This is a genomic window from Bacillus sp. N447-1 (assembly GCF_022701035.1).
In the GTDB taxonomy this organism is placed as follows: domain Bacteria; phylum Bacillota; class Bacilli; order Bacillales; family Bacillaceae_G; genus Bacillus_A; species Bacillus_A cereus.
Window position 1 is genome coordinate 3164810 of sequence record NZ_CP065509.1, and the last position, 57671, is coordinate 3222480.

Here is a 57671-nt window from a genome sequence, read left to right on the forward strand (position 1 = left end):
TGCTTGTATACCAGCACCGCCACTTGTGTCAGAACCAGCGATAGTAAGTGCTTTATTTAATGTCATTATGAAAGCCCCCTCGAGTGATATAATGAAAACTATGTTTTCACCATTATATCAATGTTACGAATAAGTACAAAGTGAAAAGTAGATGATTTATTTTAAGAGCTATTTAAAATCTTGTATGCAGGAGAATGAGTATGTTTCGAGATAATCGTACGAATGAATTAGTTATATTAAAGGAAATTGCAGAAACATTAAATACATCAAATGATACATATCATGTATTGCAAGCTGTCCTCGAGAAATTGCTAAGTGTAACAGGTTTAACGACAGGATGGATTTTTCTTGCGGATGAAAATGGGAAGTATACGAAGTTAATTGATTATCAATTACCAGAGGCACTTACATATGAAAATAAACGCCCGATGTGCGAAGGTGAATGTTGGTGTTTACGAGGTTTTGTAGATGGAAAATTAGAGAGAGCCGTTAATATTATTGAATGTAAAAGAATTAATAATGCAATTGAATATAATTGGGGGGATACGGAGGGCATTCTTCATCATGCTACGGTTCCTTTAAAAGCTGGGGGAGAAAAATTTGGGGTGTTAAATGTTGCAAGTCCGGGTAAAACACATTTTTCAGAAGAAGAATTAGTATTACTCCAATCGGTTGCCTTCCAAATTGGTACGGCTTTAAAGCGAACAAAATTATATGAAAATGAAAAGAGAAGAGCACATTATTATGTGAAATTAGAGCGTTTCATTCAAGATTTAAAAATGATTCATAAGTTTAATGTATTACCTGAAAAGGTGGTAAATCACGTAGGTGAAGTATTTCAATGGAATCAAGTAGCGCTTTTTATTAGGGAGGAAAAAGAATTATCTCTGCGAGCGTCTTACGTTCAGGAAGAGTTACAAGAGGATGTAAAAGAGGCGGCCAAGAAGGCGTTAGAACAAGATGAACCAGTTCTAATAAAACATCAAATAGGACATAATGTACATCTAAATCGAGCTGTTATTGCTACACCAATACATATTCAAAACCATATATTTGGTGTTTTATGTGTTAGTTTGAATAATGGAGAGTTTGATGCTAATACAATAGATGTAATTCAAGCATTATCGAACCATGTTTCGTTAATAATAGAGAATTTGAGGTTAAACGAGCAGCGCCGTGAACTTGTACGAATGGAAGAAAGAAATCGGTTAGCAAGAGATTTACATGATTCTGTTTCGCAAAAATTATTTTCATTAACCTTCATGACAAAAGGCGCCGAGGCAGTTTTAAAAGGTAAAAATGAAAAGGTAGATCAATCTTTGCATGAGATGCGTGAACTTGCGCAAGGAGCTTTGAAAGAAATGAGGACATTAATTTGGCAGCTTCGTCCGGCAGGATTAGAAAAAGGATTATTGCCAGCTCTAAAGCAGTACGGTGAAAATTTGGGACTGAAAATTAGGGAGCAAGTTACGGGTGTTCGTGATTTACCTCGTGTAGTAGAAGAAGCTTTGTGGCGCATAGGCCAAGAAGCACTGAACAATGTAAGTAAGCATGCAGGTGTAAAAGAAGCGACGATTTATTTTACAGTGAATGAGAAAAATGTATCATTAGAAATAGTTGATCAAGGAAAGGGCTTTGTGGAAAAGAATATAAAAGAAAAGAAATCACTAGGTATGACTACGATGCGTGAAAGAGTAGAATTAGTTGGTGGAACAATTAAAATTGTAAGTAGTAATAAACGAACGAGCGTAAAAGTAAATGTACCATTATGATGTGAAAATGAGGGAAGTTTGTGAAAATAAAAGTATTGTTAGTTGATGATCATACAGTCGTTTTAAAAGGATTAGCATTTTTCTTAAGTACACAGGAAGATTTAGAGTTAGTTGGAGAAGCGAATAATGGGAAAGAAGCGTTAGTGAAAGTAGGAGAAACAAATCCCGATGTTATATTAATGGATTTATATATGCCTGAAATGGATGGTGTTGAGGCGACGGCATATATAAAAAAAGAGTATCCAAATGTGAAAGTAATTGTATTAACTAGCTTTTCTGATCAGGCGCATGTGTTACCTGCATTAAGGGCTGGAGCAAGTGGGTATATTTTAAAAGATGTAGAACCAGATCAGCTTGTTGAGGCTATTCGAAGCGCATATAAAGGTAATATTCAATTACATCCGGATATAGCAAATGCTCTTCTCTCTCAAACATTACCTGTAGAAGAAAAGGAAGAAGAATCTTCTATTCAAGTGGATGTGCTAACAGCGAGAGAAAATGAAGTATTGCAGCTATTAGCGAAAGGGATGAGCAATAAGGAAATTGCATCTGTTTTAGTTATTACAGAAAAGACGGTTAAGGCGCATGTAAGTAGTATTTTGAGTAAGTTGAATTTATCTGATCGTACGCAAGCGGCATTATATGCAGTTAAAAATGGAATTGTATAAGACGAAAGTCGTAAGACCAAGTTCGCCTTTAGAAGGTGGACTTTTTTTATGGAAAAATACGTCTATGTGAGGACGAAATTGTCTTTATATAAAGATAAAATATGTTTGTAAGCAACAAAACAACAATTACAAGGGATACCTTTTTTGAAAGCATATAACAACATAAGAGTGAGTACTAGGAGGAATAAATAATGGCAACAGTTTTATTCGTTAAAGCAAATAACCGTCCAGCGGAACAAGCAGTTAGTGTAAAATTATATGAGGCATTTTTAGCAAACTATAAAGAAGCAAACCCAAATGATACAGTAGTAGAACTTGATTTATATAAAGAAGAATTACCATACGTAGGCGTAGACATGATCAATGGTACATTCAAGGTAGGTAAAGGATTTGATTTAACAGAAGAAGAAGCAAAAGCAGTAGCAGTTGCTGATAAGTATTTAAATCAATTCCTAGAAGCTGATAAAGTTGTTTTCGGCTTCCCATTATGGAACTTAACGATTCCAGCAGTATTGCACACATATATTGATTATTTAAACCGTGCTGGTAAAACGTTCAAATATACGCCAGAGGGTCCAGTTGGCCTAATCGGAGATAAGAAGATTGCATTATTAAATGCACGAGGCGGCGTATATTCAGAAGGGCCAGCAGCTGAGGTAGAAATGGCTGTTAAATATGTAGCAAGTATGATGGGCTTCTTCGGCGCAACAAACATGGAAACAGTAGTTATTGAAGGGCATAACCAATTCCCAGATAAAGCAGAAGAAATCATCGCTGCAGGTCTTGAAGAAGCAGCTAAAGTAGCAAGTAAATTTTAATTAAAATGATACTCGTCACTCGAAAAAACAGCATTAACGTTTATATGTTAATGCTGTTTTTTTATATTTTTAGTTCATCAGCAAGCTTTTCTAATGTATTTCGATCTTGTATATAATATGTTCGGCCTTCTTTTCTTAAATAATTTTGTTGGCAAAACTGATTTAATACATATAAAAGATGACGGTAGCTGACATTTAAATATTCCGAGGCCTCGGTATGCTTTTCTATATAACAATTATTTTGCTCTGTTAATAAAATAAAAGCAGCTAATCGATTTTCAAAAGGATAACTATAGTTTTTTGCGTAATTTTCAGTGCGAGTAATTGTCTTTTCTCCAATAAATTTACATAAGTGCTGTAAAAACGTTGCATCTTGTAATAAAAGTTGCTGACAATCTTTAAGAGGAAGTGCCAAACACACACAATCTTCTAGTACTTCAACGGACTTAGTAATATTTTCTACCCCTATTAATCCTAATTCCCCGATAAAAGATGGTGCTTGAATAAAATTAATTAATGAAACCTTCCCGTTTTTATGACTCATATATATTTTGGCTCTCCCAGAAATTAAGTAATAGAGATAAGGGAGAGCATTTCCTTCACTACATATCATCTCTTTCGTTTGAAAAGAATGCAGCTCTACATATGGCAAGACATGAAATGAAAATAGGGTATGGAATTGATGGATTCGCATGTATTGATAAATTTCTTCCTCATTTTTGCTGATTTTCATATTTTCACCCCTATGTATAGTATGAGATATCTCCTATTATCTTTACAAGAAGGAATGATACGATTTATGTAAATTTGTTTTTGTAGAAAAGAGAGTGTGATGAATTTATGAAAAAATATAAAACATTGTTATTTGATGTAGATGATACATTACTAGACTTCCAAAAGGCTGAAAAAGTGGCTTTACGGGTACTTTTTGAAGAGAAGGGAATCCCTTTAACAGACGAGATAGAGGCTCGTTATAAAAAAATAAATAAAGGTCTTTGGGATGCTTTTGAAAAAGGTGAACTATCACGCAATGAAGTTGTAAATACACGATTCTCTCTGTTGTTTAAAGAGTATGGAGAAGAAGTAAATGGAATATTATTCGAAAATAATTATCGTAACTACTTAGAAGAAGGAAATCAACTCATGCAAGGTGCGTTTGAATTTATAAATCAAATTCAAGGGGAGTATGAGTTGTATATAGTGACAAATGGTGTTTCTAAGACACAAGATAAACGTTTGCGTAATGCAGGGTTACATTCATTGTTTAAAGATGTTTTTGTTTCGGAAGATGCAGGTTTTCAAAAGCCGATGAAAGAGTATTTTGATTATGTTTTTGAACGGATTCCTAACTTTGCACCTGAAGAAGGGCTGATTATTGGGGATTCATTAAGCGCGGATATTAAAGGTGGATATGTAGCGGGAATTGATACTTGTTGGTTTAATCCAGAAAGGAAATTAAATGATAGTGGGATTATACCGACATATGAAGTGCATAATTTTGAGGAGTTAGAAGCGTTATTGAAGCAGCATGTGTAATAAAAAAATAGACAGTGGAGCTTTCGTCCCCACTGCCTATTTTTATTAATTTTTATTTTCGTTATGTTTTGGGAGTGGAAAGGCATTCCCGATAGCAGCTGCACCAAGCATGGGCAATAGTAAATTAAGCGGGAAAAACATAAGTAATAGTAATGTTATAGCTATTGGCTTTCGTAACGCATAGCTTGAAATTGCTGTTGTTACGATGGCAACAGATGCTACTGGATCTATAGGAAGAATAGATGCTACAGCGTATCCGATACTTGACCCAGAAAATATAATTGGGAAGATATGTCCACCTCGCCACCCTGTGTTCAAACAAACGGCAGTAATGCACAACTTTAAAATCCCTGAAAGAAGTAGTATCCAAAAAGATAAATGGCTCCATTCAACAACTAATTCTTTTAATTGATGTTCCCCTGAAAATAATGTGTACGGAAGAAAGGTTCCCGCAATTCCTAATAAAATACCACCGATAATTCCGAGTGTCAGCTTGTATTCTCTAAAAGGGTGAATTAACTTTTCTAATGTGAATTCTAACTTGAAATAAAAGAAACCAACTATAGCACCGATACTAGCAAGTGGAAGAAATGCAATCCATTCATTGAAAGAAAGTGTACCTTCCCCGAAATCAACAATAAAGGATCCACGATTATCAAGTTTACTCAGTAGTAAATAAACAGAAAAACCTGCGAAAGTAGTAGCTAAGTATACAATCGCTTTTTTTCCTTTAGAAAAAGCAGCAATTTGTTCCCCCTCATTTTCATTTGGTGCTAAATAACCGAATAATGGTGCGTTAAAAATGACACTTAAAGTAGCGCCAATTCCGATCTCGGTTAGCTCATTCATACTCTTTAAGGCAAATTTAAAGCGATCCCCTACCCATGTGCACAGTCCGCCTATAATTCCAACTAGTGCGGCTTCTGGACCAAGACTAGCACCGAAAATTAAAACAATAATCGCTGTTAAAGTAGCCCGATGGACAAAGCGATATTCGATTCGACCAGTTTTTTTATATTCAGCCATCACTTCAGGCATAAGGCGTGGGTATGTACCGAAATGTTTTTGTGATAGACCAACAAGGACCCCGCCAATTATTGTTACGCAAAGGGTGTAATAAGAGGGAAAAGAGAGAACTTCAGGCAAGTATCCCCAAATAAAGTGGATTCCAATATTTATTGTGACTAAAAATAACCAGACTGTAGCTCCTACTATAGATCCTAGAAGAATGCCATATAGAGCAAGTATGTAATGCATATCTTTTTTATTTGTCATGTTATACCTCCGTTATGTAAATCTTAGTAGGGAAAAAGTGAAATATACTAGTGAAAAATGGATTGAATATATATAGTATCTTTTTGAGAAGATGGCCTATTCAACATATAGGCTAACTTTTGGGGAATTTGAATTTATAGGTTAAATTACTTATTTAATTTTATAGACTGATTTGAGGTTTTTAAAGGTCTTTTTTGAAATAGACTAGAATATATTTCTTTTGTTGCTTTATATGAAACTATTAACATTTATTTTAGAACATTCAGAAAAACTGTTTGACATTAGGAAATTATTGCTATAAAATCAACGGTAATTGCATAGTCTTATCAAGAAAAGGTGGAGGGACAGGCCCGATGAAACCTTGGCAACAGCCGTATAACGGAATTGTGCCAAATCCTGCAGGTAGTAATCCTGAGAGATAAGAAAGAGCCTTTAGAGCGTGTTTTCAAACTGCTCCTTTCTTGTTTTCAGGAAAGGGGCAGTTTTTTATTTTGTATAAAAGAAAGGAGAATGAGAGATGGGAGAATCATGGGGAAAAGGAACAATTTGTGTGCAAGGTGGCTATACGCCAAAGAATGGTGAACCACGTGTTTTACCACTTTATCAAAGCACAACGTATAAATACGATACTTCGGATGATTTAGCAGCTCTATTTAACTTAGAGGCAGAAGGATATATTTATACACGTATTGGAAACCCTACTTTAGCAGCATTTGAGCAGAAGTTATCAGATTTAGAAGGCGGTGTAGGAGCTGTTGCAACAGCTTCTGGGCAAGCAGCTATTATGCTCGCAGTTTTAAATATTTGTAGTAGTGGAGACCATTTACTTTGCTCTTCAACTGTTTACGGGGGAACGTTTAATTTATTTGGGGTGAGTTTACGTAAGCTTGGCATTGATGTTACGCTCTTTAATCCAAATTTAACGGCAGATGAAATTACGGCACTTGCTAACGATAAGACGAAACTTATCTATGCAGAATCATTAGGAAATCCAGCGATGAATGTTTTAAATTTTAAAGAATTTTCAGCTGCCGCTAAAGAATTAGAGGTACCTTTTATCGTTGATAATACATTAGCAACTCCTTATTTATGCCAGGCATTTGAACATGGGGCAAATATTATTGTTCATTCTACGACGAAGTATATCGATGGGCATGCGAGCTCCTTAGGCGGTATTGTAATTGACGGTGGAAACTTTGATTGGACAAATGGAAAGTATCCTGAACTTGTTGAACCAGATCCAAGTTATCACGGTGTAAGTTACGTTCAAAACTTTGGTGCAGCAGCGTATATTGTGAAAGCACGTGTTCAGCTATTAAGAGATTATGGAAATTGTATGAGCCCATTCAATGCATATATTAGCAATATTGGCTTAGAAACATTGCATTTACGAATGGAACGTCATAGTGAAAATGCTCTTGCAGTTGCTAAGTGGCTTGCTAATCATGAACGTATTGAATGGGTGAATTATCCAGGCTTAGATAGTAATGAAAATTACTCATTAGCACAACAGTACTTGAAAAAAGGTGCTAGTGGTGTTTTAACTTTCGGTATTAAAGGCGGATTAGAAGCAGCAAAAGAATTTATCGCAAATGTAAAACTAGCAACTCTTGTAACGCACGTAGCTGATGCACGAACTTGCGTTATACATCCTGCTAGTACGACGCATAGACAATTAAATGCTGAAGATCAGCGTTTAGCGGGTGTTACATCTGATTTAATTCGTTTATCGGTTGGTATAGAAGATGTTTCTGATATTATTGCAGATTTGGAAGCAGCTCTAGTTGGAGGCAAAACACATGCCGATCATAATTGATAAAGATTTACCGGCTCGCAAAGTGTTGCAAAAAGAAAATATTTTTGTAATGACGAAGGAGCGGGCAGAAACACAAGATATACGTGCTTTAAAAATTGCTATATTAAATTTAATGCCAACGAAGCAAGACACAGAGGCGCAATTACTTCGCTTAATTGGAAACACACCGTTACAATTAGATGTTCATTTGCTTCATATGGAATCACATCTATCGCGTAATGTAACGCAAGAACATTTAACAAGCTTTTATAAAACGTTTCGTGATATTGAAAATGAAAAGTTTGATGGGCTCATTATTACAGGAGCGCCAGTGGAGACCCTTGCTTTTGAAGAGGTAGATTATTGGGAAGAGCTTAAACATATTATGGAGTATTCAAAAACGAATGTAACATCTACGCTCCATATTTGCTGGGGGGCACAGGCTGGCTTGTACTATCATTATGGTGTTCCAAAGTATCCCCTTAAGGAAAAAATGTTTGGTGTATTTGAACATGAAGTTTGCGAGCAACATGTGAAATTATTACAAGGATTTGATGAATTGTTTTTTGCTCCGCATTCTCGTCATACAGAAGTACGAGAGAATGATATTAGAGGAGTGAAAGAATTAACATTGTTAGCAAACTCTGAAGAAGCAGGTGTTCACCTTGTTATTGGGCCAGAAGGAAGGCAAGTGTTTGCTCTTGGACATAGCGAATATAGTTGTGAGACGTTAAAACAAGAATACGAACGAGATCGTGACAAGGGATTAAATATTGATGTGCCAAAAAACTATTTTAAACATAATAATCCAGATGAAAAGCCGCTTGTTAGGTGGAGGAGTCATGGTAATTTATTGTTTTCTAATTGGTTGAATTATTACGTGTATCAAGAAACCCCTTATATATTGTAAAGAAAGATTGTGTAACACGTGGCAACGTTTTCCTTGTAAAGATTAACCTTTATTTTTCCGAATGTTCAAAATACATTGTTTTTCAGATTTTTTACTCATATAATTTCATCTAAACACAATTTTTGAGGGGTGGACAGTACTATGAAAGAAATTCAAGTTGGGTTATTAGGTCTTGGGACAGTTGGCAGTGGTGTGGTTCGTATTATTACGGATCATCAAGAACGACTCATACACCAAGTAGGTTGTCCAGTGAAGGTAACGAAAGTATTAGTGCAAAACATTGAGAAAGAGAGAGAGGTAGAGGTACCTTCTACTCTATTAACACAAGATGCAAATGAAATTTTAGATAATCCAAATATTGATGTTGTCATTGAAGTGATGGGTGGCATTGATGATGCAAAATCATATATTTTACAAGCTTTAAAAAGCGGAAAGCATGTTGTAACTGCAAATAAAGACTTAATGGCATTACATGGAGCTGAATTATTAGCGACAGCAAAAGATAATAAGGCTGATTTATTCTATGAGGCGAGTGTGGCAGGGGGAATTCCAATTTTACGCAGTATCGTAGAAGGACTTTCTTCAGATCTTATTACGAAAGTAATGGGAATTGTAAATGGAACAACAAATTTTATTTTGACGAAAATGTCAGACGAAGGGAGAGCATATAACGACGTGTTAAAAGAAGCCCAACAACTTGGATTTGCAGAAGCAGATCCAACATCAGATGTAGAAGGTTTAGATGCAGCAAGAAAAATGACGATTTTAGCTACCCTCGGTTTCTCTACAAATGTAGAGCTTGGAGATGTGAAAGTAAAAGGGATTACCTCTATCACAGAGGAAGATATTGAATACAGTAAGAGCTTAGGTTATACAATTAAATTAATCGGTCTTGCAAAACGAGATGGTGAAAAATTGGAGGTTACAGTTGAACCAACTTTACTTCCAAATACACATCCTCTTGCGGCAGTACAAAATGAATATAACGCTGTGTATGTGTACGGTGAAGCAGTTGGAGAAACGATGTTTTATGGACCAGGCGCAGGAAGTTTACCGACAGCGACAGCTGTTGTTTCGGATTTAGTTGCTGTAATGCAAAATATTAGATTAGGGGTAACAGGAAATAGTGCTGTAGTCCCACAATATCAAAAAGTATTAAAAGAGCCAGACGAAATTGTCGTGAAAAAGTTTTTAAGACTGCATGTAAAAGACGAAATTGGTGTATTTGCAAAAATTACTTCATTGTTCTCTGAGCGCGGAGTTAGCTTTGAGAAAATTATTCAAATGCCGCTTGAAGAGAAAGGAAAGGCTGAAATTGTAATTGTAACGCATCGTGCGTCTCTTGCTGATTATGATTATATTCTACATACGTTGCAAGGGTATGAAGAAATAGATTGTTTGAAAGCGAACTATCGAATTGAAGGGGATGCTAAGTAGTATCTCTTACCATAAAACAGAAAGAGCCTATTAAGCAGCTTGCTTAATAGGCTCTTTTCTATTTAAAATCTGCGTACCAACTTGAATAAATGCTTGGATAATCCAGCCTGTTGTAAAGGATAAGATGATTGTTCCAAAATAGATAGGTCCATCTAATAAAAAGCTTAACGTTAAAAATAAAAAGGCTAATGAAATCTCTGTTCTTCTAAACGTCCATTTTTTCTTCTCGGCAACCGTTAAAACGAAAGCTTCTTGAGGCGCTGCACAAAGGTTTGTAGAGACGTAAAGACCAATTCCAGCTCCAACGAATAGATTTCCGCAAATAAGTGTTATATATTTTGGAAGAGAGCGGATAGCGTCCATAATAGTTGTAATGGAACCAATCCAATCAACAAAAAGAGAAATAAGAACCATCGTTACAATTGTACCGATTGTAATTTGTTTTCCATTCCAAAAGAGTACGATAAGTGTAAAGGCAAAGTTAATCATGAAAATCCAAAAACCAATACTTATCCCAAAATTTTGATATAGTGCAATAAAGAAGGAATCATAAGGGCTAAGTCCAAAGGAAGTAATTGTCGTCATCATATTAATACCGATGGCAAGAATGAGTAAACCGCCAATGAAAAATATATATTCTAATTTGAATCGAAGCATAGTTGTATATCCTTTCTAAATGTATTTGCTAGGAAAGGATATATTGTGGAAAGCTTACCAGGTCAAGGAAGAATTTTTGTGAGAAGGGGAAAATGAGATGACAAATATAAGAAAGATTGCTGAACTTGCTGGAGTATCTGTTTCAACTGTTTCACGTGTACTAAATAATCATCCGTACGTAAATGAACAGAAACGAAAAGAAATTTTAGCGATTATAGAAGAATTAAATTACACGCAAAACGTGAATGCAATTCATTTAGTGAAAGGAAAAACGAATGTAATTGGCGTTTTATTGCCACACGTAAATGATCAATATTATAGCGCTATTATCGAGGGGATATCAAAAGAGACAGCAAAGAATAATTATAATATGATGCTTTGCCAGACGAATTATAGTGAAGAAAGAGAACTAGAAATTTTGAATATGTTAAAAATGAAAAAGCTTGATGGGGTTATTATTTGTTCTCGGACAAATAGTAAGGAGAAGCTTGAAGAATATACGAAATTCGGCCCGATTGTTATGTGTGAAGAAATAGATTCGAAGTATATTTCAAGTGTCCATATCGATTACTACAAAGTATTTTCACGTGGGATGAAAAGCTTAATAGATGCCGGTCATACACGTATTGGATATTGTATTGGAAGAAGTAATAGCGTTAATAGCCAAAGACGAAAGAAGGCGTACGAAGATTCGCTTCAACAGAGTATCGTAACATCGTTAGAGACCTGGAAATTTGAGGGATGTTTTACAGTGGAAGATGGACGCAATGTAATTAGAGAATGGGCTCATATGTCAGTAAAACCGACGGCGTTCCTTGTATCTTGTAACCATATTGCAGCGGGGATGGTTACAGAAGCAAAAAAACAAGGAGTTCGTATTCCAGAGGATATTACGATTATCGGGTGTGATGATCAAGAGGTGGCAGATATATTGGGTATAACGACGATTTCGCATTCTAGTAAAAACGTTGGAGTGAAAGCGTTTGAATTATTATATGAAAAGATTAATGAAGAGAAATTAGATGTGAAGCATATAGAGTTATTACCAGAGTTAGTAGATAGAGAAACGACATAATTGAGAAGGTGTGAAAATCGCTTTTCAAAATTTCGTTTGGTATAATTATGGACAATCTATGAGGGCTAAAAGGGGTTTTGATATGAGATCAAAAGTAGTAAAAGTAATTCTACTCATTACAATTGCATCTTTCTGTTTATTTGCATATGGCTTTGTTTCAGGTGTAAATGATGTATTAAATCCGAAAGCTTCAAATTTAATTAAAAAGACCGATGTAGTGGCAAAAGAGAAAAAGAAAATGGGAACGTTACAAATCGTTAGTTTAGGTGATTCATTAACGCGTGGCGTTGGTGATAAAGAAGGAATTGGCTATGTTGGGCGAATGAAAGAGGATTTACAAAAAGATTATAAGCAAAAAATTGCATTAACAAATTTAGCAGTTAGTGGTGCAAAAATGCCCGATTTATTAAAACAAATTGAAAGTAATGGCGCTCAATATTCAATTAAGCAAGCAGATGTAATTGTGTTAACGATTGGTGGAAATGATTTGTTCCCAGGCTGGGAATCACTTGGGAAAATAGATTTAGAGACGTATCGTCCTGACACAGAGACGTTTCAAAATGAAGCAAAGAAAATTATAGAAGAAATTCGTAAATTAAATACAGATAGTCCGATTTTTTGGCTTGGTTTATACAATCCTTTTGAAGATGTAGAAGATTTAAAAGGGTCTTCAAACATTGTTGTGGACTGGAATGCATCTTTAGAGAAATTAGCGCTAAACGATAAAAATGTGTATATTACACCGACATTTGATTTATTCCAAAACCGCGGGAAAGATTTATTATACTCTGATCATTTTCATCCGAACGAAGTAGGTTATACGTATATGGCAGAACGTTTAGTTCAAAATGTTGTAAGTAAATTAAAACTAGAACAAGGAGGGGTAAAATGACGACGATACTTTCCGTACGAGACTTGAAGAAGGTAATTGGAAAGAAGACTCTTGTAGAGAATATTTCCTTTGATGTAAAGCAAGGAGAAGTGTTCGGGTTCTTAGGACCAAATGGTGCTGGAAAGACGACTACCATTCGAATGTTAGTCGGATTGATTAAGGCGACAGAAGGTACGATTTCTATCGGTGGTTATTCGATTAAGGGAAATTTCAGAGAAGCGATGCGTCAAATTGGGAGTATCGTTGAAAACCCAGAGTTGTATACGTATTTAACGGGATGGGAAAATTTAAAGCAATTTGCTCGTATGTTAGGTGATATATCAGATGAACGTATTATCGAAATTGCTGAAATGGTTCATTTAGATGAAAGAATTCATGACAAGGTAAAAACGTACTCACTTGGTATGAAACAACGCCTTGGAATTGCACAGGCGCTCCTTGGGAATCCGAAATTGCTCATATTAGATGAGCCAACGAATGGTTTAGATCCAGCAGGGATTAGAGAACTTAGGGAATTTATACATAAGCTTGTGAAAGAAGAAAATATGAGCGTGTTTATTTCAAGTCACTTGCTAAGTGAAGTGCAAATGATATGCGATCGCGTTGCTATTATTCATAAAGGAAAGATGATAACAGTTGCCAAGGTTGAAGAATTAATTAAAACAGCAAGTGATCGTGTAGAATGGATTGTTACACCGATTTCTAAGGCGAAAGATATGCTAGAAGCGGCCGAAGAAGTAAGGGAAGTGAGTGTAGAAGGCGATCGATTACTATGCCGCATGGATATTGCATCTATAAGTAGTTGGAATAAACACTTTGTCGCAAATGAAATAGATGTACATAGCGTTAAGGAGCTTGTATTTACGCTAGAAGATTTATTTATTGAACTCACAAGGGGTGAGCAGCATGCGTGAATTTGCGAATCTAGTTTTAAATGAATCAGAAAAGATTTACCGCAAGAAACGTATTTTTGTTGTCATGCTTATTTTAGCAATCTTGATCCCGCTTTTTGTGTACGCGCAGTATCGTGAAATAGAAACGACACAAAAAAGACTCGGTACAACTGATTGGAAGGTTTCATTGCAACAGCAAATTGTTGATTCTCAGAACCGGTTGAACAATTCTAGGTTGCCAGAAGAATGGCGTGATTGGTTAAAGGTAAGAGTTGAGCAACAACAATATTATTTAGATCATAATATTAATCCGATGGCACCGGGTGCACCGACTTTTGTCAGAGCATTTATTGAACAAGGAATTACATTATTTATTCCGCTTCTCGTAATGATTGTCGCCATTGATATCGTTTCAGGAGAACGAAGTGATGGGACGATGAAGATGTTACTTACGCGGCCGATTCGGCGCTGGAAAATACTCCTTAGTAAATACGTGACGATGTTATTTTTCATTTCGCTCATACTGTTTCTTGTAGGTTTGTTTGCTTACATATTATCAGGGCTTGTATTTGGGTACTCGGGATGGAATTTACCTGTTTTAACAGGATTCGTCATTGATAAGGAAACGTTAAATACGAACTTTGTACATCTTATTCCGCAGTGGCAATACATCTTAATGGCGTATGGACTAGCCTGGTTTGTTGCTATCGTTGTCGGAACTATATCATTTATGGTCTCTGTTTTAATTCGTAATACACCAGCTGGTATGGGCGTTATGCTAGCTGCATTAATTGCAGGCGGTATTTTAAGCTCGTTCGCAACATCTTGGGAAGGCGCCAAATATATTTTTAGTGTGAATTTATCATTAACGGATTATTTATCAGGAAAATTACCTGCATTACAAGGTTTATCGATGGGATTTTCTTTGATGAATTTAACTGTTTGGGCAGTTGTTTCTCTTGTTATTTCGTTCGTAGTATTTACAAGACAGGATATGGTGAATTAATTAGACAGGAAGTGACAGTATGGAAAATGTTTTAAAGAATGATTGGGAGCCACTATTGGCACCAGAATTCGAGAAAGAGTATTATCTTACTCTATCCAGTTTTTTGACAGAAGAATACAGCACGCATGTTGTTTATCCGAAGGTAGAAGATATTTTTAACGCTCTTCAGTATACAAGTTATGAAAATACAAAGGTTGTCATTTTAGGGCAAGATCCATATCATGGACCGAATCAAGCGCATGGTTTAAGCTTTTCTGTGCAACCTGGTGTTAAAACACCACCGTCATTGTTAAATATGTATAAAGAACTTCGAGATGAATATGGTTATGAAATCCCGAATAACGGTTATTTAGTAAAATGGGCGGAACAAGGAGTATTATTACTAAATACCGTATTAACAGTTCGTCAAGGCGAAGCAAATTCTCATAAGGGAAAAGGATGGGAGCACTTCACAGATCGTGTAATTGAACTATTGAACGAACGTGAAAAGCCAGTTATTTTCATATTGTGGGGGCGCCATGCGCAGGCGAAGAAGAAATTAATTACGAATCCGAATCATCATATTATCGAATCTGTACATCCAAGCCCATTATCGGCAAGACGTGGTTTCTTTGGTAGTAAGCCATATTCTAAAATAAATACAATTTTAGCTAATATGGGCGAAAGAGAAATTGATTGGGAAATTCCAAATTTATAAATAGAAAAGGTAGTTAACAGTTGTTAACTACCTTTTTATTATCATTGTTGCTCGTTCTTTAATTTTGCATCTAGTACAAAAGTACCAAATGGGATAACTGATGAAACGAATGCTCCAAGTGCCCATAAAATTGATTTACGGTGTACGATTGTTACTTGAATTACTGCAAAGATGAATAGAATAAATAGAACACCATGAGCCATGCCTGTAATTTTAACAGCTGTTGCAAATCCTGCGAAATATTTCAATGGCATTGCTACAAATAATAGTAATAGGAAAGAAATACCCTCAACTAGTCCAATTGCTCTTAATCGTCCGATTGGTGTAGATAACATAAAGTAGCCTCCTTTAACGTATGCTTGTATATAGTAAATTTGTATTCTTTTTCAAAATAAAATAGTCTATTTTGTTTCATTATATACAAAAAGAAAGTTTACACTACGAGAATAGTGCAAAGTTCAAAATATAGTCACAAAAGCATGAGAATTTAAATAAAAACCTATTTGAAGTATTTGACTTCAAATAGGTTTTGTGAATGAAAATATTAAACAAGTACATCCGTTTTTAAAACGAATTTCTCTACAACTTTTGCAACACCATCGTTCATATTTGTATCTGTTACGTAGTTCGCAATTTCTTTAATATCATCAGGTGCATTGCCCATTGCAACGCCAAGACCAGCAAATTCAATCATTGCTTGGTCGTTATAGCTATCGCCCATTGCGATAACTTCTTCACGCTTAATGCCAAGCTTTTGAATCAGTTTGTTTAAGCTCGTTCCTTTTGTAACACCGGCTTCTGTAAATTCTAAGAAGAATGGTTTCGAACGCATCACGCTTAATTGGCCTTCTAGTTGTTGTTGAAGTTTCTTTTCAACTTCAACAAGGCGTTCAGCTTCTTTATTCATTAATACTTTTACTACAGGCTCTTTAACTGCGGCTTTAAAGTCATCTACTACAACAATTGGCATACCAGTAATATCGCCCTCAATTTCAGTATAAGGATTATTTTCTTCCGTTACGATATCATCGCCCATATAAGTATGAATCCATACATCTTCAGTTTTACTAATTTCAAATAGGTTGTGAACGATTTCAGGAGATAGTGTACTACTAAAGATTTCTTCGTTTGTTTTACAGTTAATAATTTTTGCGCCATTAAAAGATAGAATGAAACTGCCGTATTCTTCTAAGCGAAGTTCTTTGGCTACATTGCGCATACCAAACGTTGGACGTCCAGAAGCAAGTACAACCTTTACCCCTTGCTCTTGTGCAGTCATTAACGCTTCTTTCGTACGAGGTGAAATAGTATGGTCATCACGTAATAAAGTATCATCTAAATCTAAAACAATCATTTTATAAGTCATATAGAAAATTCCTTTCTTTAATTGAAATCAAAATACATGTTCATGAAGATGTTGAGGAATAATAGTAAGACATCAAACCTCTTTGAAAAGAAGTAGATAAATTATTATGAGTTGTTGCTCATAATATTGGTTAATAATCATTGGGGAAGAATAAAACCCCAATGATTAAAGTTTGATTTTATCGTAACAACTCTAAAGGTAGAGTGCAATAATGGAAGTTTTCCAATTTACGATATTTGTTTTGCAGCGGAACGAGAAAATAGTATTTCTAGCAAGATTGCCATTACAGATCCAAGAACGAGACCATTACTTAAAAACGATGCTAGAAATGGTGGAAGTGTGGAATATGCTCCTGCTGGAACAAACATAACTCCGACTCCTGTAAAGATTGAAAGACCGGCTACTTTAAATAATCGTTCTTTATCCTGGACAGTTTCGTATTCTCGAAAGGCGAGACCAATCATGCTTGCGAATACAGGATAAATAGCGGCATAACCAACTGCAACAGGGATTGCTGCAAAGAATGAAGTAATCTTTGGAAATATACTAACGACAATAATAAAGCTTGACCCTAATATAAACGGGAGACGTTTATAAATATTAGTCGTTGCAATAAAACCTGCTGATCCAGAAATAGCGACAGGCCCAATAGCTGAAAATAGGCCGCCTAGCAATTGGTTGATTCCTGTTATAATGCCAGCTTGTTTAAAACGATCTGATGCAGCGTTTTCTTCATATTTAGAGACAACCTTTTGTACAACGCGAATACTTGCTAACATATTTGTTAGAAGTAAGAGTGTAACGAAAATGACCGTAATTACCATGTTCCATTCAACACGAGGCATTCCGAAAACAAATAAGGATGGAAAACGGATTATGTCTGTCACTGGTGTTATTGGATTAGATAATCCGAAACATGCGAATAATATCCAGCCGCATACGATACTGAAAAGAACGGAATATTGTCCAATAATAGGTAGCTTCATGATGAAAAAGGATAGTAAAATAACAATGAGTGAAAGAATAAATACGTTAGGTTGTACTTCTGTATGTTTTCCATCAAGGCCAAACATTCCCTTTAAGAAGGAGCCACTAAGCTGCGCGACAAGAAGAAATAAATACGTTCCAATGACTGTCGGTGTAAAATAGCGAACAAGTTTATCAATAAGTCCAAAAACGCTAAGAATAATACAAATAATACCGCTTAATAAGAAAGCATATTGAAGAACTTTAAGTGTCTCATTGCTTGATCCAAATAATACGACGCCTAAACTTGCGTAAAGGGAGAAAATTCCCCACCAAAGGCCAGCAGGACCTTCTTGAATAGGAAGTTTATGCCCAAATATAGCTTGCAAGAGACCAGCAAAGCCTAGAACAAATAACGTTCTTTGTACGAATGCGATAGCTTCAGCGCCATCAAGACCATAACTAGTTGCGACACTAATTGGTACAATAAGGCTTCCAGCTAAAATAAATAGTGCCCATTGTAAGGCGGAAAGAAATGTCTTCATTATATCAACCTCTTTCATAGATTCCGTATCTAGTATATACGTATTTTATTTCCACTGGCAAAGATTGTAGATAGAGAAAAGAGTTGAAACACGGTATGAATGCACGTAAGCAATTATGGATAGCAGTTATATGTATGACTTTTGTTGTAATTCTAGGAACGATAGGATTTATGACGATTGAAGAGATTAGTTTGTTTCAAGCATTTTGGATGACAATGATTACTGTATTGACTGTTGGATACGGAGATGCTGTTCCTGTAACGCAAGCGGGGAAAGTATTTGCGCTTCTTATTATTCCTGTTGGCGTAGGTATTGTTACGTATGCAATTGGGGTAGTGGCCGCTATGATTATTGAAGGGAATTTATTTCATGCAGTACGGAGGAAGAAGATGGATAAACAAATAGCGCAGTTGAAAAATCATATTATAGTATGTGGTTGCGGTAGAGTGGGGCTTCAAGTTGTACATGAATTGCAAGAAAAGAATATTCCATTTGTCGTTGTTGATAAAGATGAAAGTATATTGGAGCAGGAAAAGCTTTTATTTGTACATGGAGATGCAACGGAAGATCAAGTATTACATAATGCCGGAATTTTAAAAGCAGCTGGTTTAGTTGCTATTGTTGCAAATGATGCCGAAAATGTATTTATTACATTAACAGCAAGAGGGTTAAACGATACGATTAAAATTGTGGCGAGATCTGAAAAGCCAGAAACTGAAGAGAAATTAAGGCGTGCCGGTGCAAATAAGGTTATTAATCCATCTAGTATGGCGGGTATTCATATCGCAAAAGGTATTGCAAATCCATTAACCGTTCATTATATTGATACAGTGTTGTATGGAATAGAACAGTCATTTGTCATTGAAGAAATTCTAGTTGGAAAAGATTCAATATTAGTTGGTAAATCGTTACTAGAGAGTAATGTAAGGAATCAGTTTGATGTAACAATATTAGCGATTTCAAGAAATGGGGATATTATACATAATCCAGCAGGGCAGGAAAAATTGAAAGAACGTGATATGATAATAGTATTTGGTTCAGTAGAGAAATTGGGGCAATTCGAGAAAGAATTACAAAGTACGAGGTGAGAAGAAATGCAAATATCTAGCGACAAGATTTTAAATAAAATGGCGAATGAAATTGCGAAGGCAAAAGGTAGTGAAGGACAAAAGTCAAAAGAACATTTATTAGTTGTGCGTGCTTTATGTGACTTATTATTAGATGAACAAGTTGAAACATCTACATATAGAGAACCGCAAATTCCATCGCAAGTAATTGGATCACAACCAGTAACAACTATGCAACCAATTGCACCTGTTTCTGGGGAGCCAGTATATATAAAAGAAAGTGATGCAAACGGTAATTCTTTATTTGATTTTTAGAAGATAAATCGTTTGGCTTATATGCAAAAATTGCTTATGATAAAGGTAAAAAAGGGGAATTAAGATGAAAATTTTCTTTTTACTAGGTTGTATTGCAGCGGGGCTATCTGTTGCATTAGGGGCCTTTGGAGCACACGGTTTAGAAAATAAAATTTCTGCAAAAATGTTAGAAGTGTGGAAAACAGGCGTTACATATCAAATGTTTCATGCAGGTGGACTATTCGTAGTTGCTTTATTGATGGATAAGGTTCAATCATCACTTTTAACTACTGCTGGTTGGCTAATGGTAGCTGGAATTATTATGTTCTCAGGTAGTTTGTATGCATTAAGTACGACAGGTATTAAGTTCTTTGGTCCAATTACACCTCTTGGTGGTGTAGCGTTTATTGTGGCGTGGATCCTAGTAGGGACTGCAGTTGTAAAAGGATTATAAAAAAACAAAAGCTGGCATTTGCCAGCTTTTTTTATGGTCTTGGAGTATAAGTTGCTTGTTGACTAGGTAAATACGTAATTTCTTCTGGAAATTCTACGTAATCTAAGTAGATCATTAGTAGTAAATAGCGTTTTCCTGATTGCGGTTCACTAATAACGATATGGTCACGGCCAGCTGCTTCAATAATACCTGTATAAGATTGTGTGCCAAGGGAACTGCCACGTTCATAGGTCATTACAACCGTAGCTTGCTTACCTTTGTTTAAACGAAGGATATTTTCAATATAGGATTGCTCTAGAGGTAACATGCCTTGAGAAATTGCATATTGAGCTTGCGCAGCTTGAGCTGTTTGTTGTTGCATCGCTTGCTGCTGTTGTTGAGTCATTTGTTGCGGTTGTACATAAGTTCCAGATGGTTGATAAAAACCTGTTCCATAGTACGGATTTTGTTGCTGTGCCATTCAAAAATCCCTCCTCATTTTCATCTCTTAATATACGCTAGGGCAGTCTTCGCCAGATGGTTGGAAGAAGCAGTGCTTTTTGAAGCGACCAGAGTTTTGTTGGTTATACCAAGTTGGCGGACAAGGACCTTCAGGTCTAAAGAACCATAAGGCAAAGTTAGCGGGCCAAAAACGTTGTCCTTGAATAGTTCGCCTTGCTAAGGCGATATCTTGTTCCCTGGCTCTTTGATAAAAATACCCTTTTTGTGTTGCCTCAAAACCACCAGGATTTTGATAAACCATTTGACGTAAATTACGTATTTTTCTAAAATCTAAACAATTTCCGCGGACACGATTTACTCCAACGTTTCCGACCATTAACATTCCTTGTTGCCCTTCTCCTTCGGCTTCAGCACGCATCAGTCTAGCCAACAACTTTACATCTTCTTCGTTATAAGCAATAACGCCCATTATGTGTCACCTCTCTTTTTGTAATACCTTTTGGAAAGAGGTTTATCCCGCATTAACGGGCAGTAAGACTCCTGCCCTAAAATTTGGTTGAAGTAAAGAAATTAGATGGGAGATCAAACTGCCCGTAAACGCCCGATTGGTTCAACTAATAATCAGCGGGGGATTCCCCCACTGATTAAAGTTTCACTTTATTTCTAGATGAAGTGTGTAACAATTACTAGTTCATACGTATGAGAAAAAGGACTCAGATATGACAACCAAACGAAGTTTTACATTGAGAGTGGAAAATAAAAAAAGCTAGCGTGAGCCAGCTTTTTTATTAAAAAATTTTAGACCATAAGTTTGAGAAGAAATCACCAATAGAGCGCATTGTTAACACAAACCAATTTGCTTTTTCAACTTCCTCTGTCGTTTTTGCAGTAACTTTCATACTTTTACTACCGTCTAAGAAACCATATTTATCAGTTGATTCTAAAGTAATTGAGCCTACTTTGGTATCTTTCTTAATAGGGGCAACTAAATGTCCATCTTCAGAAAGAGATTTATCTAATTCAGTTCCAATTTTATAAGGCTCTTTGCTACCTTTTTTCGCAATTACTGTTATTTCTTTTTCGGGTGCAACAGTTACTTGGTCTTCTTTCCCTTTTACTACAGAGATTGTATTGTTTTTATTAACTTTTAGTTTTTGTTTTTCAAAGTTATTAAATCCATATTCGATTAATTCACGAGATTCCGTGAAACGTTCATCCATTGATTTTGTTTTAATAATAACCGAGATAAGACGTACATCACCACGTTTAGCAGTAATGGTAAATCCGTATCCAGCTGTATCAGAACTTCCGGTTTTTAAACCATCAGTACCTTCATAAGCGAAAGCGGCTCCTGGTAACATCCAATTCCAGTTTTCCATACGAATTGGTTTTGGGTGATTGTCTGGGAAGTTTCTAAATCTTTGTTTTGTATCCTCTAGCATTTCTGGATACTTTGTAATCATTGCTTTTGAAAGCATACCCATATCACGAGCTGACATAGAGTTTTCTGCATTTGGATCAGTACCCTCAGGATGTTTTCCTTTTAAGTCAGCGTTATTTAAGCCAGTAGCGTTTACAAATTTATATTTCTTTAATCCTAGCTTTTTAGCATGTTCATTTGCAAGATTTAAGAAGTTTTTCTCACTTCCTGCAAGAAGTTCTGCTAAAGCAATACTAGATCCATTTGCAGAGAATATAACAATAGAATGATATAATTCTTTTACAGTATATTGACGTCCTTTTTCGAACGGTACATTAGAGAATTCATTATTACGAGAGACTTCATAAGCGTAATCAGAAATATTTACTTTCGTATCCCATGTGATTTTTCCTTCTTTAATTGCTTCTAAAACAGCGTAAACAACAATTAATTTTGACATACTAGCAATAGCTAGCAATTCATCTGGATTTTGCTCGTGAAGTATTTTTCCTGTATCTGCATCAAATAAAAGTGCAGCAGCCGCCTCAATATGTATTTTTTCTTCCGCATGGGATGTTGTTACTCCTAAGGAAGAAATTGACAATACAAGCAATAGTAAAATAGACAAGATTTTTTTCATATAGATTATCACCTTCGCATCGTTATTTAGCATATAGCTCGTATCATTTTAGCATATCTTTACATATAAAAAGGTTACAATTTTACAAGAAATTTGAAAAAATGTTGGTTTTTCTTCAAAAGTGTAGAAAAAAGGAGATTTTTGAGGATAAATATAGAGAAGAATAAAAAAAGGAACGAATTTCGTTCCTTTTCACCATTTATATGTGTAAAAATTTCTCTACTTTTTCGTCTGGTAAAATGTTTCCAACGAAGAATGTTCCAAATTCACCATAACGAGCACTTACTTCATCGAAGCGCATTTCGTATATAAGTTTCTTAAATTGAAGAACATCGTCAGCGAATAATGTTACGCCCCATTCGAAATCGTCGAATCCAACAGATCCTGAAATCACTTGGCGTACTTTACCTGCGTATTGACGACCAATTTTACTATGGCTGTACATCATTTTTTTACGTTCTTCCATAGGAAGCATGTACCAGTTGTCATCACCTTGGCGACGCTTATCCATTGGATAGAAGCAAATATGATTTGCTTTCGGTAATTCAGGATATAAACGAGCTAAAATTTGCGGGTTTTGGTATGGATCCTCATCAGCTGGAAGGTAGTTGCTTAATTCAACAACAGATACGTAAGAATATGCAGGAACCATATATTCAGCTAAAGTTGTTTTATTCAATTCTGTCTCAATTTCATTTAACTCTTCCATTGTTGGACGTAAAATCATAAGCATAATATCAGCTTTTTGGCCAACAACTGTATACATTGCGTGACTACCTTTTTTCGCAGTAGCTACTTCGTTCCATTTTTCAACGACATTTAAAAATTCAGACACTGCTTGTCCGCGTTCGTCGCTAGATAATGTTTTCCATGCAGCCCAATCAATAGAACGTAAATCATGTAAACAATACCAGCCATCTAACGTTGTTGTTGCTTCACTCATTCTATTCACCTCAGTTAATGATAGTTTTACACGTTAACTATAGCATATATAGTTTTAAAATCATCTATATAAAACCTTGGCGCATAAAATTGTCACATTTAAGTGTTTAAGCAAGGTGAATTTAACGGCTGAATTTTATGAAAATATAATCATTTTTATTTTATCTATTTTTTGGGAGCTATAAGTTTAAAATATAGAAGAAAAGCAGTATTCTTAAAGATAGAGTTTTTTTAACATATGTAGGAGGGTTTATTCGTGAGCAACTTATTTACAACAGTAAAAGAAAAAGTTCAAGGAAAAGGCATTTCTATCGTACTTCCTGAAGGAACTGATGAAAGAATTTTAGGCGCTGCAGAGCGTTTAGCAAAAGAAGAGTTAGTAAAACCAATCTTAGTTGGTAATAAGGAAGAAATTAGCGCAAAAGCTGCTAGCATGAATTTAACATTAGCAGGCGTTGATATTTACGACCCAGCTACATACGAAGAAATGGATGCAATGGTAGCATCTTTCGTTGAACGCCGTAAAGGTAAAGCAACTGAAGAAGACGCTCGCAAAATCCTTAAAGACGAAAACTACTTCGGTACAATGCTTGTATACATGGGCAAAGCACACGGTTTAGTAAGTGGTGCAGCTCACTCTACAGCTGATACAGTTCGTCCAGCACTTCAAATTATTAAAACAAAACCAGGCGTTACAAAAACTTCTGGCGTATTCATCATGGTACGTGAAGAAGAGAAATATGTATTCGCTGATTGCGCAATTAACATTGCACCAAACAGCCAAGATTTAGCTGAAATCGGTATCGAAAGTGCGAAAACTGCTGAGTTATTCGGCATTGATCCACGCGTTGCTATGTTAAGCTTCTCTACAAAAGGTTCTGCGAAATCTCCAGAAACAGAAAAAGTTGTAGAAGCAACTCGCATTGCAAAAGAAATGGCTCCTGAGTTAACTTTAGATGGAGAATTCCAATTCGATGCTGCATTCGTACCATCTGTAGCTGAGAAAAAAGCTCCAGGTTCTACAATTAAAGGTGATGCTAACGTATTCGTATTCCCAAGCTTAGAAGCTGGTAATATTGGCTACAAAATCGCTCAACGTTTAGGTAACTTCGAAGCAGTAGGACCAATCTTACAAGGCTTAAACATGCCTGTAAATGATCTATCTCGTGGATGTAACGAAGAAGAAGTGTACAAGTTAGCTTTAATTACAGCAGCTCAAGCACTTTAATTCTATAATGAATTGAAATAAAGACCGTCGCTATAATAGCGACGGTCTTTATTTTTCTAAGCCAAGTGCTTTATTATTACGATCAATAATACGTTGTAAATTCGTCTCATATAAAGGAATCTCGTCTATTGTTAATTGAGATGGTGTTAACTTTGAAGCGAATTGCTGCAATGTTTTTAAAAGACGCATCATTAAATCTTGTACTGTAATGGTTTCGCCAAGTAATTCTGAGAGTGAGGCCATCGTACTTGGTACAATTTCAGGGTACGTAAAGCGTGTTTCTTCTCCTTGAATTGCTAGGTTGTAGAAATCACGAACGAGTGCGGCACGCTCAGAGCCACTTCCGGTAGCACAGAGATAAATTTGGACAGCGACCCCCCCGCGAATACGACGTTGTGAAATACCAGCGAATTTTTGATCGCGAATACTTAAGTCATAACTACCAGGACAGTAAGAGCCAACAATTTCTTTTGCCTCGATAGTAACGTCGTAATCCTTTAACATCTCCTTAATCAAATGCCACATTGTATCGTATCCAAGATCAATATCGATACCTTTTTCTGTTTCTTGGAATAAAAGTGATACGTTTAAAACACCTTCATCAAGCACGACTGCAAGCCCGCCAGAATTACGAACAATAACATTGAAGTTGTGTTGTTTTAAAAAAGAAATACCTTCTTCTAAATGCGGAAGGCGTGAATCTTGAATGCCAAGGACAATTGTATTGTGATGAACCCAAGAACGCATTGTTGCGGCTGACTTGCCATTTCCAATGCTTGTGCATAATGTGTCATCCATTGCGAATGACTGAAGTGCATGGAATGTTGGTCCCAAACTAGACTGATCTACAATGCGCCACTCTGGCTGAGATAAAATGGAACGGGAATTGCTCATATAACTAACCCCTTATCTTTAAAATGACAATCTCTATTATAGCAAAAAATGAAGAATGGAGTTTTCTCACATATAAAGGGGGAGCTTAAAGGTGAAATAATAAAAAGGATGCATTGCATGCATCCTTCTTATTCTGCAATTTTTTCTAAATTACCGTTTCGGTCCATTCGGAAAGATGTTTGAGAACGTTCTTCGTCATCCATGACTGCCAATTTACGAGCACGGTTCATAATGTTCATAAGTGTTTCGTAATCTTCTTGTACAGTATGAGATTGCTTTTCTAATTTTTCTAGTTTCTTTTCTAGTTCCTCATTCCGAAGGATTTGTGCTTTAATTTCTTGTTTCAATCTCGTATTCTCGTTTTCAAGAGCTGTCACTTTTATATTTGAAGATCCGACTGTTTGTAAAAAATAAATAACATCTTGCATTGTCATAGAGCCTCTTGCAGCAGGAGCAGTAGATTCTTGATATGGAATAGCTTCTTTATATTGTACGATTGATTCTTCTTGTACTAATTCTTCATAATCAGTTATCGAATCTGAAGCTGGTGGTGTATAAAGTAAACGTTTTTTCGCTTGTTCACCGCTTGCAGCACGCATTTTATCTTTACGATGTTTTTTTGCTAGTTGAAGAGCTTGTTCATAGCTATAGCGAACAACAGCATTCCAGCGGAAACCACAAGCAGCAGATGTACGATTTAACTGATCCCCTACTTCCTCAAATGCATTTAATTGCGTACTTCCTTCTCTAACATGACGAAGTACCGTTTCAGCAAGTAATAAATCATCCTCATCTGTCCAAGCATCTTGTCTTACTTTCATAGATTCAACTCCCTTTCTTTTTATGAACTTCCTATTTTTATAATGGGCAAAAAAATAAACTTTTATACAAAGCTTTTAAAAATATGGTAGATTTCGATGAAAGGTAAAAATTTTCCCATGAATGGTGAGCGCTTCTGTAGGAGAGCATATAAATATGTATCATTATGTAGAGAATAGGCTTTGTAGGGAAACTTGCAACGAGCTTCAAAGAGCGGTAAAATACCATTTAGTGTTTATTTTTAAATGTACTTGAGAAAAGTTTAAAATAGAGGAAGTGTTATGTAATGGGAAACGAGTTTCGCGTGTGCGATGACTGTCAGGCAACGAACATTAAAACGTTAGTTCCGAAGTTAAAAAAAGTAGATTCATGTGCAACGATTGAAGTTGGATGTCAGTCTTACTGTGGTCCTGGTCGTAAAAAATCATTCGCATTTGTAAATAACCGTCCAGTTGCGGCTCCAACAGAAGATGAGTTAATCGTGAAAATTGAAGCAAAGTTAAATAAGTAAGAAAAAGAAGAGTGAAAAGATTACTCTTCTTTTTTTATGCCCATAAGAGGAATGATTTATTCTGCGAAAGTACTCTTGTGTGGACGAACATTTTCTAAAGGATGAACATAACTTTTGTATTAAAATACCAATTTGTATAAATTTATATTTCAAAATAATGGTTGACAGTCTTTTAAAGCGATAGGTAGAATAGAAGTGTCTGATTCTGAGAATCATTATCAGGGAAATAACAATTCACCTAATTTTTTTATTACTATTTGAGAATAAATTTCATTTCAATAAATATATGTTGTTGGTTAGGATGGTTGAGGGATGGAAGCGAGCGCAAGCAGTATAGAACAGCAAGAAGAGAATGTTAAAGAGATTAAGAGCAGACCGCTCATCGCTTCTATTATTTTAGTAGCGGGTACAATTTTGTTAGCTTTAAGCATGGCAGTTTCTATTTCTTTTGGGGCTGCAGATATTAGTTTAAAGACTGTATGGCAAGCTGTATTTCAGTTTGATGGATCTATTACACATCATAACGTAATTCAAGAGCTTCGCATGCCTAGAGCAATAGGGGGCGTAGTTGCAGGTGCCTTTTTAGCGGTATCAGGAGCAATTATGCAAGGTATGACGCGAAATCCACTTGCTTCACCATCGTTAATGGGGATTACAGATGGAGCTGTATTTGGAATTGCAATTATGTATGCATTTTTCCCTAATTCACCTTATTTAATGTTTGTTATCGCATCTTTTATTGGAGCTGCGTTTGGTGCAAGCATTGTATATGGAATTGGATCTTCTTCACCAGGTGGATTAACACCTGTGAAATTAGCTTTAGCAGGTGCAGCTATTAGTGCTTTATTAGGGGCAATTTCATCTGGAATCGCATTGTATTTCAATCTTGCCCAAGAGGTGAGTATGTGGAATGCAGGCGGAGTCGCTGGAGTGAAATGGCAAAGTATTAATATGTTAGTGCCAATTGGCCTTGTTTGTCTTTTTATCGCAATTATGATGTCGAGATATATTACAATTTTGAGCTTCGGTGAAGAAATTGCGATTGGACTTGGTCAAAATACGACATTGATTAAATTTATCGGAACAGTACTTGTTCTTGTTTTAACGGGTTCCGCAGTTTCCATGGCAGGATCAGTTGGATTTGTTGGTCTTGTAATTCCGCATATGACTCGTTTCCTCGTAGGCTCGGACTATAGATGGGTTATTCCATGTTCTGCGGTCTTAGGTGGGCTGTTAATTGAATGTGCAGATATGTTATCTCGCGTTATTAACCCGCCATTTGAAACGCCAATTGGAGCAATTACAGCGCTAATTGGGGTTCCATTCTTCCTCTACTTAGCACGTAATGAAGGGAGAGGAAAGATGTGAGGACGAGTGTCTTAACAAAAAAGAACATTTCTATATTAACGATTTTAGTAGGACTAATCGTTTCTATATTTCTTATTAGTTTAAATACAGGAACTTTTAAAATCCCGCCAATGGACGTATTAAAGTCATTGGTTGGACTAGGGGCTGAAGATCAGTCTGTTATTTTATTTGAATTCCGTATGCCGCGTATGGTAATTGCTATACTAGTCGGATCTGCTTTAGCTATGTCAGGCGCGATTTTGCAAGGTTTATCACGAAATCCTCTTGCTGATCCAGGTATTATAGGTATTAATGCTGGAGCGGGATTAACAGTTGTTATATTCGTCTACTTCTTCTTCGGGAAAGTAGGGACTGGTACATTTTTATCTGTATTCATTCTCCCATTCTTCGCACTAGTTGGAGCAATATTAGCAGCGGTAATTATTTATTTACTAGCATGGAAAGACGGCGTTTCATCGACTCGATTAATACTAGTCGGTATTGCCGTTGCAGCTGGATTTGGAGCTGTTAGTTTAATTTTCTCTATGAAGATGACATCTAACGATTTTCGTTTTGCTACGATTTGGCTGGCGGGAAGTCTATGGGGTACAGATTGGAAATTCGTATTAAGTGTACTTCCATGGATGGTTATTTTCTTACCGCTTGCTATAAGTAAAGCACACATATTAAATGTAATGAACCTAGGCGATTCTACAGCAGTTGGCCTTGGTGTAAACGTAGAAAAAGAAAGACGTAAATTATTATTTATTGCAGTTTGTTTAGCAGGGGCATCTGTTGCTGTTGCCGGCGGAATTGGCTTTATCGGTTTAATGGCCCCGCATTTAGCAAGGCGCCTTGTTGGTGGTAAACATCAAATTATGTTGCCCACAGCTGCGCTAATAGGAACGTTTTTACTTTTATTCGCAGACGTAATTTCAAGAAGTGTACTAACAACTTCAGAAATACCAGTCGGTCTTGTTATTTCTGTAATTGGTGCACCGTATTTTATTTATTTACTTATGAGGACAAAATAAAGGGAGGCTTTTCGTATGGCAACTTTAGCGGTGGATGCGGTATCGGTTGGCTATAATGAAGGTTTAATTATTGATGGATTAACAGTTGAAATTCCGGAAGGGAAAATTACAACAATTATTGGACCAAATGGTTGTGGGAAGTCCACATTATTAAAAACGGCGTCTCGTATTTTGAAGGCAAAGCAAGGTACTGTTTATCTTGACGGAAAAGCAATTGAGAAACAGCCAACGAAAGAAATTGCAAAGAAAATGGCGATTTTACCACAAACTGCAGAAGTGCCAACGGGTCTTACTGTATTTGAGCTTGTGTCATATGGAAGATTCCCTCATCAAAAAGGGTTTGGCACGTTGAAAGAAGAGGATTATCGCTATATTAACTGGGCACTTGAAGTGACAGGAATGAAAGAATTTGCGAATCGTCCAGCAGAAGCGCTATCAGGCGGTCAACGTCAACGTGTTTGGATTGCAATGGCTCTTGCACAAGGAACAGAATTACTTGTATTGGATGAACCAACGACGTACTTAGATATGGCTCATCAATTAGAAGTATTAAACTTATTGAAAAAGTTAAATGAAGAAGAAGGTAGAACGATTGTTATGGTTATCCATGACTTAAATCACGCTTCTCGTTTCTCCGATCATATGATTGCATTAAAAGCAGGTAAGTTAATGAAACAAGGAACGCCAGATGAAGTTATGACAAGTGAAACACTTCGTAACGTATTTGAGATTGAAGCTCAAATCGTTCCATGTCCAGTAAACTGTAAGCCAATTTGTTTAACATATGATTTAGCGATGATTAGTAATCAATTGCGTAAAAAAGCATAAGTAGAACCCCCTCGTGAAGAGGGGGACTTCTAATGGACGTTGAGCTTCTTATATAAGAATGGGAAGTTGAACGCCCGTTAGAATGGGTTATTAACAACAATTAATAAATATATATTAATTATTTGTTATCTTTGTTTCTTATAGTTCGTTGTAACTTATAAGATAAATACAGCTAGAAGGAGTGGGAACATGAAGAATTTTAAAATGGCACTATTAGCAATGGTACTAGTTGTGACTTCTGTACTATTTGCAGCTTGTTCTAACAAAGAAGAAGAAAAGAAAGCAGATGCAAAGACTGAAGAGCGCACTGTAAAACATGCAAAAGGGGAAATTAAAATTCCTGCAAACCCAAAGAAAATTGCTGACCTTAGTGGTTCAACAGAAGAATTATTAATTTTCGGTATGAAACCGGTTATTACTGCTAATACATCTCAAGAAAAAATTGATGCACATATTGAAAAGAAACTAAAAGACGTTAAACCAGTTGGTTCTGCTTGGGGCGATAAAATTAACATCGAAGCAGTAGCTGCTGCAAAACCAGATTTAATTCTTGTAAATAATCGTCAAGAAAAGATTTATGATCAATTATCTAAAATTGCACCAACAGTTATGTTAAACACTCCATTAGATCAATGGCGTCCAAAATTTGAAGAAGTAGGTCAAATCTTCGGTAAAGAAAAAGAAACAAAAGAATGGTTCAAAAAGTATGATGAAAAAGCAAGCAAATTACATGACAAAATCGTCGCTAAAACTGGTGAAGCAACATTTATGAAAATGGCTGCATATCCAAATGCTTTCCGTGTATACGGTGACTACGGTTACGGTAGCGTAATCTTTAATGATTTAAAACTACCAGCAGTTAAAGGTACACCAACTGATAAACCGTTAGTACAAGTACAAAAAGAAGCTTTAATTGATTACAACCCAGATTACTTATTCGTGTTTACAACTGGTGACGGTTCTCAGCGCTTGAAAGAATTCCAAGAAGAATCAATTTGGAAAAACATGAACGCTGTTAAAAACAACCACGTATTTACAATTAAAAATGAAGACTTAAACAAAGGTTACTTCCCACTTGGGAAAGATATGATCTTAGACGAAGTTGCTGAATTCGTTTTAGGTAAATAATGTATAAAGGAAATCACTTTTACTTCGGTAAAGGTGATTTTTTCTTTTTATAAAGGGAATTAATACAGTCTTTCATTTCTTTCTGTTTCTCATTTCGTTTATAATATAAAGTAAGAATGTAGTAAAGAAAGGGGGATGTCGGAAAGTGGTATATTTAAACGACAAACTCAGCGAAACAAAAGTGTTTAAAGACCCAGTACATAAATATGTGCACGTGCGTGATCGTGTTATTTGGGATTTAATCGGAACGAAAGAATTTCAACGCTTGCGCCGTATTAAGCAGCTTGGAACGACATTTTTTACATTTCACGGTGCAGAGCATAGTCGCTTTACTCATTCGTTAGGTGTATACGAAATTATTCGTCGTATGATTGATGATGTGTTTGATGGCAGACCAAATTGGAATGCTGAAGATAGATTGTTATGTTTATGTGCGGCATTACTTCATGATGTCGGCCACGGCCCATTTTCTCACTCGTTTGAAAAAGTATTTTCATTAGATCATGAGAAATTTACGCAAAAGATTATCGTTGGCGATACGGAGATTAATGATGTATTAAGTCGTGTTGATAAGGAGTTTCCACAAAAGGTAGCAGATGTAATTGCAAAAACGTCTACTAATAAATTAGCAATTAGTATGATTTCGAGCCAAATTGATGCGGATCGTATGGATTATTTATTAAGAGATGCTTATTTTACAGGCGTAAAGTACGGAAACTTCGATATGGAACGTATACTGCGTGTAATGCGCCCGTATGGGGATCAAGTAGTCATTAAAAATAGTGGTATGCATGCTGTTGAGCATTACATTATGAGTCGTTATCAAATGTATTGGCAAGTATATTTCCACCCAGTAACGCGAAGTGCAGAAGTTATTTTAACGAAGATTTTACACCGTGCGAAATCACTGCACGAGAAGTATTATACATTTAAAAATCATCCTGTTCATTTCTATTCTTTATTTGAAGAAGAAGTAACAGTAGAGGATTATTTAAAGTTAGACGAGAACGTTATGTATTACTACTTCCAAGTATGGCAGGAAGAAGAAGATCCAATTTTAAGCGATTTATGCCGCCGTTTTATGAATCGAAATCTATTTAAATATGTAGAGTTTACAGATAAACACGGTTTAGATAATTGGATGGAATTAAGTAGTTTATTTAAAAAGATTGGACTTGATCCGGAGTATTATTTAGTAGTTGATTCAACATCAGACTTACCGTATGACTTTTATCGTGCAGGAGAAGAAGAAGAGCGTCTACCAATCCTACTTCTTATGCCAAACGGAGAGCTTAGAGAGCTTTCACGTGAGTCGGATATTGTTGAGGCGATTACAGGTAAGAAAAGAACGGATCAAAAGCTATTCTATCCACATGATTTAATCTATGAAGATGGAAGAAAAGGAAAATATAAAGAGAGAATTATTGAGTTGTTAGAAGGAAAGAAATAAGAAGCAGCTAATGGCTGCTTCTTATGAAAAAACTTGAAATTATTTGTCGCTTAAGCGTTTTCCGCCAACTGCATAATGGTTTTTAGACATTTCTTCGATGAAAACAACGATGTTTTCTTCAGGAGCACCAGTTGTTTCGCTTACTGCTGCTGTTACTTTCTCAGCAAGAGCTTTCTTTTGTTCTTCTGTGCGTCCTTCTAGCATTTTCACTGTTACGTATGGCATGTACAATCGCTCCTTTTATGTAAGTTACACTCTTATTATAGCGGATTATGGGGAAGAACAATCGAAAAAACAAATAATTTCTTTTTTTGACATATGGAAGAGGAGATGAAGTATGGATCAGTTATTTAGATATCCATTGCACGAAATTCCGTTAGTAGCAATGGCAATTATTATTGCACTATCCGTTCATGAATTTGCACATGCATATGTTGCATATAAATTTGGGGACGATACAGCAAAGAGACAAGGGCGTTTAACGTTATCACCGATGGCCCATTTAGACCCTATCGGTTTGATTGCAGTATTAATTCTTGGATTCGGTTGGGCAAGACCAGTTCCTGTTAATCCATATAACTTTAAAAGACCGCGTCTGGCAGGTATATTAGTTTCAATTGCAGGGCCGATTAGTAACTTAATTTTGAGTGCAATTGGTTTAATTATTTGGTATAGCTTATTAAAATTTGGTGTATTATACTCAATTCCATCTGCAGTGGCAGATACGTTAGCTCAATTTTTCCAGATTTTTATTATGCTGAATATCGTTTTACTTGTATTTAACTTATTACCGATCCCGCCACTTGATGGATATCGAGTTGTGGAAGATTTAGCGCCAGCAAATATTCGCGCGAAAATGACACAGTATGAAAAATACGGGGCAATTGCGTTATTAATTCTCGTTATTACACCGCTTAGTAATTACACAATTCAACCTATTTTCCAGGTAGTTATTCCGCATGTGTTTGTATTTTTAGACAGCATCATTGCGCCTATTTTTGGCCTTTTATAATTTTTAAGTGAGGAGGATTTTACATATGACAGAGAAAAAGAAAAAAATCGGTTTTAATATCGTGAAAAATGATTCAACAGATGGACATGGTGGGTTTGGTGTTGGAGCATTAAGCTTAGAAAACATTTCACCTGTATTTGTTGATGTACTAGAGAAGACTGCATTCGTTGATATCGGTGCAATGCATGCGCGTAGTACAGTAGAAAAAGGTATTAAGTTTTTAACAAATAAAGATGAAGTTCCAAATGGAAAACCATTTTGGCTTGTTTGGGTAACAATTGAAAGAACTGCGACAGGTGCGTATTACGCAGGTGTAACAGCTTGTGAAATGACAGTTGACCGTGAGATTCGCCGCGGATATAAATCACTTCCAGAACACGTAAATAAAATGGATAAATCATTGAAGCGTCACATTATGGTTGACCATATGGATGAATCATCTAAAAAGGTACTTGGTACGTTCTTGAAAGAACATAATGAAGCGATTTGGAACGAATCTAGTGAAGAATTGCGCCGTGCATTATTAAGTGAATAAAAAATAGCTGACGGATGCCCGTCAGCTATTTTTTTTACCAAGGAAGATATTTTTTCCACCAACTTGTTTTTTTCTTTTCTTCAGTTGTTTTTTCAAATTCTTCTTTATCATCGACGTGATCCATACAATATTCAGTCGGTTCGGTACCTTTAGCGAAATACATTTTCACAGAAATAGGACAATTTTTTGTAGCAATTTTACCGTTCTCTGGATTGATATTAACCGCTACGACGTCACTTGGTTGTTTAAATTCTTTTTTAGGCTGTCCATCTAAGCCCTTCTCCATCGTATCAGTCCATATTTTCTTCGCATACCCCTGTTCTGCTACGTTTGAAATAGATTTAGGTTGATCATATCCGACCCATACACCTGTTACGATTTGCGGAGTAAATCCGATCATCCAACTATCCGTTTCAGTAGAACCAGATTTGCCGGCATATGTTCTTGATAATTTTGATAACATCGATTGGCCAGTTACAGCAGCATAACTGCTTAGTTTCTTATTAAACATACCAGTCATCATTTCTTCCATTACAAATGCTTTGCTCTTGTCGAGAACTTGTTTACTCTCTAAATGAGCATCGTATAATATATTTCCTTCATGATCCATAATGCGGCGAATGAAAGTAGGTTTTACTTCTTTTCCACCGTTTGCGAACATGCTATAAGCGTTAACCATTTCAATTGGTTTTACTGGTGATGTACCGAGAGCTAGAGAAGGCACATCTTTTAATGCACTTTTAATTCCAAATTGTTTCGCTGTTTTTGCTAGCGTGTCATCTCCTAAAAACAAATTCGTTTTCACAGCATAAATGTTATCAGAGACTGCGAGAGCTTGTGCCATCGTTACGAAATCATCTGCATAATAATCTTTATAGTTCTTCGGTTTATACTTTGAAACGCCGTCACCTAGGGTGAATACAGTATATTCGCTTTTTAAGCGCGTAGCAGGCGTGAATCCTCGTTCTAATGCCGCATAATATAGAAATGGCTTAAATGTAGAACCAGGCTGACGAACGGCTTGTGTAGCCCTGTTAAATTGACTCATATTATAATCAGTTCCACCAACAAGAGCAGCCACTTCACCTGTCGTTGGATTCATAGAGACGAGAGCAGTTTGTATGTTTGTTGTGTCAGGTATATGATCTTTTACAGCTTGTTCTGCTACAGCTTGTAGTTTAGGGTCTAGCGTTGTATAAATTCGTAAGCCACCTCGTTGTAAAGCTTGTTCGTCTAATCCAACATCACGAAGAAGCGAAGCTTGTACAGCATCTTGGAAATATGGTGCGACCTCTGCTACTTTTTTCGTATCTAATGAGGCAAAAGTTAGTGTCTCTTTCTTCGCTAAGGTTGCTTGTTGCTTCGTAATATATCCTTGCTTCACCATTTCATCTAATATGAGAGCTTGTCGTCCTTTAGCGCGATCCTCTTTCAAAAAGGGAGAATAGACACTTGGCCCTTTCGGGATACCTGCCAGCATACTAGCTTCTGCTAATGTTAACTCTTTTGCCGTTTTATCGAAATATAGACGGGACGCAGCTTCGATGCCATAAGCGCCATGTCCGTAATAAATTGTATTTAAATATCCTTCTAAAATATGATTTTTATTATAGTTTACTTCAAGGCGGATAGTGTACATTGCCTCTAATAATTTTCGTTTCCACGTTTTATCATGATCTAAATACAGATTACGCGCGTATTGTTGTGTAATTGTACTAGCTCCTTGTACCTTTGCCATCGCTTTTAAATCAGCAACAATTGCACCTGCAATCCGTTTCACATCGAAGCCGTGATGTTTATAAAATCTTTGATCTTCAATAGAAAGGGTCGCTTCTTTTACATAAGGTGAAATTTCATTAAGAGAGACATTGTAACGTTTTTGAATTTCGTTACTTTGTCCAATAACAGTATCATCGTTTGCGTAAAAGACGCTTGTTTGCGGGACCGCAACAGGAGGAGGTCCCATAATTTTTGCAACTATAATAATAACAAAAAAAGAAAAAACGAAGAAAAGGACGCACGAAAACATTGCGGTGAAGAAAAGACGTTTATATTTTTTAAGTTTTGGATTCATAGTTTGATCCATCTTTTTTCAGCCCCTCATTAATACAAGCGTTATTGTATTAGTATTGAGGGTTTTCGTTTATTTTAAACAATGAAATTTCGAAAATAAAAAGCTCCTTCCATTAAGAAAGGAGCTCAAAGGCACGTGCTGGCCAATCGGTAATGATGACATCTACACCATAATCAATCATAGTTTGTAAATCTTTGTATTCGTTAATTGTATATGGACGGAAAACATATCCTTGCTCTTGTGCTAACTGCACAAATTCTTTCGTTAATAACTGGAAGTTTGGATGTAATCCACTTGCTTCTCTATGTTTTGCTTCGGAAATTGGATCAGTAAGTGGTGTATCATATAAAATTGCTCTTGGGATTTCAGGAGCAATTTCTGCTAATAATGAAACAGAGTCATGGTTAAATGATGAAAATACAATTTGATTAGAAAGATGATATTCACGCACAAGTGCAACAGCTTTTTCCTCAATATTTGGGTAATGAATAACATCTGTCTTTAATTCAATATTTAGTTGTAAGTTCGTTGTGGAAAGCCAAATGAAAACCTCACGCAACGTTGGGATTTTTGCTTCATGGAAAGAAGGGTCTTTATAGCTACCAGCGTCCAATAATTGTAGTTCCTCTACCGTTTTTTCAGAAACAAGTCCAACGCCATTTGTTGTACGATCGACGGTTTCATCGTGAATTACGACAAGTTCACCATCTTTTGATAAGTGGACATCGAGTTCAATTCCGTGAGCACCAATGCGTTCTGCTTCTTGGAAGGCAATCATCGTATTTTCGGGATGTGTTCCTTTTACTCCGCGGTGAGCGAAAATAAGTGGTTTACTCATGTGAAATTCTCCTTATTATCTCTTTTCTTTTATTATGAAACTGCTTTAGGGAAAATACAATTGAATATGACAAACATTTACAAAAGTCTAACAGTTGCAGAAAAGTTAACGTTAACGTAAAATGTAATAATCAAGTTAAGGGAGGAATAAACATGTATAAAATTGATGAAGTAACAAAGCAAGTCGGTTTAACAAAACGTACACTTCGTTATTATGAGGAAATTGGTTTAATTCATCCCCCAGAACGTAGTGAGGGAAATATCCGTCTGTATACGGATGAGGATATTGCCAGAATTAAAAGAATTGTAGAAGCGAAAGAAGTGCTAGGAATCACACTTCAAGAAATGCAGCATTTCTTATCACTAAAAGAAAGAATGGAGCAAAGAAGAAATAGCGAAAATCCTCGTGATCGTGAAGTGATTCAAGAAATTAAAGATATGCTTGAAAAACAAGTGCAAACGTTAGACGAAAAAATGGAGCAAATGCAACGTGTAAAGGCAGAACTAGAAGATAGTTTACATCGTGCAGTAACATTTTTAGAGAGCACAAAAGGAGAGTAATCAAAATGGAGAGCAAACAAAAACTAGGGAGATTGATTACAGTGGTGGCTACCTTCCTTGCCTTTTCGGGTATAGGAGTAGTCGACCCAATTTTGCCGATTATTGCAGAGAAAATTGGTGCATCGCATTGGCAAGTTGAAATGTTATTTACCGCTTATATTTTAACGATGGCAATTATGATGTTACCAGCTGGTATATTTGCATCGAGATTTGGTGATAAACGGATGATGACAATCGGTCTTGCGATTGTGACTGTATTTGCGTTTATATGTGGTATGTCACAAACGATTGCTCAATTATCTCTTTTCCGCGCTGGATGGGGATTAGGGAATGCGATGTTCTTCGCGACGGCGATGACTTTATTGATTGCATTAAGTAAAGAAGTTCATGAAGCAGTAGGATTATACGAAGCAGCTATCGGCTTAGGTATGGCTGGCGGACCGTTATTAGGCGGGATATTAGGTGGTCATTCTTGGCGTTATCCGTTTTTCGCGACGAGTATTTTAATTTTCTTAGCATTTATTTTAGTATTCTTTTTTGTAAAAGAACCAGAACGAAAAGTGAAGCGTAAGGCTGCTGGCGTAGGGGAATTACTTAACCTGGTGAAGTATAAACCATTTATGCAAGGTGCCATTTCAGGGATGCTATACTACTACGGATTTTTTGTCGTGTTAGCATATTCACCACTTATTATGCATTTATCAGCTATTCAATTAGGCTTTGTATTTTGCGGATGGGGACTCGCGTTAGCTTACGGTTCTGCAATTTTAGCACATAAGCTAGAAGGGAAATATGAACCAAAAACATTATTGAAGGGTAGTTTACTCGTATTTGCGATTTTCTTAATTGCACTATTCTTTGTGAAAATTATGTGGTTACAAATTACTCTTATCGTTTTATCAGGATTGGCGTCTGGCTTAAACAATGCATTATACACAAGTTATGTAATGGATATTTCACCTTATGAAAGATCTGTTACGTCAGGTGTTTATAACTTTGTTCGTTGGTTAGGTGGTGCGATTGCTCCGATTTTATCAGGAATTATCGGTCATACTGTTTCACCACAAAGTCCGTTTTTAGTAGGTGGAATTGTGGTGTTAGTTGGTTGTATTATGATCCTAATTCCAATTCGTAAACCAGTAGAAATAGAGACAAAAGCCCTTTCTTAAGAAAGGGTTTTCTTTCCTTTTACGGTGCAAACCCTTTCCGCACATATGTTAGAACCCTCTGACTAAAATATATTTTCGGTATTTTTGTACTTTTAACTATACATTTTGGATGTTTTGTTTTATTTTTGTTAGGGGACATTAATGATGTCCCTATTATAAATTTGCATTGAAAGGCGTGATTGTACGATGGAACTATGGTTCACTGAAAAACAAACAAAACATTTTGGGATTACGGCGCGTATTAACCGCACATTACATACGGAGCAAACAGAATTCCAAAAACTTGATATGGTTGAAACGGAAGAGTTCGGAAACATGCTTATTTTAGATGGCATGGTTATGACAACAGAAAAGGACGAGTTCGTTTATCACGAAATGGTAGCGCACGTACCTTTATTTACACATCCAAACCCTGAAAACGTATTAGTTGTTGGTGGCGGTGATGGTGGTGTTATTCGTGAAGTGTTAAAACACCCAAGTGTAAAGAAAGCAACTCTTGTTGAAATCGATGGAAAAGTAATTGAGTACTCTAAACAATACTTACCATCAATTGCAGGCGCATTAGATAATGAGCGTGTAGAAGTAAAAGTAGGAGACGGTTTCCTACATATCGCAGAAAGCGAAAATGAATACGATGTAATTATGGTAGATTCTACTGAGCCAGTAGGACCAGCAGTAAACCTATTTACAAAAGGCTTCTACGCTGGAATTTCAAAAGCGTTAAAAGAAGATGGTATTTTCGTTGCACAAACGGACAACCCTTGGTTCACACCAGAGTTAATTACAACTGTGTTTAAAGACGTAAAAGAGATCTTCCCAATCACTCGTTTATACACAGCAAACATTCCAACTTACCCAAGTGGTCTTTGGACGTTCACAATTGGATCTAAAAAACATGATCCATTAGAAGTAAGTGAAGAGCGTTTCCACGAAATCGAAACGAAATACTACACAAAAGAATTACACAATGCAGCATTCGCATTACCGAAATTTGTTGGCGATTTAATTAAGTAAGAGAATTGTATCAAACAAATAAAGTGTAAGTAGCTCATTTAAGGTGTTTGTCCAGAAGACTTGAACATGCTAGCTACTTACACTTCTGTAGAGAAAATCGTCTTCTTGTTGTTAAAAAGAAGACCCGGTAAATCGAGAAAGAGGAGCAATTCGCTCCAAATTTGAGAAATAGTGAAAGGTTGGGATACCTTAAGTTCCACATAAGGAGGAAAAGAATATGCGTTTTGATGAAGCTTATTCAGGTAAAGTATTTATTAAAAGTCATCCAAGTTTTGAAGAGTCAAAGGTAGTTATTTATGGGATGCCTATGGATTGGACAGTAAGTTACCGTCCGGGATCTCGTTTTGGCCCTGCACGTATTCGTGAAGTATCAATCGGTCTTGAAGAATATAGCCCGTATTTAGATCGTGAACTAGAAGAGGTAAAATATTTTGATGCGGGTGATATCCCATTACCATTCGGAAACGCACAACGCAGCTTAGACATGATTGAAGAGTATGTATCAAAACTTTTAGATGCCGATAAGTTTCCACTAGGTCTCGGCGGTGAGCACCTAGTGTCTTGGCCAATTTTTAAGGCAATGGCAAAAAAATATCCGGATTTAGCAATCATCCACATGGATGCTCATACTGATTTACGTGAATCGTATGAAGGGGAGCCTTTATCCCACTCTACACCAATTCGTAAAGTGTGTGATTTAATTGGTCCGGAAAACGTATATTCTTTCGGAATTCGTTCTGGAATGAAGGAAGAATTTGAATGGGCGAAAGAAGTAGGTATGAACTTATACAAATTTGACGTATTAGAACCGTTAAAAGAAGTATTACCGAAACTTGCTGGCCGCCCAGTCTATGTCACAATCGACATTGATGTATTAGACCCAGCTCACGCTCCAGGAACAGGAACGTTAGAAGCTGGCGGTATCACATCTAAAGAATTATTAGATTCCATCGTAGCAATTGCAAATTCAAATATAAATGTAGTTGGAGCAGACTTGGTAGAAGTAGCTCCAGTCTACGACCATAGTGATCAAACACCAGTCGCAGCAAGCAAATTCGTGCGGGAAATGCTGCTCGGTTGGGTGAAGTAAAAGCGGAATCGGCTCGCCCAGAATGTGAGGGGGATGGAGCTTCAGACATAGAGGCGTTTTTTGCCTCGAAGGAAGAAGCGAAGCCACCGATCATTCTAGCCACTGCAGCTAGAAAAAATAAAAGCCCTCTATATGATTAGAGGGCTTTTATTTTTTCGTTATGTGTCGGTAAGTCGATATATTAAAAAAATCGCCGATATAATTCGAGTTGCGCTGATATATTAAAAAAATCGCCGATATAATTCGAGTTGCGCTGATATATTAAAAAACCGCCGATATAATTTCATTTACTGTTACGCGACACAAAAAAGAGCTATTCCTAAACGATGGGAATAGCTCTTTTTCTTATGCAACCTTCTCTTCCGAAGTAACTCCGCGAATTTCATCAGCAGAGCGGATCGGATATTTACGGAACACAATAGATCCGATGTATCCGACAATAGTGGTAACGATTCCACATAATATAGCAGCAATTGTTACTTTTACAACGTCATTAAATCCGAATAAGACAAGAAGTCCTGGGATTGGTGATGCTGTTCCTGGTGCATTATTAACGAGCTGGAAAAGAGAGGTAATAATACCAGCAAGTGCACCGCCAACGAAGTTTGTCGCATAAATTGGAATCGGATTTGCTGAAACAACATCGGCTTGTGTTAAAGGCTCGATTGCTACAGCAATTGTATCTTTCTTTGAACAAATTTTTAAGCGTTTAAAGAAAATAAAGTTCATTGGGGCTGAAGCTGCTACAGCCAGACTACCAATTGCCATTGGTAAACCTGTTAATCCAAGCATTGCAGTTAGTGCCATAGAACTCAGTGGAGAGGTAGAAATAACTGTTATTAATCCACCAAGCATAATACCCATAATGATAGGACTTTCTGTAGTTGCAACTGAAATCATAGAACCGATTTTACCAAGTGTGGCGTTAACGAGCGGATCCATAAGCATTGCCATTCCGCGTGAGATTGGTGCAGCGATAAATAGGATTGCTAAAAATTCCACACCAGCTGGTAATTTCTTTTCGAGAAATTTCACGACGAAGGCACAAACGTATCCAGCGAAAAATCCTGGTAAAATACCAAATCCACTAGTAGCGATACCAATTAAAACAGCATATACGGGGGAAACACCGATTGCTAATGCGACTAAAATCGCTGCTGCAACACCGCTCATACTACCGGAAGCCTCTCCTACTGATTGTAAAAAGTCATTATGAAACATTTCTCCACCTATATAACGGTGAAATGCTTCAATAAGAAAACTTGCAATTGCTGCATTAGCTAAAGCGCCCATCGCCTTCATTCCGTAAGGCGCACGGTAACTGAAAAGTGTAAATAGACAAAGTACAACAAGTAATAGTGCTAAACCTTGCAAGATAGCCATTTGAAAACTGTCTCCTTTGATTTTTGTAATAAAAATTCGTATCATTCAATAATAATATAAAAGTGTATGAAACGGAAAAATTTTTTCTTGGGAACTGGTTGTAAGAAAAAATCCCTTACAATAATGTAAGGAAAGTGTAAGACTTTTAGATAGAGTATAGTATGCTCTTTTCCGTATAATACAAGTATAGATATAATACTAGCGAGAAAGAAGTGCAAACAGGAGGTTCATGTATGAAATTGGTAATTAAAGTTTTAGCTGTATTCGCCATTATTCTAGGTGGAACAGCGTATTATTTGAACACAAAAACAGAAGGTGTACATGCTTTTGTAGACAACTTCTTTTCAAATAAAGAAATACAAGATTATTATGCGGTTATAGATAAAGGTGAGAAAAAAGACGGAGAATACTTGTATACTTTTAAAGGGTATACAGAAGATGGAAAGTTACAAGTTATTAAAAGAATGATGAACCGTGAATTGCATACGGGGGCGTTTATAAAAATTTATGCAAAAGGTATGCAAGGAAAAGGATGGGCTGAAATCCCGAAAGAATCCATTCCGCAAAAAGCGTTGGAAAAAATAGAAAAACCATAAAAGGAGCGACTCATTCGCTCCTTTTTTAGTACGTTAAAATAGTGATAGATGTCTTCTCTTTGTGAGAAATAATTTTTGCATGTCCACCAATTGGAAAAGTGAAAATCGGGGTTGTATGCCCGAAACTTGCGTTTGCAATGATAGGGATATGTGCAAGTTCAGGTTTTGAAGCAATCATTTCTTGAATGTCTTCTATCGTACATTCTGCACCTTTTTGCATCTTTCCTATAACGATTCCCTTTATGTATTCAAAACCTTGCTGCTGCATAAGGGAATGTAAATAACGATCAAAAGTTTTAAGAGTAGATGTTCCAGTTAAACTATCTTCTTCAATAAATAAAATTTTCTCCTTTAAATTTGGCATATATGGTGTACCTTGCAGTAAGTTAAATGTGCTCATATTGCCACCGATAATATCTCCCGTAGCTTCTCCTTCTTGAATTGAAACATATCCTTCATTTTTAATAAATTCTCGATTTTCCTGATCTATATACCAAGAATCATCGCTCCATGTTTCAGATGGAAGGACTTCAATAGGCTCATTAGAAGTTAAGCACTTTAAAAAGTAATCGGTTGTATATCCGAGCCCTTTCTCCATTCCAAACGAAGAGAAATGGGGTCCTGAATATGTAACAAGCCCTGTTTTTGCGTAAATTGCATTATTTAAGGCAGTAATATCAGAATAACCACAGAAAAATTTCGGGTTTTCACGAATTAAATCATAATCGAGATGTTTCAATAAACCATTTGAGTTGTATCCGCCAAGTGTAGTCAAAATAGCTTTTACATTAGAGTCTCGAAATGCTTCATGGAGGTCTTGAATGCGGGAAGAAATAGAGGAGGAAGCAAATCGATCTATCTCATCAGCATATTTTGAGAATGTAACTTGAAAGCCCATGTCAGTTAATCTTTTTATAGCAAGTTTTCTATTTTCATTTGAAACAATACTTAAACTACACGATGGTGAAATCACTCGTATTTCAGCACCCTTTTTTAACTTTGTTGGTATCACTACATTCACCTCTTTAATTGAAAGAATATTTAGATTTAAAAAATATTTTATCATATGAAATAAAGTAGAAGTGAATTATTTTTTGAAATGGAGTTTTCCTGATTTTTCAGCAGACAGACAGAGTCTTTTTTTGATATGATAGGAAAAGTGATTTATTATAAGTAGTATTTAATATCTATAACATTTGAAAGGTGTGCAAGACGTGGAGAAACAACTTGCAGGCTTGCCGGTACACGTTCATTTCGTAACAGAAATCCGTGAAGGGGCGAGGAAGGAAACCGTTGCTTTTGAAGCAAATGGTCAATACTATGTAAAAGGTCAAGGTACATATGTAACATTCCAGGAGCCGAACGAACAAGGCGAAGTGAAAACAATTATTAAAATTCAAGATGAACAAGTTCTCATTATGCGTTCAGGTGCTGTTTCTATGCGTCAGACGCATGTGAAAGGTGAATGGACAACTGGTACGTATACGAGTGAACTTGGTACGTTTGCATTGCAAACAAAGACTGATAACGTTCTTTTTAAATGGTCGGATGAAAAGAAAAAAGGACAACTCTTCTTAACGTACGCATTGCTTCTAAGTGAACAAGAAGCTGGCAGATATACTATTACAATTAATTTGAAGGAGGCAAAATAATGAATTCCTTAGAACAGGTAAAAGGATTGATTAAAGAAGAAATTCAGGCTGCTGTATTAAAGGCAGAATTAGCGACAGAAGAACAAATTCCAAACGTTGTATTAGAATCTCCAAAAGATAAAACAAATGGTGACTTCTCTACAAATATGGCAATGCAACTTGCACGCGTTGCGAAAAAAGCACCTCGTATGATTGCAGAAGAACTAGTTGCAAACTTCGATAAAGCAAAAGCTTCTATTGAAAAAATCGAAATCGCTGGTCCTGGTTTTATTAACTTCTATATGGATAATAGCTACTTAACAGATTTAATTCCAACAATCGTAAACGCTGGTGAAGCTTACGGTGAAACGAATACTGGTAAAGGTGAAAAAGTACAAGTTGAGTTCGTATCTGCGAATCCAACAGGTGACCTTCACTTAGGACATGCACGAGGTGCGGCAGTAGGTGACACTTTATGTAACCTATTAGCAAAAGCAGGATACGATGTATCTCGTGAGTACTACATTAATGACGCTGGTAACCAAATTCATAACTTAGCTCTTTCTGTTGAAGCTCGTTACATGCAAGCTTTAGGCTTAGAAAAAGAAATGCCAGAAGACGGATACCATGGTGCGGATATCATTGGAATTGGTAAACGTTTAGCAGAAGAATTCGGTGATCGTTATGCGAAAGCTGATGAAAAAGAAAGCTATGAATTCTACCGTGAGTACGGTTTAAAATATGAATTAGCAAAACTTCAAAAAGACTTAGAAAGCTTCCGCGTTAAATTTGATGTATGGTTCTCAGAAACATCATTATACAAAAACGGGAAAATTGATCAAGCACTTGCTGTATTAAAAGAGCGCGACGAGATCTTTGAAGAAGACGGTGCAACTTGGTTCCGTTCAATGACTTACGGTGACGATAAAAACCGTGTATTAATTAAAAATGACGGTTCTTACACATACTTAACGCCAGATATCGCGTATCATCGTGATAAATTAGAGCGTGGTTTCGATAAGTTAATTAACATTTGGGGTGCTGACCATCACGGTTATATTCCACGTATGAAGGCTGCTATTCAAGCACTTGGTTACGATAAAGACACGCTTGAAGTAGAAATCATCCAAATGGTACAACTATACCAAAATGGTGAAAAAATGAAGATGAGTAAGCGTACGGGTAAAGCAGTTACACTTCGTGAGCTTATGGAAGAAGTAGGCGTGGACGCAATGCGTTACTTCTTCGCAATGCGTAGCGGTGACTCTCATTTAGACTTCGATATGGACTTAGCTGTATCAAAATCTAATGAAAACCCAGTATACTATGCACAATACGCTCACGCTCGCGTATGCAGCATCCTTCGCCAAGGTGAAGAATTAGGATTAGCTACAGGCGGAGACGTTAACTACAAACTTGTTACTTCTGAAAAAGAAGTAGAGTTACTGAAAAAACTTGGTGAATTCCCAGCGGTAGTTGCGGATGCAGCACAAAAACGTCTACCACACCGTATTACAAACTATGCATTTGAATTAGCAGCAACATTACACAGCTTCTACAATGCAGAAAAAGTATTAAACCAAGATAATTTAGAATTAAGTAAAGCTCGTTACGAGTTAATGAAAGCAGTACGCACTACACTTCAAAATGCATTAGCAATCGTAGGAGTATCTGCACCAGAAAAAATGTAATAAAGAAAAGCGGAAGCGGCTCGTTTAGAATAGGAGGGGGATGGAGCTCCTGACAGAGAGGCGTACTTTGCCTCGGAGGAAGGCGCGAAGCCACCGAGTATTCTAGCCGCTGGAGCTAGACAATAAAGAAAAGCGGAGCCGACTGTTTAGTCCCGAAGGCTAAGGTTCTTTCCCACAGAAGATGCATTTTATCTTCTAGTGGGGAAGGTTCTTAGACAGAAGGGGCTAGGAGGCAGAGCTGGACATAAAGAAAAGCGGAAGCGGACTTTCGTTTTTAAATAAAAGGCAATCACACGATGTTGTGATTGCCTTTTTATGTGGAGATAATAAAAAATAAAATTTTATCAAACAAAAAGGGAATTTGCGTCGTCTTATATAAATGACAGGAGGCTTATGATGGAAGAAAAGGTAGAAGAATTAATTGATATATATAAGAAGCAAATATATTCCTTATGCTATAAGTTAGCAAAGACGAAAGAAGACGCGGAAGATATTTTTCAAGAGACATGGATAAAAGTTTTTTCATCGCGGCACCAACTTTCTTACGTGGAGAATTATAAAAAATGGATTACTACAATTTGTGTTCGTACGTTTTATGATTTTTATCGTAAGAAAAAAAGGTGGAAAGATCGAATATTGGATTTGTTTCATAAAGAGGATGGTGGAGAAATAGATTTCGCAGATGATGTGAATATATCAGAAGAATTTATTCAAAAAGTGGAAGCGGAAATGATACGGGAAGTTATACAGCTATTGAATGAAAAATATAAAACCGTGCTCGTACTCTACTATTATGAACAATACTCTTATAAAGAAATGAGCGAAATATTAAATATACCGATTGGTACGGTAAAGTATCGGCTTAATTATGGGAAAAAGAAAATGCGAGAACATTTGGAGGGGTTCGTTCATGAAGGAAGATAAATTTGAACAGAAAATAAAGAGCAGTTTAGCAGAAGAGATAACTCCAAGCGAAGAGCTAATAAATAACACGAAGCAGGGCGTGCGAAAGGCTCAGAAGTTAGAGAGGAAATGGATGATTTGTATTCATACCATTTGGATTGTTTTGCTAACAATTGTTATAGAACAATTTGTCACTCATTTGGATTATAAAATTCCTATGTTAATAGCCATTGTGATTATGATGCATGTATACATTCCGATATATGTTGTAATACAGTCATTTTTAAAGAAGGAGTATAAATTACATGAATGAGTTCGCTAATCCGTTTGTACTATTTGAAGTAGCTGGAGTGACGATGTTTTTAGCTTTTATAGCACTTTTAATATGTGTTGCATCATGGGTATATACAGATGCTAAAGCACATCAAATGAGTAAAGGATGGAGTGTCTTAGCGGTTATATTTCCATTTTTTATCGGTTTTTTGTTATATATGGTAAGAAGAAGTAAAAAGAAAGTTGAAGGAGAATATAAGATGAACTTTGTTAAAAAACAGAAAGTAACATTAGTTGCGATATTGGCAAGTACAATGTTTGTATTACTTAGTGGTTTTGCTTTTGCACAAACGTTAAATGACGCGTGGAAAGCAGGAGATATATATTTAGAAAATGAGAAGCAAGGGGAGACAAGTTACGAGGCGAAATTCTCATCATGGGATATTGCCGGTAAAGATATTGAACTTCAGTATGAGAAGGACACAGAAGTGACATTTTCTTATGAGACAGATGCAAAACGAGGGAACTTATGCTTTAGCGTGTATGAAAGACGAGGAGAAGGTATAAAAGAGTTAAAGGAAATCTGTGAATCGAAAAAAGGTAGTTTTACAGTTACTTTAAAAGCAAATGAAGAGTATGTATTGAATATAAGTGGATTAAAAGTGAAAGATGGATTCGTAAAAGTGAATTGGCAAGAGAAATAAAAGGGGCCCTATAAAGGACCTCTTTTTTATTGAATAGTATAAGTAACAGAAAAACTAACAGGACTATAGTAAACGTAAGGTGCATGAAATTGAACATACATATTTCCATCTGTTTTTGCAGTGAAAATTCGGCCGTAACCATCAGAATAACGTCCAATTAGGTTATGATTTGAGTCATAAACACTGTAACTAGGAGTTTTGCTGTTAGGATGAATTGTTAGTTCTTGTCCTTTTTGAAGGAAAATAGGTTCTTGTTCAGAACTACCTCCAGTTTGCAAAGAATAAAATTTTGTAAAGCTTTGTTCTTGAGCGGCAGCAGCGACTTTTGTTTCAGGAATAAACGCAGTAGCTCCAGTAATTCCTGCTAAAGTTAATGCACCTGCTAAAATCATTTTTTTCATAATAGAAAAAGCCTCCTTATTAGTTGTAATCGGTGTTGTTACAGTTAATATTGTATACGATAATGGGTAGGATAAAATATGCTTTTATGCATATATATTTTTTCTCAATAAAAGACCACTGATAAAATCAGTGGTCTTTTAAATGATTAAGCAGCTTTCTGTTCAGTTTGAGGAACAGGTTTTTGAAGCGAGTTATAAACTCCTGTTCCGATAACGTCTAATGCCATTCTCATTCGTTCAGGTGAAATGTTTTCTAATACGTTATCTTGAGGTGTATGGTATACCTTCTCAATATGATAGATTAATGGATTCCAACTATCGACACCCATCCAAATGAATAGAGCAGCAGGAATACCAGCTTCAGCAAATGGAACATGATCACTAGAACCAAATTTACCTTGTAGGACGAGGTCATTATTTAGTTGTTTACCTGCTTGCAAGGCAGCGTCTGTTACAAAGTTTGTAGAGCCATCAGGTGTCATAGCGTATAAATTCTTTGCTTTATCATAATTTGTTGCAACCATGTCGGCGTTAAAGACACCTAAAATACGGTCGCGTTCTTTCTGGGATAGACTATTCACGTAATAATCCGAACCAAGTAATCCAGTTTCTTCAGAACCAAAGGTAATAAAGCGAATTTCTTTATCAGTTTCTACATTTTGAAAAGCACGAGCTAGTTCTAATACTAATCCAGTTCCAGAAGCATTATCATTTGCGCCAGGTGCTCCGACAACACTATCATAGTGCGAGCTTACAACGACTGCTTTCTCATTACCTGTACTCTTTTTTGGTTTCTTTTTGGCGATAACATTTAGAGATGTTAATTTAGATTCATGTCTCGCTTTTAGGGAAAGAATTGTTGTCCCTTTTTTAGCGATTTCTTCTTTAAATGCATTTCCTTGCGCATAAGCAAGACCAAAGACAGGGATAGACTGCTTTTTCGTTAGGCGGGGATTGAAGGTTTGTCCATAATTTCCGCGTCCGCCAATTAAACTGTATAAAAGAACACCTTTTGCCCCTTTGCTAACAGCATTTTCAACTTGTTTATTATAGTCTGTAACTGTCGTTCCTCTTTCAAATAAAACAATTTTACCGTTTACTTCATTTGGAATATCTTCTAATTTTGTCCCACCTTGAACAAAGATAAGGGGGGCTGTAACAGCTTCTGTAGAAATGAGTGCATTAGGAGCAGCACCAGCTTGCCAATTACGTTTTGTTGATAGTGGTGATTCAATGAATCCAACGTATTGATCGGGCACCTGAAATGGTTGATATTCTACGTCATAGCCCATTGATTTAAGCTGCATACCAATGTAACGAGAAGCCCATTCTTCGGATTTTGTTCCACCGGGGCGAGGGCCAATTGTTTCAGATAAGAAACGAACATGTTCAATCGCGCGGTTTGGATCAATCTGTTTTGTAATAGATGGAGTTTGTGTAACCTCTGACGTGGAATCCGCTTTTGCTTGCCCAATTGGAGCTAAGCTAACAGCGAGTGATACAGCAAGCAAAGAGCTTACTATTTTTTGTTTCAATGATTTTCTCATTTTTTCCTCTCCTATTCTTCTATTCTCTGTGACTGACAAAAGAAGACGGATAATGACTTTATTTTACCTTCGAGTCTTTTATTTTTCAATATTCTGACATTGAGAAATAAAAACAATATATGCATATTTGCATATTTTTGAGGAAGATATGTATGCTATCATTTTAAACGAAGGTTCGCTTTCTACTCTGAAAGCTCCTACATTGCATGAATCTAGTGTACCCAAACTTTAGATTATGTAGAGAAATGGAACCACTGTAGGGTTTCATTTCTCATGTTTGAATCAGTTGATGGTAATTATGTTTCCGCATTTCATAATTATTATCAGTGATATATGTAAGGCATCCATATGAAAATAAGAGGCTGTTCAAAGGTTTTCCGTACTTTTGGGCAGCCTCACCCCGTTAAAAGGACGATACTTTATGTATCGTCCTTTTTGTATAAAAAAACATCCAATCAATTGAGAGAGTGATTGGATGTGAAAAAATTATTAATAATTTTTTTTGCGTTTTGTAGCCAAAATACTTAATAATCCAGCTAGTAGAAGAAGGATACCTACTGTTTGTGTAGGGTCTTCTTTATGACCTGTATTTGGAAGGTGTTTATCCGTATTTCGATCATCTTGCTGTTTGTTATCTGTTTTATTCGATGTTTCTTCGGAAGTTCCGTTTTCGTGTTTCTCAGATGTTTCATTGCCTTTGTTCTCTTCTTTATTTGGAGGAGTAACTGGCTTGTCATCTCCACCTGACGAAGATTCAATCTTTTTATTTGAAACTGTAATTTGTAGTGGTGTAGCTTGGGCTTTATCAATTGTAAAGTTTATTGGTGATGCATCTAATTGATAGCCTTTAGGAGCCTGTGTTTCTACTAATTGATAATTACCAGGTTTCAAATCATTTACGATTACTTTTCCGTGTTGGTCTGTTTTTAAACCTTCTCGGATGATTTTTCCATCTTGGTCTAAAATATTGAAAATGGCACCTTCAAGTGTTCCATGGTGATCAATATCAACTTTAGTTAACTCAATTGAACCTGTTGTTAAACTATTTAAAGCTGTAACAGAGGTAATCTGAGATTGTCCTTTCGTAATTGTGAAAGGAATTGGTTTAATGTTTAAATCATAGCCAGTTGGAGCTTTCGTTTCAATGAACTGATAATCTCCCGGACGTAAATCAGAAACAGAAATCTTCCCATCTTTATCAGTAGTTAAATCAGAACGAACATCCTTGCCGTCCATATCTACAATTTTAAAGATTGCTCCTTCAAGAGTAGTACCATCGATGTCATCAACTTTAGTTAATTCAACTGCGCCTTTAGTTAAGCTATTCGTAGCAGTAACAGAGGCGATTTTTTCTTGGCCTTTTTTAACTGTGAACTTAATAGGTGTTTTGTTTAAGTCATAGTGTTCAGGAGCTTTCGTTTCGATAAACTCATAGTCTCCTGGCGGTAATTCACCCACAACTAAACGGCCGTTTTTATCAGTAGTTAAATCGGTACGAACATCGTGTCCATCCTTATTAACAATTTTAAATACTGCACCTTCAAGTGTTGTGTTTTGCTTGGCATCATCAACTTTAATTAACTCAACACTACCTTCCGTTAAGCTATTAATAGCTGTAACGAAGACATGCTTTGTTTGACTTCTTTCGATTGTGAACTTAATTGGTTCTTCATTTAAGTCGTAATGTTTAGGAGCTTTTGTTTCAATAAATTGATAGTCTCCTGGTTGTAAGTCTTTAGCGATGATTTTTCCGTCTTTATTGGTAACTAAATTCGTACGAATGTCGTTACCGTTCAGATCAGTAATTTTAAATACCGCACCTTCTAGCATTTCTTTCTTATCTATAGAGTCAACTTTCGTTAATTCCACGCCACCTTTTGTTAGGCCATTCTTAGCAGTAACAGAAGCGTGAGTTAGTTGACTTCTTTCGATAGTGAAGCTAATAGGTGTTTTATTTAAATCGTAATCTTTCGGAGCTTTCGTTTCAATGAATTGATAGTCTCCTGGGCGTAAGTTCGTAGCAGTAATCTTCCCATCTTTATCAGTAGTTAAATCAGTGCGAACAATTTTACCTTTCGCATCGATGATGTTAAACACTGCATCAGAAAGTTTTGTATCTGGATTTATATCATCCACTTTTACTAATTCTACAGCACCCTCAGTTAAGCTATTTGTAGCAGTAACTTGGAGCTTTTCTTTTTGGCTTTTCTTAATTGTAAACTTAATAGGTGTACTATCTAATTTATAGTGTTCAGGAGCTTTCGTTTCAACAAACTGATAGTCCCCAGGACGTAAATCAGAAACAGAAATTTTTCCGTGTACATCTGTTGTAAGCTCAGTACGAATGTCGTTACCATTCAGATCAGTAATTTTAAATACCGCATCTTTAAGAGCAGTACCATCTACATCATCCACTTTAGAAAGTTCCACAGCGCCTTTCGTTAAGCTATTTGTAGCTGTAACGGAGATAGGATCAGCTTGGCTCTTTGTAATTGTGAATGGAATCGGCTCTTTGTTTAAATCGTAGTGTTTCGGAGCCGTTGTCTCGATGAATTGATAATCACCAGGACGTAGGTCAGAAACGCTAATTTTACCTTGTTGATTCGTAACAAGATTTTTGCGAATTACAGTACCATTCATATCCACAATTTTAAATACTGCGCCTTCAAGAGTAGTGCCATCGACGTCATCCACTTTAGAAAGTTCCACGCCGCCTTTTGTTAAACTATTTTTCATAGTAACGGTAGCAATATCTTTTTGGCTTTTTTCAATTGTAAATATAATTGGTTTTTTGTCTAAATCATAGTGTTCAGGAGCCGTTATTTCAACGAATTGATACGTACCAGGACGTAAGTTTTCGATAACGATTTTACCTTCGCTGTTTGTTTTTAAATCTGTTTTAAGTACTTTGCCATCTTGATCCAGTAAATTAAATACCGCATCAGCAAGTTTTGTTTGAGTGTTTAAATCATCAACTTTAAGTAATTCGATACTACCTTGTTTTAAGCTATTTGTAGCAGTTAAAGAAATAGCTTTCTTCTGTCCTTTTTCAATAGTGAATTTGATTGGTGTTTCATCTAAAACGTAATGCTTCGGAGCTTTCGTTTCGATAAATTGGTAATCACCAGGACGTAGGTCGTTAATTTCGATTATTCCTTGTTCATTTGTAACAAGGTCTTTATGAACTACATCACCATTCATATTAACAATTTTAAATACTGCATCTTTAAGAACAGTGCCATCAACATCATCAACTTTAGAAAGTTTAACTGCACCCTTTGTTAAAGTATTTGTAGCAGTGACATGAAGAGTTTCAGTTTGGCTCTTTTTAATTGTAAATACGATAGGTCTTTTATCTAAATCGTAATGTTCAGGAGCAATTGTTTCAACGAATTGATACGTACCAGGACGTAGGTTTTCAACAACAATTTTACCTTCATCATTTGTTTTTAAGCCTTCTTTAACTAGCTCTCCGTCTGCATCTAATAAATTAAATACGGCGTTAGCAAGTTTTGTATTTATATCAATATCGTCAATCTTTGTTAGTTCAACGCTACCGTTTTTCAAAGCATTTTTGCCTGTAACATTGATCTCTTTCGTTTGACTTCTTTCAATTGTAAATGGAATCGTTGTTTCATCTAATACATAGTGCTCAGGAGCTTTTGTTTCAATGAACTGATAGTCTCCAGGGCGTAAATCAGAAACAGAAATTTTACCGTTTTTATCTGTAACAAGATTCGTATGAACTTCCTTACCATTCATATCAACAATCTTAAAGATTGCACCTTCGAGCATCGTACGATCGATGTCGTCAATTTTTGTTAATGTTACTGCACCTTTCTTTAAACTGTTAGTAGCAGTAACAGTAATATTCTCTTTTTGACTTTTTTCGATAGTGAATGGAATAGGGTCTTTGCTTAAGGTATAGTCTTTTGGAGCTTTTACTTCAATAAATTGATAGTCTCCAGGACGTAAATCAGAAGCAGAAATTTTACCGTTTTTATCAGTCGTTAAACCTTTGCGAATTACCTTTTTAGTATCATGAGCGTCAACGATTATAAATTCTGCACCTTCAAGAATAGTGCCATCAACATCATCAACTTTTGTTAAAGTGACGCCACCTGTAAGTAAACTGTTTTTTACAGTAACAGGGATAGGAAGATCTTCCTTACTACCTTTTTTAATTGTGAACTTAATAGGTGTTTTGTCTAATTTATAATGTTCAGGGGCTTTTGTTTCGATAAATTGATAATCCCCTGGTGCTAAATCAGGAATAACTAATACTCCGTAATCATCTGTTGTTAAATCTTTCATAATTTCTTTGCCAGTTGCATCTTGCAATGTGAATACAGCGCCGGCAAGAGCTTTACTACTTTCCACATCATCTTCTTTAATAAGTTTAACTTTTCCTTTCGTTAAACTATTTTTAAATGTAAGTGGAAGGAGTTTTTGTTGTCCTTTTTCGATTGTAAATTCAATTGGTTCTACATTTACATCGTAATAAGTTGGAGCCTTTGTTTCGATAAGCTTATAGTTACCAGGACGTAAGTCATCTACAACTAGCATTCCTTTACTATTCGTAACAAGGTCCGTACGAACATCTTCATTAGTATCTCTATTAACGATTTTAAATACTGCACCTTCAAGTGTTTCCTTTTCATCTGCAGCATTCACTTTTGTTAACTCAATACCGCCTTTTGTTAAGCTGTTTTTAGCGGTAACAGTAGCCTGAGTTGTTTGACTTTCTGTAATCGTAAATTTAATTGGTTTTGTATTTTTGTCGTAATACTTCGGTGCTGTTACTTCGATAAATTTATAATCGCCAGGGCGTAAGCCAGTAGCGATAGCTTTACCATCCGCACCAGTTTTTACATTTTCGCGAATAACTTTCTTTTCATCATTTGCATCAACAATTTTAAATACAGCACCTTCAAGAGCTGTACCATCGATATCATCAACTTTTGTTAATTCAACATCTCCTGGTTTTAAAGCATTTTCAGCTTTCACAAGTAGAGTTTCTTTCTGACTTCTATCGATTGTAAATTCAATAGGTTCTGCTCGTAAAACGTAATGTTCAGGAGCAGCTATTTCAATAAATTTATACGTACCAGGACGTAGGTTACTAACTTTAACTTTACCGTGTTTATCAGTAGTTAAGTTAGTGTGAGGGGAAACGTCATTATTATTTGTATCGACAAGTTTGAATACCGCACCTTCTAGTGGTTTTTTCTCACCAAACTCATCAACTTTTAATAATTCAACCTCGCCCGTTTTTAAGCTGTTATTTGCCGTAACAGTAGCAAGAGCTTGTTGGCTTTTATCAATTGTAAACTCGATAGGGTTTGTACTTAACGTATAATCCTTAGGAGCTTCTGTTTCGATAAATTTATAAGCACCAGGCTCTAAATCTTTAACGGTAACTTTTCCATCTGAACCTGTTTTTATATTTTCACGAATTACTTGTTTCTCGTCATTCGCATCGACAATTTTAAATACAGCACCTTCAAGGGCAGTGCCATCGACATCATCGACTTTCGTTAAAGTGACACCACCTTTAATGAGGTGATTTGTCGCTGTAACAGTAAGTGCTTTCTGTTGGCTCTTTTCAACTGTAAATTTAAGCGGTTTTTTATCTATTTCATAATGTTCAGGTGCTTTTTCTTCAACAAATTGGTACTCTCCAGGAAGTAAATTTTTCGCTTCGATTTGTCCGTTACCATTTGTCGTTAATTTGGTATAACCAGGAATTCTTTTGTTATTTCGGTCCCGTACACTAAATACTGCACCTTCTAAAGTATTACCCTCTTTATCAACTTTTGTTAGGATAACTGAGCCTCTAATCAAGTTGTTTTGGGCCTCTTTATTAATTACTGTTGTTTGATCTTCCTCGATTGTAAATTCAATAAGTCGATCATCTAATTGATAATGTTCAGGAGCCTTTATTTCTTTTAAGTAGTAAGTTCCTGGTTTTAAATTATCTACAGTAATTTGTCCTTTATCATTTGTTATTAATTCTTTATGTTCAGGAATGACATTATGGTTTTGATCAAGCAGAGAGAAAACTGCATTTTTAAGCTTTTCTTTGTTATGAGCATCAGTCTTTGTAAGTACTACTTTTCCAACAAATTTCTCGTTTTTAAGAGTATATGTTGTAGTTTCTTCTGCACCAAGCTTAACAAGTTTACCTGCTTTTAATTCTTTACTAATGACATAGCCATCAAGAGTTTTCATTTCTCTGAGCAGATATTCATCGCGTTTTAAGTTGTTAAACTGAGCGATACCATTTTTGTCTGTTGTAATTGTTCGAATAGCAGTTGTACCTGTGCGATCGAATAAAGTAAATACTACGCCAGATAAAATTTTATTTGGATCTGCATTATCTACTTTTTTAATTTGAAGGTTTCCGCGTCCCTTAGTAGCAGAACCGCCTCCAGATCCAGAAGATACTTTAACTACTATTTCTTCAATTTTTTCAGTTTCTGTTAATTTCAAACTATTACCAGTAATCTTCGCTTTATTGCTTACCTTTTCATTATTATCTGCATTAATGAGTGAACGGTATTCTAAAATATAAGCTCGATCGATAGTATGAAGAAATTCAATTGTAAATTGTTGTTTCCCCGTATTGTTGTCTGTTGTTATTTTGAGTTTATAGTCTTTTCCTTCTTTTAATTCGTTTGTTGTATCTTTCGTTAAAGTGCCATCCACGGCTACTGTTGTCCCATATAGGTGGAATGACTTTTCATCGAGAATTTGATTGTCTGTCGGATCGTCTGTTACGACAGCATTTTCAATCGTTGATTGACTTGCATTAATAGAAACGCTCCAATCAATGTACTTGTCATTTTGTTTTGCTTTTTTCGTAACGCCGCTACCACCATTTTTGATCTCGAATGCACCATGAATATTGGCGATAGTTTCCGATCCATCTTTTAATTTGGCGTAATTATCATAGCGCTTATTAATTTCTTCACCTGCAAGTGAAGTTTTAAAGCTGATATGGTACGCTGTTTTAATTTCATTTTTAAAATGAATCGTTAATGTATTTTTATTATCTTTCGTTGCATTTTCTACCGTATATTCGTCAGGGGAAACAAGTGCCCCTAATTTATAACCGTCTGCACCACCAGTTAATTCCATATGATGAATCTCAATGGAGTCTGGTATAAGTTTTTGATTGTTTTCTAGTACGTCAACGATAGAAGGGTCTTTAATAGTCCTGTTATTATAGTTAAACCCTATGTCCCATTTGATTTCTTTCGTTTGGGCATTGTAAGAACCGTATTTAAATCCGTTTCCTTTTGTATAGCCGTCAGGATTGAATCTATCATGAGATTTACTATTTTTATCGTTCCCATTTATATCTTTCCATGATAACTCAGCTGTATTTTTGAATGATTTATTATCATCCTTTTTAGATAGAGTCTCGTAATTAAAGTCTGTTG

55 protein-coding genes and 1 riboswitch (2 of these 56 running past the window's edge) are annotated in these 57671 nt (G+C 36.1%); of the genes, 34 read left to right on the forward strand and 21 right to left on the reverse strand.

From position 1 onward, the window contains the following. Positions 1-66: the start of a pyridoxine/pyridoxal/pyridoxamine kinase gene (gene pdxK, locus IQ781_RS16015; RefSeq protein ID WP_000174252.1), read on the reverse strand. Its footprint begins 759 nt before the window's first position; the window shows 66 of its 825 coding nt (coding positions 1-66); the start codon lies at positions 64-66; the stop codon falls past the left edge of the window. A gap of 134 nt (positions 67-200) precedes the next feature. On the opposite strand from pdxK, the gene IQ781_RS16020 reads away from it, so the two are divergent. From IQ781_RS16020 to IQ781_RS16030, 3 genes are all read left to right on the forward strand, one after another. Then, on the forward strand, positions 201-1772 hold the full coding sequence (locus IQ781_RS16020) for a GAF domain-containing sensor histidine kinase (RefSeq protein WP_000488138.1): 1572 nt from the start codon (positions 201-203) through the stop codon (positions 1770-1772). 20 nt (positions 1773-1792) lie between these two features. Further along, the gene (locus IQ781_RS16025) at positions 1793-2440 is read left to right on the forward strand and encodes a response regulator (protein WP_000695801.1); all 648 of its coding nucleotides are present in this window, start codon (positions 1793-1795) and stop codon (positions 2438-2440) included. A gap of 191 nt (positions 2441-2631) precedes the next feature. After that, positions 2632-3258, forward strand: coding sequence for an FMN-dependent NADH-azoreductase (locus IQ781_RS16030; RefSeq protein ID WP_000246741.1), 627 nt, complete (start codon positions 2632-2634; stop codon positions 3256-3258). 61 nt (positions 3259-3319) lie between these two features. Here IQ781_RS16030 and IQ781_RS16035 read toward each other — a convergent pair whose 3' ends face one another. Beyond that, on the reverse strand, positions 3320-3991 hold the full coding sequence (locus tag IQ781_RS16035) for a transcriptional regulator YeiL (protein WP_000703327.1): 672 nt from the start codon (positions 3989-3991) through the stop codon (positions 3320-3322). A gap of 107 nt (positions 3992-4098) precedes the next feature. On the opposite strand from IQ781_RS16035, the gene IQ781_RS16040 reads away from it, so the two are divergent. Next, on the forward strand, positions 4099-4794 hold the full coding sequence (locus tag IQ781_RS16040; protein ID WP_139847017.1) for a YjjG family noncanonical pyrimidine nucleotidase: 696 nt from the start codon (positions 4099-4101) through the stop codon (positions 4792-4794). 45 nt (positions 4795-4839) lie between these two features. Here the strand turns inward: IQ781_RS16040 and IQ781_RS16045 are convergent, their stop codons facing one another. Then, positions 4840-6069 carry a chloride channel protein gene (locus IQ781_RS16045; protein WP_065212356.1) on the reverse strand — a complete coding sequence of 410 codons (1230 nt, stop codon included), beginning with the start codon at positions 6067-6069 and terminating at the stop codon, positions 4840-4842. A 320-nt stretch (positions 6070-6389) separates the two neighbouring features. Continuing rightward, a riboswitch (SAM riboswitch) is annotated at positions 6390-6494 on the forward strand. Between the two features lie 92 nt (positions 6495-6586). Between IQ781_RS16045 and IQ781_RS16050 the strand changes: the two genes are divergently transcribed. The 3 genes from IQ781_RS16050 to IQ781_RS16060 all read left to right on the forward strand — a co-directional run bounded on the left by IQ781_RS16050 (position 6587) and on the right by IQ781_RS16060 (position 10211). Further along, positions 6587-7885, forward strand: coding sequence for a bifunctional O-acetylhomoserine aminocarboxypropyltransferase/cysteine synthase (locus tag IQ781_RS16050; RefSeq protein WP_139847018.1), 1299 nt, complete (start codon positions 6587-6589; stop codon positions 7883-7885). Continuing rightward, positions 7869-8774 carry a homoserine O-acetyltransferase MetA gene (metA, locus tag IQ781_RS16055; RefSeq protein WP_065381849.1) on the forward strand — a complete coding sequence of 302 codons (906 nt, stop codon included), beginning with the start codon at positions 7869-7871 and terminating at the stop codon, positions 8772-8774. Before IQ781_RS16050 ends, metA begins: the two co-directional genes overlap by 17 nt. A 141-nt stretch (positions 8775-8915) precedes the next feature. After that, positions 8916-10211 (forward strand): homoserine dehydrogenase, encoded by a 1296-nt coding sequence (locus IQ781_RS16060; protein ID WP_000659109.1) that lies wholly within the window; start codon positions 8916-8918, stop codon positions 10209-10211. A 30-nt stretch (positions 10212-10241) separates the two neighbouring features. On the opposite strand, the gene IQ781_RS16065 is transcribed toward IQ781_RS16060, so the two are convergent. Next, a complete protein-coding gene (locus IQ781_RS16065; protein ID WP_065381848.1) occupies positions 10242-10868 on the reverse strand; it encodes a YczE/YyaS/YitT family protein in 627 nt (208 codons plus the stop codon). Positions 10869-10965: 97 nt separating this feature from the next. On the opposite strand from IQ781_RS16065, the gene IQ781_RS16070 reads away from it, so the two are divergent. Genes IQ781_RS16070 through IQ781_RS16090 form a run of 5 tightly spaced genes read left to right on the forward strand, consistent with a single transcriptional unit; the run spans position 10966 to position 15431 of the window. After that, a complete protein-coding gene (locus IQ781_RS16070) occupies positions 10966-11943 on the forward strand; it encodes a LacI family DNA-binding transcriptional regulator (RefSeq protein ID WP_000181979.1) in 978 nt (325 codons plus the stop codon). Between the two features lie 10 nt (positions 11944-11953). Beyond that, entirely contained in the window at positions 11954-12835 is an 882-nt protein-coding gene (locus IQ781_RS16075; protein WP_002180592.1) for an SGNH/GDSL hydrolase family protein, read from the forward strand. Continuing rightward, a complete protein-coding gene (locus IQ781_RS16080; protein WP_063219916.1) occupies positions 12832-13749 on the forward strand; it encodes an ABC transporter ATP-binding protein in 918 nt (305 codons plus the stop codon). The genes IQ781_RS16075 and IQ781_RS16080 overlap by 4 nt, the downstream gene beginning before the upstream one ends. After that, the gene (locus IQ781_RS16085) at positions 13742-14734 is read left to right on the forward strand and encodes an ABC transporter permease subunit (RefSeq protein WP_001206500.1); all 993 of its coding nucleotides are present in this window, start codon (positions 13742-13744) and stop codon (positions 14732-14734) included. Before IQ781_RS16080 ends, IQ781_RS16085 begins: the two co-directional genes overlap by 8 nt. 19 nt (positions 14735-14753) lie before the next feature. Next, positions 14754-15431: a uracil-DNA glycosylase gene (locus tag IQ781_RS16090; protein WP_000432519.1), complete on the forward strand. Its 678-nt coding sequence runs from the start codon at positions 14754-14756 to the stop codon at positions 15429-15431. A 41-nt stretch (positions 15432-15472) separates the two neighbouring features. Here IQ781_RS16090 and IQ781_RS16095 read toward each other — a convergent pair whose 3' ends face one another. The 3 genes from IQ781_RS16095 to IQ781_RS16105 form a co-directional block, all read right to left on the reverse strand. Then, entirely contained in the window at positions 15473-15766 is a 294-nt protein-coding gene (locus IQ781_RS16095; protein ID WP_000953396.1) for a DUF3817 domain-containing protein, read from the reverse strand. Positions 15767-15975: 209 nt separating this feature from the next. Then, a complete protein-coding gene (locus IQ781_RS16100) occupies positions 15976-16797 on the reverse strand; it encodes a Cof-type HAD-IIB family hydrolase (protein ID WP_000221387.1) in 822 nt (273 codons plus the stop codon). Positions 16798-17024: 227 nt separating this feature from the next. Continuing rightward, positions 17025-18308, reverse strand: coding sequence for a purine/pyrimidine permease (locus IQ781_RS16105; protein ID WP_000847034.1), 1284 nt, complete (start codon positions 18306-18308; stop codon positions 17025-17027). A 95-nt stretch (positions 18309-18403) separates the two neighbouring features. Between IQ781_RS16105 and IQ781_RS16110 the strand changes: the two genes are divergently transcribed. The 3 genes from IQ781_RS16110 (at position 18404) to IQ781_RS16120 (ending at position 20123) form a co-directional block, all read left to right on the forward strand. Beyond that, entirely contained in the window at positions 18404-19396 is a 993-nt protein-coding gene (locus tag IQ781_RS16110; RefSeq protein ID WP_000993980.1) for a potassium channel family protein, read from the forward strand. Positions 19397-19402: 6 nt separating this feature from the next. Then, the gene (locus IQ781_RS16115) at positions 19403-19690 is read left to right on the forward strand and encodes a YwdI family protein (protein ID WP_063219918.1); all 288 of its coding nucleotides are present in this window, start codon (positions 19403-19405) and stop codon (positions 19688-19690) included. A gap of 64 nt (positions 19691-19754) precedes the next feature. Further along, positions 19755-20123, forward strand: coding sequence for a DUF423 domain-containing protein (locus tag IQ781_RS16120; RefSeq protein WP_000688315.1), 369 nt, complete (start codon positions 19755-19757; stop codon positions 20121-20123). Positions 20124-20154: 31 nt separating this feature from the next. On the opposite strand, the gene gerQ is transcribed toward IQ781_RS16120, so the two are convergent. The 4 genes from gerQ to hemQ form a co-directional block, all read right to left on the reverse strand. Further along, a complete protein-coding gene (gene gerQ / locus IQ781_RS16125) occupies positions 20155-20583 on the reverse strand; it encodes a spore coat protein GerQ (RefSeq protein ID WP_000068652.1) in 429 nt (142 codons plus the stop codon). 27 nt (positions 20584-20610) lie between these two features. Then, positions 20611-21033, reverse strand: coding sequence for a cell wall hydrolase CwlJ (gene cwlJ / locus IQ781_RS16130; protein WP_000538169.1), 423 nt, complete (start codon positions 21031-21033; stop codon positions 20611-20613). Between the two features lie 319 nt (positions 21034-21352). Further along, positions 21353-22624 carry a serine hydrolase gene (locus IQ781_RS16135; RefSeq protein ID WP_000722869.1) on the reverse strand — a complete coding sequence of 424 codons (1272 nt, stop codon included), beginning with the start codon at positions 22622-22624 and terminating at the stop codon, positions 21353-21355. A 199-nt stretch (positions 22625-22823) separates the two neighbouring features. Next, on the reverse strand, positions 22824-23567 hold the full coding sequence (hemQ, locus tag IQ781_RS16140; RefSeq protein ID WP_001287595.1) for a hydrogen peroxide-dependent heme synthase: 744 nt from the start codon (positions 23565-23567) through the stop codon (positions 22824-22826). Positions 23568-23822: 255 nt separating this feature from the next. Between hemQ and pta the strand changes: the two genes are divergently transcribed. Beyond that, positions 23823-24794, forward strand: a complete 972-nt coding sequence (gene pta / locus IQ781_RS16145; RefSeq protein ID WP_000067215.1) for a phosphate acetyltransferase — start codon at positions 23823-23825, stop codon at positions 24792-24794. A gap of 48 nt (positions 24795-24842) precedes the next feature. Here the strand turns inward: pta and lipL are convergent, their stop codons facing one another. Both lipL and IQ781_RS16155 read right to left on the reverse strand, forming a co-directional pair. Then, positions 24843-25688 (reverse strand): octanoyl-[GcvH]:protein N-octanoyltransferase, encoded by an 846-nt coding sequence (lipL, locus tag IQ781_RS16150; RefSeq protein WP_050229024.1) that lies wholly within the window; start codon positions 25686-25688, stop codon positions 24843-24845. 128 nt (positions 25689-25816) lie between these two features. Continuing rightward, on the reverse strand, positions 25817-26509 hold the full coding sequence (locus IQ781_RS16155; protein WP_050229021.1) for an RsfA family transcriptional regulator: 693 nt from the start codon (positions 26507-26509) through the stop codon (positions 25817-25819). Positions 26510-26793: 284 nt separating this feature from the next. Between IQ781_RS16155 and IQ781_RS16160 the strand changes: the two genes are divergently transcribed. The 6 genes from IQ781_RS16160 (at position 26794) to IQ781_RS16185 (ending at position 32805) form a co-directional block, all read left to right on the forward strand. Then, on the forward strand, positions 26794-27018 hold the full coding sequence (locus tag IQ781_RS16160; RefSeq protein WP_000526071.1) for a YuzB family protein: 225 nt from the start codon (positions 26794-26796) through the stop codon (positions 27016-27018). Positions 27019-27330: 312 nt separating this feature from the next. Beyond that, a complete protein-coding gene (locus IQ781_RS16165) occupies positions 27331-28386 on the forward strand; it encodes a FecCD family ABC transporter permease (RefSeq protein WP_000388294.1) in 1056 nt (351 codons plus the stop codon). Further along, on the forward strand, positions 28383-29399 hold the full coding sequence (locus tag IQ781_RS16170) for a FecCD family ABC transporter permease (RefSeq protein WP_001260757.1): 1017 nt from the start codon (positions 28383-28385) through the stop codon (positions 29397-29399). Before IQ781_RS16165 ends, IQ781_RS16170 begins: the two co-directional genes overlap by 4 nt. 15 nt (positions 29400-29414) lie before the next feature. Continuing rightward, entirely contained in the window at positions 29415-30227 is an 813-nt protein-coding gene (locus IQ781_RS16175) for an ABC transporter ATP-binding protein (protein ID WP_000212068.1), read from the forward strand. Positions 30228-30416: 189 nt separating this feature from the next. After that, the gene (locus IQ781_RS16180) at positions 30417-31355 is read left to right on the forward strand and encodes an ABC transporter substrate-binding protein (RefSeq protein WP_000787724.1); all 939 of its coding nucleotides are present in this window, start codon (positions 30417-30419) and stop codon (positions 31353-31355) included. 145 nt (positions 31356-31500) lie between these two features. Beyond that, positions 31501-32805, forward strand: coding sequence for an HD domain-containing protein (locus IQ781_RS16185; protein WP_000262728.1), 1305 nt, complete (start codon positions 31501-31503; stop codon positions 32803-32805). A gap of 39 nt (positions 32806-32844) precedes the next feature. Here the strand turns inward: IQ781_RS16185 and IQ781_RS16190 are convergent, their stop codons facing one another. After that, positions 32845-33030, reverse strand: a complete 186-nt coding sequence (locus IQ781_RS16190; protein WP_001147171.1) for a 2-hydroxymuconate tautomerase — start codon at positions 33028-33030, stop codon at positions 32845-32847. A gap of 112 nt (positions 33031-33142) precedes the next feature. Between IQ781_RS16190 and IQ781_RS16195 the strand changes: the two genes are divergently transcribed. Further along, positions 33143-33817: a site-2 protease family protein gene (locus IQ781_RS16195; RefSeq protein ID WP_000372445.1), complete on the forward strand. Its 675-nt coding sequence runs from the start codon at positions 33143-33145 to the stop codon at positions 33815-33817. Positions 33818-33842: 25 nt separating this feature from the next. Then, positions 33843-34352, forward strand: a complete 510-nt coding sequence (locus IQ781_RS16200; protein WP_000136678.1) for a YwhD family protein — start codon at positions 33843-33845, stop codon at positions 34350-34352. A gap of 34 nt (positions 34353-34386) precedes the next feature. On the opposite strand, the gene IQ781_RS16205 is transcribed toward IQ781_RS16200, so the two are convergent. Both IQ781_RS16205 and IQ781_RS16210 read right to left on the reverse strand, forming a co-directional pair. After that, positions 34387-36438: a transglycosylase domain-containing protein gene (locus IQ781_RS16205; RefSeq protein ID WP_000372958.1), complete on the reverse strand. Its 2052-nt coding sequence runs from the start codon at positions 36436-36438 to the stop codon at positions 34387-34389. A gap of 100 nt (positions 36439-36538) precedes the next feature. Then, positions 36539-37264, reverse strand: coding sequence for a glycerophosphodiester phosphodiesterase (locus IQ781_RS16210; protein WP_000042779.1), 726 nt, complete (start codon positions 37262-37264; stop codon positions 36539-36541). A gap of 152 nt (positions 37265-37416) precedes the next feature. Here IQ781_RS16210 and IQ781_RS16215 point away from each other — a divergent pair, with 152 nt between their 5' ends. From IQ781_RS16215 to speB, 4 genes are all read left to right on the forward strand, one after another. Continuing rightward, positions 37417-37824 carry a MerR family transcriptional regulator gene (locus IQ781_RS16215; protein ID WP_000276560.1) on the forward strand — a complete coding sequence of 136 codons (408 nt, stop codon included), beginning with the start codon at positions 37417-37419 and terminating at the stop codon, positions 37822-37824. Positions 37825-37829: 5 nt separating this feature from the next. Next, positions 37830-38993, forward strand: a complete 1164-nt coding sequence (locus IQ781_RS16220) for an MFS transporter (RefSeq protein WP_000444228.1) — start codon at positions 37830-37832, stop codon at positions 38991-38993. Positions 38994-39179: 186 nt separating this feature from the next. Then, a complete protein-coding gene (speE, locus tag IQ781_RS16225) occupies positions 39180-40007 on the forward strand; it encodes a polyamine aminopropyltransferase (protein ID WP_000424696.1) in 828 nt (275 codons plus the stop codon). A 217-nt stretch (positions 40008-40224) separates the two neighbouring features. Beyond that, the gene (gene speB / locus IQ781_RS16230) at positions 40225-41097 is read left to right on the forward strand and encodes an agmatinase (protein WP_001209831.1); all 873 of its coding nucleotides are present in this window, start codon (positions 40225-40227) and stop codon (positions 41095-41097) included. Between the two features lie 345 nt (positions 41098-41442). Here the strand turns inward: speB and IQ781_RS16235 are convergent, their stop codons facing one another. Beyond that, positions 41443-42480, reverse strand: a complete 1038-nt coding sequence (locus IQ781_RS16235; protein ID WP_000996319.1) for a PTS sugar transporter subunit IIC — start codon at positions 42478-42480, stop codon at positions 41443-41445. A gap of 233 nt (positions 42481-42713) precedes the next feature. On the opposite strand from IQ781_RS16235, the gene IQ781_RS16240 reads away from it, so the two are divergent. Beyond that, positions 42714-43076: a YxeA family protein gene (locus IQ781_RS16240; RefSeq protein ID WP_000779921.1), complete on the forward strand. Its 363-nt coding sequence runs from the start codon at positions 42714-42716 to the stop codon at positions 43074-43076. 25 nt (positions 43077-43101) lie between these two features. On the opposite strand, the gene IQ781_RS16245 is transcribed toward IQ781_RS16240, so the two are convergent. Continuing rightward, the gene (locus IQ781_RS16245) at positions 43102-44088 is read right to left on the reverse strand and encodes a S66 family peptidase (protein ID WP_000613224.1); all 987 of its coding nucleotides are present in this window, start codon (positions 44086-44088) and stop codon (positions 43102-43104) included. A 202-nt stretch (positions 44089-44290) separates the two neighbouring features. Here IQ781_RS16245 and IQ781_RS16250 point away from each other — a divergent pair, with 202 nt between their 5' ends. The 5 genes from IQ781_RS16250 to IQ781_RS16270 all read left to right on the forward strand — a co-directional run bounded on the left by IQ781_RS16250 (position 44291) and on the right by IQ781_RS16270 (position 48278). Next, on the forward strand, positions 44291-44728 hold the full coding sequence (locus tag IQ781_RS16250; protein ID WP_000414867.1) for a YwiB family protein: 438 nt from the start codon (positions 44291-44293) through the stop codon (positions 44726-44728). Next, entirely contained in the window at positions 44728-46398 is a 1671-nt protein-coding gene (gene argS / locus IQ781_RS16255) for an arginine--tRNA ligase (RefSeq protein WP_001086454.1), read from the forward strand. The genes IQ781_RS16250 and argS overlap by 1 nt, the downstream gene beginning before the upstream one ends. A gap of 396 nt (positions 46399-46794) precedes the next feature. Then, entirely contained in the window at positions 46795-47322 is a 528-nt protein-coding gene (locus IQ781_RS16260) for an RNA polymerase sigma factor (RefSeq protein WP_000391642.1), read from the forward strand. Continuing rightward, a complete protein-coding gene (locus IQ781_RS16265) occupies positions 47309-47614 on the forward strand; it encodes an ECF-type sigma factor negative effector (RefSeq protein ID WP_000656684.1) in 306 nt (101 codons plus the stop codon). Before IQ781_RS16260 ends, IQ781_RS16265 begins: the two co-directional genes overlap by 14 nt. Then, complete coding sequence (locus tag IQ781_RS16270; RefSeq protein ID WP_001001598.1) at positions 47607-48278, forward strand: ECF-type sigma factor negative effector; 672 nt, start codon at positions 47607-47609, stop codon at positions 48276-48278. Before IQ781_RS16265 ends, IQ781_RS16270 begins: the two co-directional genes overlap by 8 nt. Positions 48279-48304: 26 nt before the next feature. Here the strand turns inward: IQ781_RS16270 and IQ781_RS16275 are convergent, their stop codons facing one another. The 3 genes from IQ781_RS16275 to IQ781_RS16285 form a co-directional block, all read right to left on the reverse strand. Next, complete coding sequence (locus tag IQ781_RS16275) at positions 48305-48679, reverse strand: hypothetical protein (RefSeq protein ID WP_000738221.1); 375 nt, start codon at positions 48677-48679, stop codon at positions 48305-48307. A gap of 146 nt (positions 48680-48825) precedes the next feature. Beyond that, positions 48826-50226 (reverse strand): M28 family metallopeptidase, encoded by a 1401-nt coding sequence (locus tag IQ781_RS16280; protein ID WP_001232218.1) that lies wholly within the window; start codon positions 50224-50226, stop codon positions 48826-48828. A gap of 489 nt (positions 50227-50715) precedes the next feature. Beyond that, positions 50716-57671: the 3' portion of a SpaA isopeptide-forming pilin-related protein gene (locus IQ781_RS16285; RefSeq protein ID WP_139847020.1), read on the reverse strand. The gene runs 2446 nt beyond the window's last position; the window shows 6956 of its 9402 coding nt (coding positions 2447-9402); its start codon lies beyond the right edge, outside the window — the gene reads right to left on this strand; it ends in the stop codon at positions 50716-50718.

What these genes read in the sequence shown, in the direction of transcription:
- IQ781_RS16020 (WP_000488138.1), top strand. Translation starts at nt 201, where the DNA reads ATGTTTCGAGATAATCGTACGAATGAATTAGTTATATTAAAGGAAATT.
- IQ781_RS16030 (WP_000246741.1), top strand. Translation starts at nt 2,632, where the DNA reads ATGGCAACAGTTTTATTCGTTAAAGCAAATAACCGTCCAGCGGAACAA.
- IQ781_RS16035 (WP_000703327.1), bottom strand. Translation starts at nt 3,991, where the DNA reads ATGAAAATCAGCAAAAATGAGGAAGAAATTTATCAATACATGCGAATC.
- IQ781_RS16040 (WP_139847017.1), top strand. Translation starts at nt 4,099, where the DNA reads ATGAAAAAATATAAAACATTGTTATTTGATGTAGATGATACATTACTA.
- IQ781_RS16045 (WP_065212356.1), bottom strand. Translation starts at nt 6,069, where the DNA reads ATGACAAATAAAAAAGATATGCATTACATACTTGCTCTATATGGCATT.
- IQ781_RS16050 (WP_139847018.1), top strand. Translation starts at nt 6,587, where the DNA reads ATGGGAGAATCATGGGGAAAAGGAACAATTTGTGTGCAAGGTGGCTAT.
- metA (WP_065381849.1), top strand. Translation starts at nt 7,869, where the DNA reads ATGCCGATCATAATTGATAAAGATTTACCGGCTCGCAAAGTGTTGCAA.
- IQ781_RS16060 (WP_000659109.1), top strand. Translation starts at nt 8,916, where the DNA reads ATGAAAGAAATTCAAGTTGGGTTATTAGGTCTTGGGACAGTTGGCAGT.
- IQ781_RS16065 (WP_065381848.1), bottom strand. Translation starts at nt 10,868, where the DNA reads ATGCTTCGATTCAAATTAGAATATATATTTTTCATTGGCGGTTTACTC.
- IQ781_RS16070 (WP_000181979.1), top strand. Translation starts at nt 10,966, where the DNA reads ATGACAAATATAAGAAAGATTGCTGAACTTGCTGGAGTATCTGTTTCA.
- IQ781_RS16080 (WP_063219916.1), top strand. Translation starts at nt 12,832, where the DNA reads ATGACGACGATACTTTCCGTACGAGACTTGAAGAAGGTAATTGGAAAG.
- IQ781_RS16085 (WP_001206500.1), top strand. Translation starts at nt 13,742, where the DNA reads ATGCGTGAATTTGCGAATCTAGTTTTAAATGAATCAGAAAAGATTTAC.
- IQ781_RS16090 (WP_000432519.1), top strand. Translation starts at nt 14,754, where the DNA reads ATGGAAAATGTTTTAAAGAATGATTGGGAGCCACTATTGGCACCAGAA.
- IQ781_RS16095 (WP_000953396.1), bottom strand. Translation starts at nt 15,766, where the DNA reads ATGTTATCTACACCAATCGGACGATTAAGAGCAATTGGACTAGTTGAG.
- IQ781_RS16100 (WP_000221387.1), bottom strand. Translation starts at nt 16,797, where the DNA reads ATGACTTATAAAATGATTGTTTTAGATTTAGATGATACTTTATTACGT.
- IQ781_RS16105 (WP_000847034.1), bottom strand. Translation starts at nt 18,308, where the DNA reads ATGAAGACATTTCTTTCCGCCTTACAATGGGCACTATTTATTTTAGCT.
- IQ781_RS16110 (WP_000993980.1), top strand. Translation starts at nt 18,404, where the DNA reads ATGAATGCACGTAAGCAATTATGGATAGCAGTTATATGTATGACTTTT.
- IQ781_RS16115 (WP_063219918.1), top strand. Translation starts at nt 19,403, where the DNA reads ATGCAAATATCTAGCGACAAGATTTTAAATAAAATGGCGAATGAAATT.
- IQ781_RS16120 (WP_000688315.1), top strand. Translation starts at nt 19,755, where the DNA reads ATGAAAATTTTCTTTTTACTAGGTTGTATTGCAGCGGGGCTATCTGTT.
- gerQ (WP_000068652.1), bottom strand. Translation starts at nt 20,583, where the DNA reads ATGGCACAGCAACAAAATCCGTACTATGGAACAGGTTTTTATCAACCA.
- cwlJ (WP_000538169.1), bottom strand. Translation starts at nt 21,033, where the DNA reads ATGGGCGTTATTGCTTATAACGAAGAAGATGTAAAGTTGTTGGCTAGA.
- IQ781_RS16135 (WP_000722869.1), bottom strand. Translation starts at nt 22,624, where the DNA reads ATGAAAAAAATCTTGTCTATTTTACTATTGCTTGTATTGTCAATTTCT.
- hemQ (WP_001287595.1), bottom strand. Translation starts at nt 23,567, where the DNA reads ATGAGTGAAGCAACAACAACGTTAGATGGCTGGTATTGTTTACATGAT.
- lipL (WP_050229024.1), bottom strand. Translation starts at nt 25,688, where the DNA reads ATGAGCAATTCCCGTTCCATTTTATCTCAGCCAGAGTGGCGCATTGTA.
- IQ781_RS16155 (WP_050229021.1), bottom strand. Translation starts at nt 26,509, where the DNA reads ATGAAAGTAAGACAAGATGCTTGGACAGATGAGGATGATTTATTACTT.
- IQ781_RS16160 (WP_000526071.1), top strand. Translation starts at nt 26,794, where the DNA reads ATGGGAAACGAGTTTCGCGTGTGCGATGACTGTCAGGCAACGAACATT.
- IQ781_RS16165 (WP_000388294.1), top strand. Translation starts at nt 27,331, where the DNA reads ATGGAAGCGAGCGCAAGCAGTATAGAACAGCAAGAAGAGAATGTTAAA.
- IQ781_RS16175 (WP_000212068.1), top strand. Translation starts at nt 29,415, where the DNA reads ATGGCAACTTTAGCGGTGGATGCGGTATCGGTTGGCTATAATGAAGGT.
- IQ781_RS16180 (WP_000787724.1), top strand. Translation starts at nt 30,417, where the DNA reads ATGAAGAATTTTAAAATGGCACTATTAGCAATGGTACTAGTTGTGACT.
- IQ781_RS16190 (WP_001147171.1), bottom strand. Translation starts at nt 33,030, where the DNA reads ATGCCATACGTAACAGTGAAAATGCTAGAAGGACGCACAGAAGAACAA.
- IQ781_RS16195 (WP_000372445.1), top strand. Translation starts at nt 33,143, where the DNA reads ATGGATCAGTTATTTAGATATCCATTGCACGAAATTCCGTTAGTAGCA.
- IQ781_RS16200 (WP_000136678.1), top strand. Translation starts at nt 33,843, where the DNA reads ATGACAGAGAAAAAGAAAAAAATCGGTTTTAATATCGTGAAAAATGAT.
- IQ781_RS16205 (WP_000372958.1), bottom strand. Translation starts at nt 36,438, where the DNA reads ATGGATCAAACTATGAATCCAAAACTTAAAAAATATAAACGTCTTTTC.
- IQ781_RS16210 (WP_000042779.1), bottom strand. Translation starts at nt 37,264, where the DNA reads ATGAGTAAACCACTTATTTTCGCTCACCGCGGAGTAAAAGGAACACAT.
- IQ781_RS16215 (WP_000276560.1), top strand. Translation starts at nt 37,417, where the DNA reads ATGTATAAAATTGATGAAGTAACAAAGCAAGTCGGTTTAACAAAACGT.
- IQ781_RS16220 (WP_000444228.1), top strand. Translation starts at nt 37,830, where the DNA reads ATGGAGAGCAAACAAAAACTAGGGAGATTGATTACAGTGGTGGCTACC.
- speE (WP_000424696.1), top strand. Translation starts at nt 39,180, where the DNA reads ATGGAACTATGGTTCACTGAAAAACAAACAAAACATTTTGGGATTACG.
- speB (WP_001209831.1), top strand. Translation starts at nt 40,225, where the DNA reads ATGCGTTTTGATGAAGCTTATTCAGGTAAAGTATTTATTAAAAGTCAT.
- IQ781_RS16235 (WP_000996319.1), bottom strand. Translation starts at nt 42,480, where the DNA reads ATGGCTATCTTGCAAGGTTTAGCACTATTACTTGTTGTACTTTGTCTA.
- IQ781_RS16240 (WP_000779921.1), top strand. Translation starts at nt 42,714, where the DNA reads ATGAAATTGGTAATTAAAGTTTTAGCTGTATTCGCCATTATTCTAGGT.
- argS (WP_001086454.1), top strand. Translation starts at nt 44,728, where the DNA reads ATGAATTCCTTAGAACAGGTAAAAGGATTGATTAAAGAAGAAATTCAG.
- IQ781_RS16260 (WP_000391642.1), top strand. Translation starts at nt 46,795, where the DNA reads ATGGAAGAAAAGGTAGAAGAATTAATTGATATATATAAGAAGCAAATA.
- IQ781_RS16265 (WP_000656684.1), top strand. Translation starts at nt 47,309, where the DNA reads ATGAAGGAAGATAAATTTGAACAGAAAATAAAGAGCAGTTTAGCAGAA.
- IQ781_RS16270 (WP_001001598.1), top strand. Translation starts at nt 47,607, where the DNA reads ATGAATGAGTTCGCTAATCCGTTTGTACTATTTGAAGTAGCTGGAGTG.
- IQ781_RS16275 (WP_000738221.1), bottom strand. Translation starts at nt 48,679, where the DNA reads ATGAAAAAAATGATTTTAGCAGGTGCATTAACTTTAGCAGGAATTACT.
- IQ781_RS16280 (WP_001232218.1), bottom strand. Translation starts at nt 50,226, where the DNA reads ATGAGAAAATCATTGAAACAAAAAATAGTAAGCTCTTTGCTTGCTGTA.